Below are 57,671 nucleotides of genomic sequence, written 5' to 3' on the forward strand. Positions count from 1 at the left end.
GCGCCGACCGCGAAGAGAAGCGAGTGACCCGCGGGGCGACATGGTCCGGAAAAAAGACAGGAAACGCTTGACCTCACCGACCCCAATCAGAGAAGCCTGCTAATGCCTTTTTTCCGTGACCAAATTCTCAACAGCCGCTAGTGTGAATTTTGCCGACAGGTAACTTCCGTAAAAATGCAATTCATCGTCTTTTGCTACGTTAGCCATATCAACAACGGTTTTCGCACAAAACGAATGGACATCTCTACCCGACATTTCGACCGCTCGGTACAGCCCGAACGTTTCCATATCGATCGCAGCGACTTTCCTGTGTTGATCGGAAACACTGCGGAGCCGCTTTTCGCTAGCGATCACTGCCGAACCCGAAGCAAATGGTGCAATACGAGGCTGCGTGATAGTTCGGGGACGTACTGTTCCAGGAAAGCCAGCCTCAAACTGAGTAACAACGTCAGGGCCTTCGATCATTTTTGCTAAAACTGTCCCGGTCCGTCCCGGCATGACTGAATGGTAAGGCTCCGCCTTGAATGCATCATCGTACCACTTGCCGGACTGATACTCCCAGCAGCGCTCGGCCACGAGCAGTTGTCCGAGGACAGAATTACCAGCCACACCGCCGCAAATGCCGCTCATCGCGACAATTCGAGGCGCATACAGCTCCAAGACACGCGCAATCTCCACAGATGCGTTCACAAGTCCCATGCGCTGCAACAATATGACTGTTCCATCGGCGGAACCCAAAGTTAGGTCCCAATGATCGACGCCATACCGAAGCAAGCTTTCGTGCTTGAAACCCGGCAATCTAAGGTAGGCCGTGCGCTCCTCAGAGATAGAAGTGAAGATCACAAAATCATATCGACCGCGATCGCGGGCCTGAGCAAGAAAGACATCCAACGCGGCCGTCCATGTTTCTGTCCGGTTGAAATCGTAAATTATGCATCCGCGAGCCGCGAACGCATCCCGATACTTCTCGGCTTCATCGACAAACGATGTGATTGCTAAGAGTGGGACACGTTTTTTGCCAGCATAGTCCAGCATATGGAGGATCTCCATTCCAGAGCTCGTTGCGCCGCCCTTCGGAATGGTAGGCATAAGCAAATCTATAACACACAGATCGAAATCCTCTTTAGCTATAGAGACGAACTTCGCTATATTATCTATCCGCTTTATTGCGTTTTCCTTCACTCCCTTTGCGATCAACACCTTTGCTATAGAAGCGTATTTATCGTTGTCATCCTCAAATACGACTATTCTCACGTCAATCTCCCAAGCGCCGCATCAAAGCTTTTTTCCCATTCCGGTGTTTTGAATGAATACAATATTGATCCCAATACATTTTGCCCGTAGCGCGCCGTCAAAAGCCGAGGCAAAGCTGATAGCCTTATCTTCTCCCCATTAATGAGAATTTCCGGGTACTGAGTGACGATAATCAAATTCGCTTTCGCGCCACTAGATTTTAATGCGCGTAGAATTTCGATACCCCCCATTGATTGAGCTACACCTCCGGCACTCGCCACCTCACCTTTTGCAAATGTGGGAAGCGCCATATCTAAAACGATGAGGTCGAACGGCCTTTGCATCACTGCCAAGACCGCGTCTCTAACCCCTGTTGCGACTGTCGGTTTGCCAAATCCTGCAACCTCTAGTCTCCGAAGCAAATCGTTAGTTTTGTGCTCTTCATCTTCGACCAAAAGAAGATTGTATAGCTTTCGCATCAGGACGCACTCGCTCCGGCAAGCTCGACCGTCAGGGTAAACTCGATCTCAATTACCTCTTCGTGACTCCTCAATTGGACGCTGCATGTCCCCTCACTATGCTTGGTGATGAACCGCAGTTTTTTAATTCCTGTGTAGCCTTCGCGCACCATAGCCTGAGCAAGATCCTCGGCATCAAGGCTGGCCCTGATACGATCAACGTGCTCTGATCGCTTATCGCCGTCTGAGATTACGGACGCTACGCAGAAGCGCAGTCTTTCAAGATGCGGAACTGGCATTCCTTTTCGTTCCACCGCGATCGATATTGACCGATCTTCGTCTCCGTAGTGAACTCCGTTCCGGATGAGCACCGACAAGCAGTCGTAAACGCGATGGACCGACAAGCCATCGAGTTCTAAATCTTCCGCGTCGCCCGACCATGCCAACGCAGGATGGCCCCCTACCCCCACAGCTTCCATTTGGACTAAGTCACCTAATTGCCTCGGTGTAGCACTGACAAAGCCGCTCTCAGGTTCTCTGAACCAGCTACCTAGCCGCGCAAACCTATCATGGATGGCATCTGTAATTTCGGCCCTGAATTGCCTATGCAGCGCACTGCTGAACCCGTGGAACCGATTATCAATATCGGCGAGTGCCGAATTCAAAACGTCTTCTGTGATGTTCTTCGCGACGGTCTTTAGCTGCGGCTCGATCTGTTGCCAACAAAATCGAACCATCAAATCATAGAAAACATCAATGCTTCCCCCCGCGACCGCAAGCTGTCGTAGGCTTATGAGATTTGCATGCGTCGTCGGATCTTCTAACGTAACTTCTGCGGAGAACCACCCATGCGGGCGTTGCTGCGCCTTGAACTGCAAGCTCTCGCGCCTTAGTTTATCTATCAATGCCCGATAGTCATTTACCCAAAGATCATAAGCGAGCATGAAATGATCATCAGTCATCAAAAGATGGAAATGCACCGCATCTTTGAGAGTTTCTACACCGTCTCTCATCATGCCACTCAACGTATTATGCCTAATTCGCCTCCCTAAATATGACTCTATGCCGAACGTGTTATTAAGACAAAACTCTGCAAACGCAATTCTAGCGAACTCAAATAAAATATAGTCGTACGCCGCCGCGACGGTTATATCTATAACGACGTCCTCGAAAGATATCTTTGCCTTTTCCGATCTGGTTTTATTAAGATCCACGCTGTGTCCAATAATACGCTCGTATTGCTGTGCATATGCGCTCGGATTATCTACAAGCCACCGCTTCATCGCAATACCATCGACGTATATCCGACTGTCATCAAAGTATTTTCTCAATTTTGCCACACCGCGCTGGGCCTCTATTGCATCAGCCTCTACAAAGTATTCCAGCTTCTGCTTCCGTTTTCCTACAGCCCGAAGTAGGTACTGACGAGTTGTATCAGCCTGATCGGGCGACTTTACTATCCAATAAATTTTTTGGAGCGTGGTTCTATCCAGCGTGTGCAGCAAGAAATTGGCTATTTCTGGAGTATCTTCCAACAACCAGTCGATAAACGCCTCTATCGAGCCTGAGAAGCTTGAGAGGACGGTTTGGGCCATCTCGAAACGAAACTTAAAATCTACATCTTCGTCATGCGCTTTCGCTTTGTGTAGTGCCAACGACAAGACCGCTATCACGTGGCGTGATTTCTCATCTGCTGAAGAGTATAGCTTTTCGATCTCAGGTTCGTTCAATAATATGTCTAACGAAGTAGTATTATCAAATATATATCTTATCTCGTAATGATTCAGAGGCTCGTAAGATGACGACGATATGAACCGTAAAAAATCTAAAGTTCTTAGAAACGAACCCTTGTTCTGCGGTTTTCGATAATCCTCGTGCTTCCGGAATCCGAAAAGGCGTTTAGTCAAGTCGCGTTTGGAAGGCGGATCAGGTTCCGAGATTGGGGCAGCGCCAGCTATTGGTAGGAGCCTCGGACCGATGATCCTGTCCGCGTAGTTTCTGAAAGTTGCTGGCTCGTCGAATTCAAGAAACGCCATGGAGCGTCTGTAGTATGCCAGATCAGCGGACCGCGGGGCCACGTCTGACACGAGTTCCTCTGTTTCAAATGGTGTACCGCCAACCTCCTCCATCGTGCCGCTTATTTTCGGATTCAACCATTTTTCCACATATGAACCGATCGTTGGCCACTCACTGCCTAGTCGGCGAACAACTAGCATCCCCAAAACTTCATCCACGAAAGACATCGAGTGACATTTTCGGAGGAATGCCCCTATGTCAGCTTCGCTGATCGGCGTAGGACAGACATTGAAGAGCGGAAGAATCTTTCTGAAATCATCGTCCAAAAACCGAAGCGCAACTCTGATCCTGGAAGTCAACGTGTCGAAATATGGGAAATTCATATCCAAAGCCTCCATAGATATATAATGAGGCGACGGGTATTTGTGGTGATCGAGTACTTTAGAAAATTCCGCGAAAGCTTCCTGCAACTCTGGTTCGTTTGCTGATGTCGCAACGATGTATGCGACTTTTTTCGTCACGAAATTTGAGGAGCCCCAACGTTCAGCGAACAAAGCGAGTGCATTTAGGGCATCGACATCGTCTGAACGCGTTAGTGGAGCGAGAGTCTTCATGGCTCCGAGTACTTCAAGGGTCTCGTAGTGCCAGCTGTTTAATCGACCAGACATGAATGCTATTTCGCGCTGCGAGCTAATTGCTTCTAGATTATGTAGGCGTAATTGTGATCGATAAGTATGTCCTACGTTCGTGAATGGATAAGCTCCCTGTTTTCCCATCAACACATCGGTAGCGCTGGCTAAGGCTTCCGTGGGAACGTTTTTTCGTAGGAGGTTGACATTTGGCAATGAGGCTTGCGCATCGTCGTTACGGGAAATGATGCCTCGCACTACATTGCGAGACGTGACGTCCGCTATGCGCTGAAGCGCTTGGAATACGTGCGCCCCATTCCTGGCCCGCGCTTTCAACATTGGAGGCTTACTGTCAGAGCGTCGCATTAAGGATTCATGACTCCATTGAGCGCACAGAGAATCGTTTTTTTGAACAGGGACCACATTTCGAACAGACAATGCCACTGGTTTTTCCAGCCTGTACTGATTCTTCTGTGTTCCTCGGTATGTCGAATGCAGAACATCCTGTTATCTGCAGCCATCTGCCTGCTCGTGTCCTCGCAGCTTGGTATTTCAAGACAGATGCTCTCGGGAAGGTCTATCGTTATGTTGCTAAGGCAGCCAACGCCGTTAACGCGTGCCTGTCCGCATCCTCGCCCCTCGGTGCGACTTTGTAGATAGAGATCGATACCGCCGCTTCGTCGGCTATTTTTGCCAACGAGGCGTTGGCGGCTTGGCCAGCACGCTTACAGGATCTCCAGTGCAAAGCTTTCTAGTCTCACTGTAGGTCTGCCGTCGGGTGAACCGCGCCGGGCTTTGACACATCACCTAACTGACATCAGCAAGCCAATCAACTTTTGGGCGAAGGCCGTAGTTCGCGGTCACGCAAGTGCAACTGGGATTCGGAAATATGGCCTCTTTAGCGCTTCTTGCGATCGTCCCGTTCAAGCCAATACAGGTCGGACAGTTCGCCGCCAGAACGTCGTACTCGAATCCCAGAAAGCACGCACCAAGTTGCTTACGAAAGTCTGTTTGCTTCTCGACAGCCCTGTATCGCAGAACGCTGAATGTCGCTCTTAGAAGCGTCGTCTCATGGGCGCTGAGTGGGGCGCCCTTTCCCGCTTCCGACAACTCGTTGAAAGCAGCGTAGCTAAGGAATGCGTTGACGCGGATGCCGAGCGCCTTCTTTTCTTCACGGGAGATTTGAACGCCGTTCTTCCGATAGGCTGTGCAGATCGCGCGAGGATGGTCCCCCATCTCGGCTAGCAGTAGTCTGGAGATTGTTTTCGCCGCCTCGGGCTTCAGTAGGCCAAGCCGTGCCACGGCTTCACTGGCGGCTTCATTCTCTATTGTCATGTGGTCAGAATATCCAAGGTTCCACCTAACACAATAAGAAACCGGTCCGTTGGCCGGACAGCTATCATCTCATTCGACAAGCGCTCAGCGTTATGGAGTTTAAGTCGAAACGAAGTCACGCGCTTGGTGATGGTAGGCGCATCAGGGCATACTCTGATGAGGTCAGCGCGCTTTGCGGACCGTATAATTCGGCTTGCCATTTACAAGAAGCTGACGGCGCGTGCGACTGCGCCGGAGATATGATGGCTCCGCCGACCACCCACGGCCACACCGTCTACGACTGATGAGTTGATCGGTATTGCCATGGAGTTTGACCGGCGCGCCGACGAAGCGGACAGCACCGAGTCCTCCTGTTGTCGAAGCTCCCGTGCAGGTGTCGAAAACCTCAGGGGCACGCAATGCAAACCGTCGACCCACCACGCATTTGGGTCACTGCGCACAGAAGCGCCGTTGCATTCTTGCATCACGAGGTTCGTTCAGCGGATCCAGGGCGCAGGAAGCGGCATTGGAAGGCGGGACGGCAGATCCTGTCCCGGATAGTTGTCGAACGGTCCGGGGCAGTTCATCCCGCATCCCGGCGGGATGATCGGATCTTGGCGCGGCCCGATAGTCGGGCCAGTCGGCGGCTCAGGCGGCGGTTTGAGCTTAGAATAGTCGGTCGGTTCCGGCAAAAGATTACCGGGTTCGGCCGACTCAGCTGGTGAAGCCATGGTGAGCAGCATTGCTACATAGATTGCGTTTAAAAGCTTTTGCATATCTTGATCTCCTTGACGTGAATTCTGAGGAGCGCCTCCGGAATGAACTTAGAGGCGCTCCTTTCCGTGCAGGCAGCTTAGCCGCCCGGCATCGGGAAGGTCAGCGAGCCGCCACCGCTACCGCCACCAGCGGTGCCGCCATAGCCCTGAAAGGTGACACCGCCCTGCGTGGTGTAGGAGCCGCTGCCGACGGCGTTGCCATCCGGGAGCGGAACCACGAAAAGGTGGCTCGGCGGAGTGACGGCGGGAGCAACCGGCCTTTCGACGTAGCTATTGTCGTGGGGGGTTGGTAGCTGTGTAGGCGTCCGTGCCGTGGCCGGTGCTCGTGGCAGCCAGTAACAGGAAGAACGACGTCGAGGTAGACTTCAGCATTTTCATCTTCTTGCGATTTCCCTTTAGCAGGGTGACCGCATTGTTGCCTGAAGCCCGGCCGCCGGATATTCCTTTCACTGTCAGTTATGTGTCAGAAATTGTCAGGCGGCCAATGGAGGGACGAGATGGTTACGGACAAAGAAAGGGCCGACCTGAAAGTAAGTATCGCCAAATTCACGGAAAAACATAAAGGGAAAATTGGAGAAATATTAGAACAGCATAACATTATGTATCGCACTTGGCGCAGAGCAGCGGTAGGTGAAAGGGTCTCGGATATAGCTTCTCAGGTGCAGAACTGCCGTTCTAGTCGGGATTTTTGGACTAAACTTCGTCCTGGGTCGCGTCAAAGGCGTCGATGACGCACTTCTCAGCATCTTGATGGTCGCGATTCCGAGTTGTCTTCAACTAGTTATGCTAGTCCGCCCTTGGAATGGAAAAATCCCCCTGTCGTTTTTTGGGCAAGCTTTCGCGGCCATTGTCTGGGGCTGTTCATTTTAGGCTTGGTCGTTTCATTCTATTCCTCACAACCTCACACTAAACACTTCTGGTTGCTCCTGTTCGTCGGTTGTGCCTTGTTGAACATTACATTGTGGGGCGCTCTGGCCCTTATTCCTTCGCCCCGAACCCCTGATCTGTGGGGTCTGGCGTGCTCGTGATCGCGGTTGTTCCGAGTGTCGCGATTTCTGCGATAGCCGGGCTCCTCTTCAACCGGCTGCAAATCGCGCCTACGACATTATAGTCCGCCTAGCTTAGCGGCGTCGCGGACAGGTAAGGGCCGCGAGCCTCCGGTTTCCGTCCACGACAATAAATTCGTCCGGATCGATCTCACTTGCCATAACGTAGAACGCATCTCCCGGATCCAGGCCGTGGTCCTTGATACTCTCCATCATGGTTTTGAAGTGGCGCGGATCGAACTCGATCATGGAGCGCAATGCATCAGGCTGCGTGTCGGCGCTCACAATTCGGGGCTTTTCAAGGTCCAACAGAAGTTGGCTGACGTTTACTTGGATTTTTTCCATGACTTCCCCCTATCGCTCCGCGAGCGAAGTTATGACCAGTGCAACCGGCGGGGGCAAGAGTTTTGACTGGTGCCTTACGGTTCATCAACCAGAAATGATCCGCTGCCCGTGGGCGGTAATATCGATTGCCTAAGGCGTTTCGGCCTGTATGATCGACGCGCGGTCCACATTGGGATCGCATAAGGTCCACAACATCGGAATTTGGTCTCTGCGAGGCACCAGCCTAAGTCACGGTCATCAAAACGATAATGGGACTTTCTCGGCGGTTCGATTTGGTGCCCCTAAGCCGCCTCATGATTCACGACTGCGTTCTGCAGTGCTGCCATGATCTTCTTGCTATCGCCGATCGACAGGCCGATATCGCCGTGGAACAGGCTCTCCCAGCTCTTGTCTATGCGGACCTCCTTCCGGCATGTCACGAATTCGTTCCGGCCCTCGATCGTAACCGTCCATTCCACCGCCATCGCTTTGTCTCAAAACGATGCTGATGGACTGCTCGAGCCTAACAACCCGTGTTTGACCCCAGAGAAGTTACCGGTCTCCTCACGACCGACCGCGCATGACTCGGAGTCAATGTGGATCGCTACTCCTTCATTGCAATGGATTTGCACCATCTACTCCTTGCCGGTCTCCCGGCGCACCTTGTTCCGACCCTTCAGGGGCTCAGCTCGGTCGGCGTGACCGATCACCCCGTCAAAGCATCGACATAGGCGTCGAACGCGGCTTCATTCTGGGCTGTCCAGTCGGGCATGGCGGGGCGCCTCCCTGATCATGAAGCAGCACCCGAACAAATCCGCGACCAGCGCAAATCCCCCGCATCCGCGACTTTCTGACTCAGTAAGACTAGGTGCCCGCCGCCATGTGCGGGCGACGCCGGCATCAACCGGCGGGCAGATGCGCCGAGGGCAACAAGCGCGCCTGACGCAACGCCGCCAGATCAGCCGAGCCGGTGCAGAAGCAGGCGACGGCCAACTGGCGGATGACGATCTCGAAATGCGCGACAACCGCCTCGGTGGATACCGTAGCCGCGCGCAGCACGCCGGCCGCCTGCCCGGCGATGTCCGCGCCCAGGCGGATGGCCTTGGCCACGTCGACGCCGTCGCGGATCCCGCCCGACGCGATCAGCTTCACCGCTGGCAGCGCCCGACGTACCGCCTGCACGCTGGCCGGGGTCGGAATCCCCCAATCGGCGAACGCCATCGCCACTGCGCGGTCGGCGGCTTCGCGGGCGCGCTCGCCCTCCACCGCGGCCCAACTGGTGCCGCCGGCGCCGGCGACATCGATCACCGCCACGCCCGTCTCAACGAGCGCACAGGCCACCGAGGCGGACAGGCCCGACCCCACTTCCTTGGCCACGATCGGCACGCCCACGCTGCGCGCGGCGCGAGCGATCTGCGCCAGGACGCCGCGCCAGTCGCGGTCGCCCTCCGGCTGTACCGCTTCCTGCAGCGGATTGAGATGGACGATGAGTCCATCGGCCTCCAGCGCATCTACCGCCCGGCGCGCCAGGTCCAGGCCGTCGGCCTCGCGCAGTTGCGCGGCGCCGACATTGGCCAGCAAGGGAATGTCTGGGGCCAGGCGGCGCAGCGCGCGCGTCAGCCCCTGGGAGTTGCGGGATTGCAGGCTCACGCGCTGCGAACCGACGCACATGGCGATCCCCAAGGCTTGCGCTGCCTCGCTCAGATGCCGGTTGATGGCCTCGGCGCGTGGCATGCCGCCGGTCATGGAGCTGATCAGCAGCGGCGCGCGCATGGTCTTGCCCAGCAGCGAGGCGCGCAGGTCGATCTGCGTCATGTCCAACTCGGGCAATGCGCAGTGTTCGAAACGGATGTACTCCCAGCCGGCGGCGGCCTTGGCCAGCGCCGTTCGCCGATCCAGCACGATGTCCAGGTGGTCGTCCTTGCGCCGGCTCAGGTTGGTGTCGCTCATGCTGCTCCATCCGTCGCATCGGGCGGCGGCGTTGCGTCGGATCGGACCGACGGCAGCGCGCGCACGCCGCCGCCTGCCGCGCGTTCAGGCCGGCGCACGCTGGCCTCCCCCCGCAGCGTCGCTGCGGTAGCGGCTGGTCGAGGTCTGGTAGTACTGCGCGCGGATGGCCGCCATGGCCTCGATCAACGGTCCCCACGGCGCGGGAAAGCGTTCTTCCGCCATCACCCGGTGCAGCATGCGCGTATGGCCGGCCAGCTCGTCGTTGAGGAACTCCACCACAGGCATAGCCGGATAGCGCTGCAGCAGCAGGGTCGCCGCGTTGTCGACCTCGCCGGCCGACCTATCCTTTTCGCGTCCATGCAGGTCGTTCTGCAGGCGCCCTATCGCGGAGATGAGCCGCAGAACCTGGCGGAACGCCGGACGCGCGCGCAAGGTCGCCATGCCCAGCCCCCACAGCAACGACAGGCAACAGAACACGTTCACGTAGGCGATCGAATCGATGCCGTTGTGCAGGTACTCGGCGTAGGACCAGCGTTCCGCCCCTGCCGCCTGGGCCTGTCCGGCGCGCAGCGCCGCGCAGTAGCACCGAGTATCGTCGAGAAGCTGAGCATAGTCGCGACGATCGTAGGCGAGCGCGGCCAGCGAAGCGCGCAGCACAGCGCAGCCCTCGAATCCGGGGAGCGCGCACGGCACGCCCTGCCCCAGCGCCTGCTCCACCGCGGCGAGCTGCTCCGGCGCGATCAGGCCAAGGTCGTTGCAATCGTCGAGCCAGAACAGCAGCGCCAGTTCGCGATAGAACGCCACGATCAGCGTTTCGTCCTGCGGATCGCGGCCGGTTCGGGCCCTGGTGTCGCGCAGGCTCGGGTGGATGCGCTGCAGGATGTACTGGCCGCCCCTGACCGCTTCCACGGCATGCTCGTCGGCGAACCCGGTCAGGGAACGCCCCCACTCCAGCACCTGCTGCAGCGCGCGTTCGTTCTGGATCATGGCGCCGCTCCTGCTCCCTCGGCCAGGACGCGCCGCCCCCAGCAAAGCGCCAGCCACAACCCGGCGAGCTCGGCGACGCGCACCACCCGGGTGGGGCAATACAGTTCCTTGCCGATCCACAGCGGCGTCCGCGGCAATGCATGCGCCGCATGGCGGGCGAGCATCCACTCCAGCGCACGCGCCACCGCCTGCGCGATGCACCGGCGCCCTGTCGGCTCTTCGCTCCCGTCCAACACGTGCAACGCGAACAGCGCATAGGCAGTTTCCTCGAATGTGGACGCGCGACCGGCGCCCCAGCCGCCGTCGTCGCGCTGCGCCTGCAGCAGCGCCGCCAGCGCGCGCTCGTCGCGCCACTGGGGCTTGCCTTGCGCCAGCGCAGCGACCGCATGCGCGGTGGGATACAGCCACGAAACGTGCCATTTTTCGTTGTCCCATAGACCGTGCGGGTTGCGATTGGCCTCGACGTAGGCGCTGGTGCAGGCCGCGGGCTTTCCCAACATTCGCAACGCATGCAGGGCATGGATGTTGGTCGACACCGAGGCATTGCGCTCGCCGGGGAAGGTGACGAACAGCTCGCCGATTTCGAAATGGTGCAACGCATCGACCGCCGGGTCGCGGCCTGCAAGGCGCAGGACGCACAACGCAACGGCGGTGTCGTCCGCATCGGCCGCGAAGTGCAAGGCCGGGCCCAGACCGCGCACGCTCAGGCGCGCGTCGAGCTGCGCAACGATCACTTGCACCGCCTCGGCGAGCGCGGGGTGCGCGAACAGCCCGGCCAGATGCAGGGTGTACAGCGACCAGCATGGCTCGAACACATTGATCGGCCAGACGTTGGGAACGACACCTTCGATGCCGCTGCGCGTCGCCCGCGATGCCGCCTGCAGATACGCGTCGGCGCGCCCGACCTGCGGCGTGCTCCCCTGTGTCACGGCGTGCGCACGCCACGCGGCGGTGGCCGCCGGACTGATGCCGATGCTGCCGTCGTCATCCGGGCATGCGGTGGTCGGCAACGTCCCCCAGGCTTCCCAGGAGTGCAGCAACGGATGGCCGCTCGGCAACGTCGCCACCGCCCCCAGCTTGATCAGGCACGCTTGCCGCAACGGCAACAGCGCCGGGTGGCGCGGAAACGCCACGCCGCCCAGCAAGGATGCGGCCTCGCCGCACAACTGCGGCAGGATCAGCTCCGCGCCGATCGGCGCATCTTCCGGCACCGCATGCGCGTAGGGATCGGGCTGGCGCTCGAGGAACCGGGTTGCAGCCTGGACAGCGTCGGCAGCGCCGGGAAGAAGATCGGCACGCTGCAATGCCAGCAACGCCGCCCACGTGGGCGCATGGCGGAACAGCGGGAAGTCCGCGCTTCCCCATCCGCCATCGGCCTGTTGCTGCGCGATGAGCCACTCGTATGCGTCCTGCCGACCGGTGACGTTGCCGTGGAACTGCAGAGCTCGCGCCGTGTCGTAGACGGACGGACCGACGCTGCCGCCGTCGCTCATCTCGCTCAGCAGGTGGCGCAATTCGGAAAGGATCTGTTCGGACAGCGCGTTCACGCGGGATGTTCCTTCTGCAGACGGTTGACGAGGACCAGGATCGGGCAATCGCTGCGATCGGCGCCGCGGACTCGGACAAAGAGCAGCATGCACCGCCCGCCGGCCGATCGCAGCAGCACAGGGGCGAGTCCATGCGGACAGGCGCGCTCATGCGTATGGCGCGGACAGATACACGTTGGCCCGCTGCAGCATCTGCGCCAACCGTTCCGCACGCGGCCCCAGCGGGACGATGGCCTCCCCGGCGTCGCGCAACAAATCCAGCGCGAACTGGCGCGCTGCCTGCAGCCCCATGATCGACGCGCAGGTCGGCTTCTGCGCCGCCGCGTCCTTACCGGGGGTCTTGCCCAGCGTCGCGGTATCCGCTGTCGCGTCGAGAATGTCGTCGATCACCTGCAACGCCAGCCCGAAACAGGCGGTGTACCGATCGAGCGCACAGTACAGCGCAGCGTGCGCGGCATCCTCCGCGATGGAGCATAGCGCGCCCATGCGAACGGACGCGCGCACTAGCGCTCCGCTCTTCATCCGGTGCATCGCCACGATCCTGTCCAGCTCGGCGTGCTTTCCGACCAGCGACAGATCCATGGCCTGCCCGCCTGCGGCACCCTCGGCGGACACCGCCTGCGCTAGTTCGCGCACGAGCGCGATACGGTTGTCGCCCGGCGCATCCAGGCTCGCCAGGGTCAGGAAGGCGTGCGCCTGCAGCGCATCGCCGACCAGGATCGCAGTGGCTTCGCCGAACTTGACGTGCACGGTCGGAAGGCCGCGGCGAAGCACGTCGTCGTCCATCGCCGGCAGGTCGTCGTGGACCAGGGTACAGGCGTGCATCATCTCGATGGCGGCGCCGACGTCGTCGAGCATGTGCGCCGGCGTGTCGGCCAGTGCGCCGGCAGCCAGACAGAGCAAGGCGCGGGTGCGCTTCCCGCCATGCAAGGTGGCGTAGCGCATCGCCGCCATCAGCTCGGTCTCACCGTCGTCTTCGGCGCAGAGAAGACGCGCCAGCGCCTGTTCGACCCGCTTTGCGCCGTCCTGCATCCAGATCTCCGGCAGCAGCCTGCCGGATGCGCCGCGCGCCTGCGCGCCCAATCCGCCGAGCGCGGAAACACCAGTTCGGTCGTCGTGTAGCGTGGAACCGGTCTGCATGTTGTTCATGTCCTTGTACCTGACACGGCCACGGCGAGCGCCAAGCCGCAGCGGTGTTGCCGGCGTCGCACCGAGCGCGTGCGCTGAGTGCAGCAATGCCGCGCCTCGCCGGCGCCGCTGCCTCGCCACACGGGGCATGCGATGCCAGCTCATGAGAAGCCTATGCGGATTGCCATGGACGGATGTGCGGTCGGGTAATACCGCCGGCCTTTTTCGACGCCGCTCAGCAACCGCGGCCGCACCCCGGCCTTGTGCATGATCAGCGCCAAGGCGATGCAGAACTGCACCATTTCCAGCCATACCAGGTGGTAGCCGATGCAGACGTGTGGGCCGGTACCGAACTGCAGCATGTCCACCGGCCGGATCGGCTCCGTGCGTTGCAGCCACCGTGCCAGGCGGAACTGATCAGGCGCCTCGTGCAGCAGCGCCGAGGTCGAGAAATGCAGCAGCGGGATGCACAGATGGGTGCCCGCGGGAATGCGCCGTTGGCCGAGTTGCAATTCCTGCAGGGCGCGACGCGGCAGGAGCGTGGTCGCCGGATGCAGGCGCAGCGTCTCCCGGAACAGCGCCTCGGCGACCGGACACTGCGCCAGGTCCGCGTGCCGGGTCGGCACCGCGCCCACGCGTTGCGCCTCCTCGACCAGGGCGTCCCACAGCACAGGCTGCCGCGCCAGCTCGATCACCATCCAGGCCATCGTCGAGGCAGTGGTGTCGTGACCGGCAAGCAGCAGCAAGCGGATATTGGCGACCAGGACGTCATCGGAAAGCGCATCGTCGCTGCGGTCGAAGGCGCTCACCATGTCGTTGATCAACCCGGTGCGCGCGGCATGCGCGCGCGCGTCGCGGACGAACTGGCGCAACTGCGCGTCGATCCAGGCGCGGGCGGCGCGGCCGCGCCGCAAGGGCAGTCCGGGCAGGTCGACCGGGGGCGCGACGATCAACTGCAGCAGTTGCCGGTATTTGCGATGCCATCCCGGCAGGTCCTGCGCGGGGATTCCCATGAGGCTGAAGATGAGCTTGAGCATCAGGTCGCCGGTTTCGCGCAGGATGGTTACCTCGCCGCAGTCGCGCCACGCCTGCACCCGCGCCCAGATGACGGGCGCGAACAGGTCGCCGATGCCGGCCTCGGTCAGCCCCTTGGGCAGGAACGCCGCCTTGATCGCATCGCGCGCCTGCCGGTGCGCGCCGCCGTCCTGGGCAACTAACGTTCCGCCAAGCAATTCGGGCGCGATCTCTTCGATCAGCGCCGAGGACACGTCCTTGTGCCGGAGCAGTGCGAACGCATCCGGATGCACGCAGGTCATCAGGTGTCCGGCAGGGCCGAAATCCAGCCAGAAGTGGCTGCCCAGCGTCCGTTCTGCGCGCTGCAGCAGGCGCGGCAGGTCGCAGACAATGGCGGGAAGATGCCCGACCAGGGGGAAAGCGCCAGGCATGACCGGGATGTCGCATCGCAGCCGGTGCCGACGGTTGAGTGGGTTGAGCAGCATGTCCATCAGCAGCGCGCCGCCGCCGCCGATTCGGTGTCGCCGGCAGGGCGCGCGGCGCAGCTGTTGCCACCGTCGGCGTATGTCGGCACATGCGCCAGCATGCCGCCATCGATGCACACGACCTGGCCTGTGATAAACGCAGCATCGTCGGAGAGAAGGAACGCCACGAGCGCGGCCACGTCCTCGGGGCGGCCGACGCGCTGCAGGAGCTGGTGCCGGCGCAGATGCCGTTGCATGCACTCGTCCAGCTTGGCGAGGAGACGCTCGGTCATGACGAGACCCGGCGCAACGGCGTTGCAGCGGATCTGCGCATGACCGTATTGGGTGGCGAGCGAAGCCGAGAGCATGTTCATCGCCGCCTTCGACGCGGCGTAGGACGTCTGCGCCGTGTCACCGCTGAGCCCCTGGCACGACGACATGTTGACGATCGCGCCACCGCCGCGGGCGATCATCCGTGGGATGGCCTGCCGGCAGCAGAGCAGCGTGCCACGCAGATTGGTCGCCATGGTCTGGTCCCAGACTGCCAGGTCCAGGTCGAGGATCGCGCGGTCGCACGGGGTCAGATGCATGGCGCTCGCATTGTTCACCAGCAGGTCGACCCCCCCGAAGTGCCGCTCCGCCGTCTCGAACAGCGCTGCCACCGCCTGCTCATCGGCGATATCCATGGCTATGGGCAGCGCGTGGCCTGCTTCGGCCGCGATCTGCGCGGTGCAGGCGATGGCCGCCGAGCCATCAATGTCGGCCACCACCACTCTGCCGCCCCCGCGCGCGATGGCGAGAGCGCATGCCTTGCCGATGCCGGCGCCGGCGCCGGTCACCACGGCCACCTTGCCTTCAAACCGTCGCATCGTGTCTCCTGAATTGCATTGGTCTTTCGCAGCATGCCGCTCGGCCTCCGCCGGAGAAGGCGCAGGGTCGGCGCTGGCGCGCTCGTCATGGCCAGCGTCGCTTTCGATGACCCGAATGGCGGCGACCGGGCACTGGTTGGCCGCAAGCCGCACGGCGGCGTGCAGCGCCTGCGGGACCGTCGCCACGCACACTTCGGCCACGCCGTCCGGTTCGCGCTGGCGAAAGGTGCCCGGCAGCGTCAGCACGCACTGCCCGGTAGTTCCGCACAGATCCTGATCGACCAGGACGCGCATCTCAGCCCTCCTGCCCATGCAGCCGCACCGGCAGCGCGCGGAACGTCCTAAGGAACGCGGAGGGCTCCCGGGTCGGCTGCTCGGCCAATGCCAGCGTGGGGAAGCGCCCCTGGATCCGCGGCAGGCTCTCGGCCAACTGCACTCGGGCCAGTTGCGCACCCAGGCAGAAGTGGATGCCGTGGCCGAAGGTCAGCATGATCTTCCCGTCGATCGACATGCCAGGACTGGTGCCGTAGAACCGCACGGGATCGAAGCGGTCGGGATCGGCGAAGGCGTCCGGGTCGCGATTGCCGGCCGCGATCAGCACGCGCACGTCCGCGTTCTTCGGGATCACCACGCCGCCCAGTTCGATGTCGCGCTGGGCGATACGCGGAATGGAGCTGAACATGGCGGGCGCGTCGTAGCGCAGGGCTTCTTCGACGAATGCCTTCACCCCCACGGCATCTCCCTTCAGCCAGTGCCGCTGTTCGGGATACGCCAGCATCGCCAGGATCGCATGGCCGATGGCCGCGGCAGTGGTGGCGAAGCCGCCCAGCAGCATGCCCCAGAGCATGCTGATCAATTCCGCATCCGACAGCATCTCGGCATCGTCGTCGTGTGCGCCGACCAGCATTGACACGATGTCGTGGCGGGAATCGGTGCGCTTGCGCTGTATGAGGTCGCCGAAGTAAGCCTGCACTCTGGCGCTGGCCGCGTCCCCCGCAGCGAGTTGGGGATCGCTGGCGTGCGGGCTCAGGCCTTCCAGAATGGCGCTGATGCCGGTGACGAGCCCGAGAATGTCGTCCGGGGGCATGCCGAACAGTTCGCCGAAAACCAGCATGGGCAAGGCCAGCGCGAATTCCTGATGCAGGTCCACTGCCTCCCCGCGCTCCAGTGCGGGCGCCATGCCGTCCAGGCGCGCTGCGACAATGCGAGCGATGGTCGGCCTCAGGTTGTCGATCTGGCCGATGGTGAAATCGCGCGAGATCAGCCGGCGCAGACGCGTATGCGTTGGAGGTTCCTTCATCGCTAAAGTGGACGCCAGCAAACTTAGCGACAGGCTGGTCGCCGCACGCGGGAAATAGCGTGCCAGTTCGCCTGGTGCCGGCCCCCGAAAAGCATCGCCCGTGGCCTTGAGCGCCCAGTATATGTCGGCGTGGCGGCTCAACAGAAAGAGGCCCGACGCCGCGCGATGTACCGGATCGTGCTCGCGCAACCACCGCATGAATGGGTACGGGTCCTGAATGCACGCTGGCGAGGCCAGTTCGGCGAAGGCGTCCCGGCATGCTGCCGTGGTTTCTTGCACGTCCATGTTGGTCACCTGTTGGCTGGCTGATCTGACCGGCGCGCGCCAGGCGCGCCGGCAAATTGCGGAGAAGATCGCGATTCCCGGCGGTGTCCGCGCATCACCAGAGCACCGGGAACTCCTCGAACCCGCCAGTGATGATCTCCTTGCGCAACTTCAGTTCTTCGGGCGCCAAGGCCAGGCGCAGCGCGGGAAAGCGCTGGAAGATCGAACCGAGCACCACCTTGAGTTCCAGCCTGGCCAGCGCCGCGCCGATGCAGTAGTGCGGCCCGTAGGAGAACGCCAGGTGCGGGTTTTCGTCACGTCCGATGTCGAAGATTTCCGGGTCGTCGAAATGGCGCGGATCGAACGACGTCGCCGGCAGGCCGACCAGCACCTTGCTCTCCGCGGGAACATGCACGCCCGCGATGGTCACGTCGGTCCTCGGATAACGCATGATGCCGTCCCAGCCGGCGCCCGGCGGGTACATGCGCAGGATTTCCTCCACCGCCTTGTTCACCAGGGATGGATCGCCGACCAGGCGTTCGCGCTGTTGCGGGTGGCGGAACATGGCCAGCAGGCCGAATTCGATCTGCGCCACGGTGCTCTCGTGCCCCGCCACCAGCATGCCCGCGGCCAGGCCGATCGCCTCTTCCTCGGTCGCCTGGCCCTGTTCGACCGCCGCGAGCAGATCCGTCAGCAGGTTGTCGCCAGGATCCTGGCGCTTGTCCCGCATCTTGCCGCGAATGTAGGCGCGCAGTTCTTCCCAGGCCAGGCGCGACGCGCTGCGCGGGCCGCTTTCATGCTGATGCGTCATCACCTCGTCGGACAGCCCGGCGAAAAAGGCGTGATCCTCGTAGAGCACGCCCATCAGCGCGCTGATGACCATGGCCGGAAGCGGAAAGGAGAGGTGGCGCCGCAGGTCGGCGGGCTGGGGCTGGGCCGCCAGTGTCTCGAACAACTGCGCGGCGATCGCCTCGACCTGCTGCTCGAGCAGCTTCACCCTGCGGTTGGTGAAGGCCGGCGCCACGATCGTGCGTAACCGGGCATGCTCGCCCCCCTCGTGCGAGACCAGCCACCCCGGCGAGCCGAGAATCACCGAATCCGGGGTGAATGTGGCCGGCGGCATTCCCGAGGGCCGGAACGCCGCGTCGGACAGCACCGCCTTGGCTTCATCGTAGCCTGTCACCCACCAGCCTTCGTGCCCGGACGGGAAGCGCACGCGGTGGATCGGACCGTTGGCGCGTTGCGCCAACAGCTCTGGCGAGGGCTCGATGTGATCGACGCGCCACATCGGCAGCGTCGGCAAGGGATGTTCGGACATGGTGGCACTTCACTCTCTAAGCGATGGAAGAGCGGAAGGTGACCGGCAGGCGCTGCGGGCAGCGAATGACGTAAGACGGCATGTAGAAGACGTCCTCCGCGGCGTAGCCCGACTCGATTATCAAGATCGGCCAACGTCTAACTGCCTAGGCATACCGCGCAGCGAGATGCAGAACGTTATCCTGCGCCTTCGAGTTCAGGATAAGGCGAGTGTGGCGGGCCTTTGAGTCGCAGCCGGCCATCAAGATTTCCTGCGCAAGGGTCGACAAGGGCGGCGAGCCTGTTTGGTAGGGGGGTTTCGCCGAGGCCCCCTTCCCACAGAATGCTATCTGACGCGGATTTGACATTTTGCTTTTCTTTCTTCGTTCCATCGATCGCGGTGTCATCCACGAAACAAAGGTCGGTCGGCAGCTCCCGGCCCGCAACGAAGGAGCATCAAAACTCGTGCCAATTTGGCCGAACCAGCAGAAGAAAAAGAATTATGATTGCTTTTCAGTGGATTAGCCTGACGCCGGACAAGAGCTCGGCGAAATAGGCCGGTGTCGCGGACCAACAAAGGCGACAGAACAGTATCGGATAGTACGCGCTGGGCGACCTTTCGGTCGGGCTTGCGACATTCTGGTCCAGTTTCAAACATAGAGGGTTGCAAATAGACACGCTTGGGGAATGCGATCCTCTCGGAACCAGGGCGCTTGCCCAAGACCGCACGCTCATGGTTGCTGCGACAGGCGCGTGTTCGCGATAAGCGTGCCTGCGCACCCAAGAACACGCTAGCGGGCAGACGCTACGCAATCGCTGCAGTCCCCGCCGGTGTGAGTAGTGCATCGGCTCGGCTTCCGGTTCGTCTTTGCCCAGCCGGTGCGGAAGCGCCGAATCTCCCCACCATACAGCACCGTCGTCAAGTGTGGTGACGAGGCAGTTATAGCGCGCGCCCGATCTCGGCGAAGACACGGCCTCCGAGAGAAAGGGAGCGGTCCAAAAGCATCTCCTATTTGAAATGGCACGCCGCTTGCTGCTCCTGGTTAGAGCCCATCAAATCACGATGAAAGCGACTTGCACGATGCCCGACACGCGAAGCTCTAGACCGTGGCCTGAGGAGACGGTGCCCGTTCCCGCTGAACATCGGGACATCGTCTCCTCCGGAGGTCCGTGCTCGGCAGCCGCTTTGCGCATGGCTGGTCCGATGCCGGCACGCCAACACGTGGCGCTCACGCAATTGCCGTCTACCGGTTCTGTTCAGCGTGTGAGTGCCCAAGAGCCCCATCAAAGGGTCACCCAAGCCAAGGTCGGCGGGTCACTGCCACACATCGGCAACACGCTGAACCAGTTCAGTGACGCGGGTCTGTTGCGTGAAGTCACATTTGAGGCCTCCACATGCTTGCGATATTGGCTACTTCCGGCCGCTATCCCTTTTCCAAACGCACGATCGCGAGTGACCGATCCCGCTTCCGGCGCCATAGCCGTGGAAAGCAAGCAGCTCGACGGTCTCAAGCTCGCTCAGATCGATTGCGTTCGGGTGGCCAAGACCAGCCGCCAAGACGTTCCCATACATCGGGAGGGAAAACGGAGGTTGCGAGCCGCAAGGTCCTCATTCCGTGCCGGGCATCCGAGCCTTTGCTCGGTATTGCGCCAGCCTCTGCCAGAATTCAGCGCCAGTTTTCTTCTTTAGGAGCAACTTGATGACAGTTCAAAAGAAAGTTCCCTTCGTCACCTTTCTCACGCGTGTTCACGATAGGTCAGTCCAGGGGCCAAATCCATATCGCTGGCAAGAAAAGACATCTGACGACTACTTTGCCGGCAAGCGGGTCATCCTGTTCTCGCTGCCTGGCGCCTTCACCCCGACCTGCTCCACCTACCAACTGCCCAAGTTCGAAGAGCTCTATGATGAGTTTGTGAAGCAGGGAATTGACGCGATTTACTGCCTCTCAGTCAACGATGCCTTCGTCATGAATGCGTGGGGGAAGTCCTTGGGCCTAAAGCAGGTCGAGCTCATCCCCGATGGCTCGGGCGAGTTCACACGCAAGATGGGCATGCTGGTCGCCAAGGACAATCTCGGCTTCGGGATGCGCTCCTGGCGCTACGCCGCCCTGATCAACAATGGCGTGGTGGAGCAGTGGTTCGAGGAGGAAGGTTTCTCCGACAACTGCGAGGCCGACCCCTATGGCGTCTCGTCCCCGCAAAACGTTCTCGAAACGCTGAAAGCCGCCGCATGACCTAGAATACGTCTCACTGGTGCCATTGCCGGCCCCAAGAGGCTCCTCGACAGGATTATCGCGCTCACCATGCAATCCTCAGCAAGTCTGCTTCAGCGCCAGAAGCAATCCATGGTCGCATCGCCTCAACTCATTGAGTCGATTCGCCTGCTGCAACTGGCGCATACTGAACTGCATCAGTTCGTGGAGCGGGAAATCGAGAAGAACCCGCTCTTGGAATCTGCATCAAGCGATGGCGGGCCTTTTGACGACGTTTCGATTTCGGGAGCGGATCAGCCTGTCGGCCCTGGCGCAAACGCCGTTGAAGGACCGACCGGGGCAGGTTCGCCTGAACGGCTCGGGCAATGGAAATCACTTCGCAACACGACCAACAACCCGCCGGGCAATGGCCCTTCCCTCGACGAGTTTGCCACCCTCGCCGAAACATTGCACGACCATGTCGCTCGTCAGATCGCCCTCACTGCGTTCACACCACAGGAGCGGCTGATTGCTGGCCAGCTTGCCGCCGATCTGGAAGACACTGGCTATGTTCGGGCAAACCTTTTGGAGCTGGCCGAGAGCCTGAATGTCCGTGAGGCTGTTGTAGAACGGGTTCTCGGAACCTTGCAGCAATTTGATCCACCGGGAGTTTTTGCGCGAAGTCTCAGAGAATGCCTCGAGATCCAGTTGCGCCAGCGTAACCGGCTCGACCCGGCAATGGCAGGTTTGGTTGCCCATCTTGAAATGCTTGCGCGGCACGATTTTGAGGCACTGAAGCAGCATTGCGGAGTCGATGAAGAAGACCTTCTCGACATGATGCATGAGATTCGGGCGCTCGATCCCAAGCCTGGGAACCGATTCCAATCCGGTGCGTCTGAATCAATCATACCCGACATCTGGGTCACGCCCTCACCGCAAGGGGGGTGGCAGATCGAACTCGATCCCGCCACACTGCCAAAGCTGCTGATCAACCAAAGCTACTATGCCGAAGTCTCGCGTCAAACTGCCCAAAGTGCGAAGGATAAAGCATTTCTCGACGAATGCTTGCAAAACGCGAACTGGCTAATCCGCAGCCTCGATCAGCGCGCCAAGACCATCGTTAAGGTTGCGGCTGAAATCGTGCGTCAGCAGGATGCCTTTTTGGAACATGGCGTCGCCCACCTGCGGCCTCTCAATCTCAGAACCGTCGCTGACGCGATCGGCGTGCACGAGTCGACGGTAAGCCGGGTGACCTCGAACAAGTACATGCTTACCCCGCGCGGCGTCTTTGAACTGAAGTATTTTTTCACCGTCGCAATCGCGTCCTGCCAAGGCGGCGATGCGCACTCCGCCGAAGCTGTCCGCCATCGGATCAAAGCGATGATTGCCGCAGAATCTCACGGTGACGTGCTTTCCGACGAGGACATCGCTGCCCGGCTGAAGGAAACCGGCATCGATGTTGCGCGCCGCACCGTCACAAAATATCGCGAAGCAATGAACATCCCCTCCTCCGTGCAACGCCGCCGGGAAATGCGCTTGTGTTTTTAAATTTGGGTCAAGGCAGCCAACATCAGGTTGCATTGCATCAAAGTGGAGACTTCGTTCATGACCCAATCCGCGGCAGGCGTTGTGGACGCTGTTCTGCACGACCCAGAAAAGCCCGTCCCACCGTCTGGTCCCGCATGGGGTGCGGTCATTTCGCTTTCCTTGGGCACCTTCGGGCTGGTGACCGCAGAGTTTCTGCCTGTCAGCCTGCTCACGCCGCTCGCACATGATCTCGGCATCACCGAGGGAGCGGCTGGACAGGCGATGACGGCGACCGCTATCGTCGGGGCGATCTCGGCGCCGACAGTGGCTATCATCACAAAGCGCCTGGACCGCAGGCTCGTCATGTGGGCGATGACGCTGCTGCTGATCCTGTCGGACGTTCTGGCGGCCGGCGCGTGGTCGCTGGCGGTTCTCCTGACTGCACGCGTCGTGCTCGGCATAGCGCTCGGAGGCTTCTGGTCGATGTCGGCAGCACTGGCGATGCGGCTCGTTCCAAGCCACCTCCTGCCGCGCGCTATGGCGATCATCCTCACCGGCGTTTCCGTGGCTACCGTTTGCGCAGCTCCAATCGGCGCTTATGTCGGCGATATCTGGGGATGGCGAAGTGCCTTCATGCTCGCCGCAGTCGGCGGCGCGGCTACACTGCTGGTGCAACTCATAACCATTCCGAGACTGCCTCCGATTGGAGTGGCTAGCTTCCGCAGCCTGCTGGATGTGGCTAAGATTCCGATGGTCAAGGTCGCGCTTGTGGTCGTCCTGCTTGTCGGTTCCGGCCACTTCGCCGGAATCACTTATATCCGCGCCTTCCTCGAGAAGGTTCCCGCTCTGGACGTCGAAACGATTTCGCTTGTGTTGCTTGCTTTTGGCATCGGGGGATTCTTCGGCAATTTGGCCGGCGGGCTTCTGGCCGAGTACAGTCTCAAGGCAGTCGCGGCCCTTGCACCGCTGCTCATAGCGATAGCCGCTGTTTCGCTGCTGATGGCGGGAGCATCGGCCTTCGCCTCGGCGATTGCGGTTGCCGGGTGGGGCTTTGCCTTCGGCGCCGTGCCGCTGGGATTACAGACGTGGATGGTGCGGCGGGCCGTTCCCGAGCAGGCCGAAAGCGCCGGTGTGCTGATGGTCGTAGCATTCCAAGTGGCAATCGCAGCCGGCGCGATTTTCGGCGGAGTATTGGTGGACAATGCCGGGATTACCAGTGCCATTGCCTACAGTGCTGTTGCCACGTTCGCCGCCGCCCTGACAGTGTTCCTGCTCGGCCCGAAGCGCGAAACCTAGACCGCCTGACAGAAGAGGCCTCAGCAGCGCAAGCGGCACGAGAGATGCGATGCACGGCGCGGCGCGGTCCTCCGCACGATTACTCATGGACCAGCGCAAGCGCCTCGCCGGCTTCACCTCCGGGCCATGGCGACCGACACCGGTTGTCGACAAAGCACCTCGGTGCGCGGCATCTGCCGCACCGTTAAAGCCAACGTACAGCGACCTTAGAGGCTCGCGCATACGCATCTGAGACACTCAAGGTGTAGAAATTTCTCAAAATGCAAGACGATAAGAAAGCCTCTCGGTTTGGCGTTGATCGTTGACACAAGTGCTATATCAGCGGTCTGCGTCACTGAGCTCCACGTCAGAAACATACTGTCGGATGCCAGACTATCCGAATCGACGGACGATGCAGTGTTCATCGAACTGCGCCGCAGACTGATTGAATCTACGGCGTGATATACGCTGAATTCAAGCAATCGTACAAAATTGGCCGCACTGAGCTGGCGCAAAACATCGATGTCGTACGTACGCGATACGATCTCTCCTAAGCAGGTTCGCGGAGGAAAACGAGTTCGTCACAGCTCTGCGCGCCGGCGAGTAAGGACTGATTGCACGATTGCGAAGCATGAGGGACCATTACTACCGACTTGAGCATCGTTTGGAGGACTGCGATATCCCCACATGAGAGATTGGGTTCGGCACCGAAAGCAGCAATGCCGATCCATCGCGACCCTGAGCTTTAGCCTCCGGACGTTCGGCGCTTGCTTGCAATCAACCAGCGCCGTCGGGCCAGCGGATCTCGAATCCGCCGGTTCCAATGGGCCAGGCCAGGCCAAAGCCGTTGTCAAACGCCAGACTTAGATCGTTCTTGCTCGTCACCTTCGCACCGACGAGAATTACCTGTCGGCCAGTCCACCGCTGATGCTGGCGGTAGTCGAGCAACTGGCCGGTCGCGGCGCGAATCGCGAAGCGCATCGTAGCCGCATCAGCAGGCTTGATCTCGACCATCACTTCCGGCATTGCGTCAACCGCAACCGAAGGTCGTCGCGAAAACAAGCGGGAAAATCAATCCGCGGATATCGCTCGCTGAGAAACGCTACGAACTGTTTGTGCAGACTGTCATGCTGAGGATGGACATTGATCTCGTACTTCCGCACATACCGTTTTTAGACGTCGGACGCTGCCGCTCCAGCCGGTCGGCCACGACCTCCATCATGATCGGGCGATGCCCCGACGGGAGCGACTGGCTCGCCTTCGATAAATGCCTTTACTCTCTTGACGAGTGCTCTGGCGGATCGATCTGTCGTATCGTTCGCACCAGCTTGCCTGGCCACTCCACCCTTTGCCACGGTGCCTATCCTCCGGGGGCAGCACGAATGCATTTTCGGCGAGTGTCCTAGCCCTGAACGACCTGATCTTATCCTTGTAATGCTGGGCGGAAGGGTTACGCCCCTTGAAGTGCTGGCGGTGGCGGTACAGTCGCGCACCGCGATACCACCCGACCACCACGCGCGGATCTTTGCCTTCCTCCGGAGCCGTCCAAACGACGTCGATCCCGTCGACAAATTCGTCGTGCTTGCCTGAACCCAGATTCTGGATGCGCACCTGCCGATCCAATTCGCCCTTAATCGTCTCGAAGAGCCGTAAACGTACCCGTCATCGGCTGCAACAAAGTTGCATTCTTCCGCGCAATAACCCTGCTTACTCGGAAATGCCCCGCCACCGCGAGGCGGGTCATCCGCGCTCCACCCGGCGTAGTCGTTCATCCACGCAACATTGCAGAACAAAATAGGCATTTCTCAACCTCTATGGGACGTCATGACGGATTCGATCGAAAGTTCCTATGTCAGACGAGTTGGTTAGTTGAACCGTTTTGAGGCGAATTCTAATCGAGCCTAATCCAGCTGGTGAATGGTAGATTGTGGCACAACAGCCTTGGCGATTTCACACAAGTGCTTGTGGTGCGTGAGATAGATGACCTGACCTGTGTTCGCCATCTCCCCAAACAATCTGAAAACCTCCTCCGAGCGAATATGGTCAAAGGTTTCCATGATGTCGTCGGCGATGAAGGGAACCGAGGGCCGGAATTGCGCGAACTCGTAATAACCGGCGAGCCTCAGTGCCAGGTAGAGCTGAAAGCGCGCGCCCTTCGAAAGCGCGTCAGCGAGCTTGGATTGCCCGTCGCGCTGCACCGCGATGAGAACCTCCCCGCCTTTCGCGGGCTGGGTTGTAAGGCCTGAATACTGCCCACGGGTCATTAGCTTGAATGCGTCTGATGCACGCGCCATCATCCCCGAACGGTGGTTCTCACGGTAGATCCGCAAAGCATTTCCAGCCGACATGATGCCGAGCTTCAGCTCGATGTAACGAACGGCCTTCTCCTCGATTTCCAACAGGGTTGTGCGCCGTTCGGCATCCAGGTGTGCAACCGCGCTGTCGCCGCCGATGGCGTCCAGCTTATCGGCCGCGCGTGTCTGCCGGATCAGCTGTTGCTGGATCATCTCATCGAACTGGCGAAGCCGCTGCTCGCCCTCAGCCTTCTCGACCGTGAGGCTGTCGAAATCGATCGCGTCCAGGATCGAGCGTGCCTCCTCGAATCCGTCGACTGCAAGTTCCGCCACTACCCGTTCCTCAAGTTCAGCGACGGCAGCGCGCAATCCGTCCCGCTCGCGCAGCAGCTCATCGCGTTCGACTACCTCGGACAAAGTGGCGACGCCAAAAACGCCCAGCACTTCGTTCTTGCGGCGTTCGTGCGCCGAAATCTCATTGTCGAGGATGTCGCGCGCCTCCTTCAGGCGCTTCAGGTCGTGGCCGAGGCTTGCCTTCGTTTCGCGTGTCCGCTCGGCGCGCTCCAGGCGCTCGGCAAGGCGGATGGCCAACTGCTCCGGCTCGCCATCCTCCGTCGGCTCGTCGGCTTCAACCGCTACGGCGATGACCTCGACCAGAAAATTAGCCCTGTCGGCCGCCATCTTGTCGATACGCAGCTGCAGATCGTCCCGTTCCTGCAGGCTTCTTGACAGTTCGGCCAATTGATCGAGCACAGTGCCGACGCCGGATGCTGAGAGCCCGCTTTCGAGCCAAGTTCCCTTGAGTGCTTCGACAATGCCGGCCAGCCATTCCTCCTCGCGACGCTCCGCCACGCCTACGGCAACCCGTCGGGCCGCTAGATCCTCTTCTTTGGAGCCCACCATTCTGAGCGCCTCGGCATACTCTGCGTCCACCTTGCGCTGCCGATCCAGAAACAGCTCAGCGATGGCCATGATTGCTTCGAGGGTGTCGCCGGGCTCTGATACTATGCCGACGCTTTCCAGCGCTGCTCTCATTTCCAAGCGTATCTGCTCGCCGGCGTCAGCGGCTCGCTCCGCCTTCCTGCGGAGAAGTTCGATCTGCTCCCAGGCAGCGAGCGCATCGCTGCGCGCCTCGATCTGATCCTCGATCCTTTCGATCAGGCGCTCAGACGAAGGTTCCACAGCGTCTCCGAGCAGGTCTCTGGCGGCCGCGCGGATTTCCAACAAGTGGGTATCCACATCCTTGCCGAGCTGTGTGCGTTGGATGCCGTTGCGTGACAGGTTGGCCGCGACCTCGGCCAGTTCGCGAGTCGTTGCCCGGATCTCGGCAAGATCCGCCGCGCCGGCCAGCCGGCCCGCGCTGGCAATGTCATCGCGCGCCAGTGCCACGGCGAAATCGTCAGCGGTGTCACCGGTCAGCGCTGCGCGGTGTGTTGCCCACGCATCATCGCGGACACGGCGGATCGCGGCAGCCCCATCATCGTCGACAACGTCGACCGAGGCACGAAGGGCATCCAATCCAGCCTTGAGCATGGCACGGTTGCCCTCGTATTCGGCGAGGCGTTCGGCAAGTACGGCGGTGTTTCTTGCCAGTTCTGACGCTACTGTCTTCCAGGCGGCAATGTGCCCGGCGCTCGGAACCGCGACGTTGGCGAGAGCAAGGGCATCTCCTCTCCATGGACGCAAGCGCGCGAGCGACACCTCCCATCGAATTGTTCCCGCATCTTCTGCCTCGCGAGCCCTCCTGATCTCCGCCAGGTGTCCGCTTGCTCGCGCTTTCGACAAAGCCGAGCCCAGCCTTGCCCTGGCAGGTTCGGGCACTGCCCTTTCCTCGCCGACCCGCTGCCTTGCCGCCTGCAGCGCATCGAGTGCTGCCGCCGCCTCGTCGCGGGCGGCGCGCACCCCGGTAGCAATCCCGGACCTCTGCTCGACCATAGCGCGAACGACGCCAACGGTGACGGCAGGCAGAAGCAGCGCGGCAGGATCCGGCTCGGAAGATCGACCCAAGGCGGCTAGGCAGCTTGCCACGGTGTTGTTGAGGATTTGCAGCCCCATCCTGCGAGTGGGCAAGTCAAAGCCAGCCGCGGTATGGCGCACTTTGCTCTCCGCAAGCCCGCGAATTCGTTCGGAAATCGACAGGATCGATTCATCCTCATCGACCGCAGTGACTTTTGCCGCCAAGCGCTGGACCTCGTCGATGTTTGCGGACAGCCGCGTTCTGAGGCTGGCATCGTCATCGATGAGTCCGGTGACACTACCCGTCCACGTGCGAGCTGGGGAGGCGATGTCCGGCAGCTCATTCAGCCGGGCAATCTTGCGCCGGATATCCGCCCGCATCGGCGCAGCACGCACGTAACGAGCAATGGTATCCAGCCTGGCCACCAGCACCGCTCGGTCACTGATGGTCCGGTCGTATTGCTGCGTGCATCGAGACGTTCGGCCTCCAGGCCCTCGTAGGTTGATGCAAGGGTATCGATCGCATCCCTGCGCGACCTCACGTCAACAAGGCGCTTCTTCAGGAGCGCCAGTTCGGTGCCATGCGCCTGCTTCCGATACAGAGCGTCTGCTTCGGCCTCGAGGGTGTTCAACGTATCACTTGCGTTCCCAAGACCGGCGCTTGCCGTGAAGAGGAGCTTGCCGAGGTCGCCCCGCGACTCCAGAATCGACTTCCCGCCCGCTTCCAGCGTCTCGTCATCGAGTGAGAACATCGTCGTGTAAGCGTCACGCGACAGTCCGGCGAGATGCGCCGTGATCGCCACGTCGCTCACCGGTTGGCCCGTCGCGTTCAATAGCGAATTAGTACGCTGTTTCGTACGCGTGAACGTGTGCTCGGAGCCGGCCAGTTCCAGCACGCCGCCAATGCGCATGGCGCTGTACTCGTGCAGGAAGTTGTAGCGGCTCCGTTCCTCGATGCCGAACAGCAAGTCTAAGTAGGCGGAAAGCGCGGTCGATTTGCCGGCCTCATTCAGGCCGAACACGATATGCAGGTCAGGTCCGGATTCCGGTTTGGGTCCGAAGTCGATCGTACTATTGGTGAACTTTCCATAGCGAATGAGGTCAAGTCGCCGCAACCTCATGACGATCCACCGGACTTAAGGCGGGCAGTGACCAAGTCCGCACCCTTGGAAAGCACCTGATCGAGGAACTGCTCCAGCCCGGCTTCGTCCTTCCCAGCAAAATCCCGTCCGTCGGCCGGAAGGTCGGCGACCATCTTTTGGACGAACGCCCTCGCCTCAGCGCGGAAGGCCTCCGAGGTGGCATCGGCACGCATTGATTGCCCGAGTTCGAAAATCGGATCAGCAATATCCTCGGCGGTCTCCGTCCGAGGCGGCGCGAGGTCAAGCTCGAGCTTCTCCACCCACGTATGGCCCAGCTGTTCCGCAGCCTGTTCGGCTTCGGCAAGAAGGAGGTCCCTGTCGCGGATCAGCGCCCATAACAATGGTGACGTCCCTCTCAGGCCAACGCGGGCCACAGCATGACGCGATCGGACGGTGGCCCGCATCTCTTCGAGCGCGAAACGAATACGCGCGACGGCCTCGGGCCACTCCACCGCCCCGGTAAGGTCGACGCTCACCCGTTCGAACTGCGCAACGCTGGTCAGCCGTTCCTCGATCTCCACCGAACGGTCGTCGCGCACCGTCACCAGGGTGACTGATTTCTCACCCGCCTCGTTAATATCCCTCCCCTGAGGTATTCCCGGCATCACCACGGTGCTTGCGCCGGAATAGACTTGACGAACATGAATGTGGCCGAGGGCCCAATAGTCGAAACCGTGGGCGTGCAGGTCAGCGATGCTGCAGGGCGCGTAAACGTCGTGACCGGGCGATCCAGCCAGACTGGTATGCATGATGCCTATGTTGACGGCCCCTTCACGAGCAGCCGGATATTTGGTCAGCAGGCTGTCCGGTGCCTTTGGGTTCGCAAAGCTCAAACCGTGGAAAACGATGTCCAGACCGCCGGCTGTCTGCAATACCGACTGAGCACGACCGCCGAAGATGGTAACGGTGTCGGGAAACACCAGCTGTTTGGAAATCCGCGACAAGGCGTCATGATTGCCGCGGATCTTGAAAACCCTGATGCCGGTCTGGTGCAGGCGTGTCATTTGCGATGCCAGAAACCTCGCAGTTTTCATCGAGGTCTGCTCGCCATCGTATAGGTCGCCAGCAATGACCAACGCGTCGACTCGTTCCTCAAGGCAGAGATCCACTATCGAAACGAATGCCTGGCGGCTGGCGTCGCCCACGAGCCCGGCAAGATCGGGATTTCGCATCGCCAGCGAACGAAGCGGCGAGTCGAGATGAATATCGGCCGTGTGTACGAATCGAAATGCCATTCGGCCTCCGCCAGGGAAAGAGGTGTTCTGAGCTCGACTGAAATTGCAGCGAGGTCGCTGCAACGCCCCATTACACTTCGGCTAATTTCTCGCTCGTGGAGTCGCCGACCACCAACAAGCCGTCTTGGGACCGTAACAATCCCTTGGCAACTGAATCGGCGACCGCGGCCGAAATTAGCTGCTTCAATTGTGCGCTTGTGGCTTTGAAGCCCAGCATCCTCGCAACGCCTGTGGCAATTTCTTCCTCTGTCGCACCGAGATTGGATTTCACGACTTCCATAGCGCCTTGGGCGACCTCGTCCTGCGCAATCATTTCGGGCTTACGCAATCCAGGGGACACGACCGCACTGCGATCTCTAAGACGAACAGGAGCACCCGGCTTGAAGCAGAAGTTGCCTCGACGGGCTACTGCACCACCTCTCTGTGCTATGCCTACACCTCGCTCGATTGCATCCTGAATCCTGCCACCGGCCCGCTGCAGACCCCACGCGTCCCGAATACGCGAAACTATTTCGTCGACATGGATTGGTGTTTCTGTAGCCACGACCTGCTCGACCAGCCCGGCCATGATTCCGCTGGGCGTCTCGTGGAGTTCGAACGATCCCGGTCGCCTTAGCTGAGTCTCTTCGTAGGCTCGATTGGGAGTCTCGGATCCGTTTGTGCTCTCGAGACCGATTTCCGTCACGTTGCCCCGGTCGACCATAACAACCTGAACGGCTACAGCACGATTTCTCTGAACCCCCAATTCGGCCCGCTCATCGAGTTCCTTTCTGGCAGCCTCAATCGCTAGTATGGTTCGCTCCAGCTGCTCATGAGGTCGTTGGAACCAGTCAGCGCTCCAGATCCGATGAATAATCCAACCATGATCCTCAAGGACGGATTGCCGTAGCCGGTCTCGATCTCTGGCCGAGCGCGACGAATGATATTCTGCACCATCGCATTCGATGCCGAGTATATACCGGCCTGGCCTCTCTGGATCCGCAACCGCGAGGTCGATGAAGAAACCGGCAATGCCCACCTGAGCATGAACCTGATAACCTTTTTCGATCAGCGCGTTGGCTACCTGTTCTTCAAAGATCGAATCCATTTCGCGAACCGTGGCCTGGGCAAGCGAAATTCGCCCTGTTCTCGCGTAGTGCAAGAAGAGCTTGAAGGCGAAGATGCCTTTCCCTTTGCCACGCTCCAGGTCGATGTCTTCGTCTGTGATGGACGCGAATACTTCGCAGCTGCGCTTGGCTCGGCTTATGAGGACGTTGAGCCGACGCTCGCCGCCTTCCGCACCAAGAGGGCCGAAACGCATGGCCATGTATCCCTGCGCATTCTTGGCATACCCCACCGAGATCATGATCACGTCGCGCTCATCGCCTTGAACATTCTCAAGGTTCTTGACAAAGAATGGCTCGCTGGGATGCGCGTGAAAGAACTCCTCCGTATCGGGATTTAGTCGCCGCAGCGCTTCGAGTTCATCCTGGATCGCGCGGCGTTGGCTAACCGAAAATGTTGCAACGCCTAGAGTCTCTTGCGGGTTCACCTTCGCATGACGGATGATCGCTTCGGCTACTGCTCTCGCCTCTACCGGATTGGTTCCTGTGCCACCGGAATCGAAGACCCCCTCCGGCACATGATGAAACCGCAACCCCATGCCTGCCTCTTGGGTATAGGGGCTTGGCACGATGAAAAGCCGGTTCTCGTAGAACTGGCTGTTCGATACGGCGATCAGAGATTGGTGACGGCTACGGTAGTGCCAGCGGAGCATACGCTGCGGCAAGCCGCGGGCCGTGAACAGGCCGAGGATGCTTTCGATGTCGGCGACCTGCGCGCCCTCACCCTCGTCATCTTCAGACTGCGAGCCTGTCATCTTCGCGAAGAATGTCGTGGGTGGCAGTTGGCGTTCGTCGCCAACAACGACCACCTGATTGGCCCTGGCGATCGAGCCAAGCGCGTCCACAGGCTGTATCTGAGACGCCTCGTCCATCACAAGCAGATCGAAGGACATCCTGCCGGGCGACAGGAATTGGGCCACCGAAAGCGGGCTCATCATGAACACTGGCTTGAGTGCCTGGATGGCAGGCCCTGCCTTCTGCATCAACTGCCGGATAGGCATGTGGCCCCGTCTGCGCGCCATCTCAGAACGAAGCAGTCCGACTGGTCCAGCTCCGCCGTCTCTTGAAGGAATTTTTCGGTGATGAGCCGTCACAACTTCAATGGCACCGGCCTTGATCCTCTGTCGGTCCAGATCCGCGAAGTCACGTACAGCCCTGGAATGCAGTTCCCCGTCGAACCTTGCCAGCTCCGGCTCATCGGTCGCCATCGCTAGAAACATTCGTTCGTAGTAGGCCATATCGAAGACTGATCGCGCCGATCCTGTTGTAATCTGGCCGTCGGCTAGGCCGTCTATCAACTGTCCCAGTCCAGCCTTTCGGGCCGTTTCGGATCGCTCTTCATAGGCAACCCATTTCGAGAGCTGTTCCTGATGATCGAGCCACCCCTCCAGTCGAGAAACAACCTCGACTATCGCGACGTCTGGAAAATCGTCTACTCCAAACAAGGAGGGAGCATCGGCTTTCAAATCCCCTGCAAGCGCCTTCAATTCCCGCGCTGCCGCTTGGGCCGCTTCACGCGCTGAACGCGCCAAGTTTGCGATCTCTTTTCTTTCAGGCAACCGCGCAGCCAAATGCCGGATTGAGCCATTTTCTCTCAGCCAAAGTTCGGCTTGCGCGAGAGCGGCCCAATCGGATCCTCGACCGAGCCACGACGAGCCGAATGCGAACTTGCCAAGGCTTTCTCCGTCGTCGATCTCTTGAGCAAGCGCTTGTAGTCTGCCTAGTCGGCGCAGTATCTCCACCCGCTCACTGATCAGATCTGGAACGTCAGTCAGAACCTGTCGTGACGCGTCATCGGCTTGAGCTACAGTGCTTGCCTTCGCTTCCATCAGTTGCAGCGAGGCCCGCTCGGCGGAAGCCACGTCACCTAGCATGGATGACGCAAGGTGGCCTAAATCGTTCCAGAACCCCTCGATAATCGGCTGACCGATGTCGATCACCTTACGAACTCGGACCGCACGCGCGCCCGCTTCAGAGCGCTCCGCCATCCGCCCGGCTATAATTCGCGGTTCCGAGCCAAGTCCCCTCAGCGTGCGCATCCACTCCACTAAGGCCTGGAGTGGTGCCGAAGACGATCTCTCCCCGCGCCAATCGGCTCCGAAGGCGGAACGGCCAAAGGCGTCGCCTTCGCGCACTTTTGCTGCGGCCGCCTGGCCCTTCATCAGAATGTCGAGGAGACCCACTATCTCCGCCGCAGGCGCGCTAGGGGCTACCAAAATAGTCCGCACAAGTGCAGTGGCGCGACGGTAGTCGCCATTCAATGCTTTCAATATTCCCGTGTGCGTGGCGAGCGCTTGCCGCGCCGCGGCCACGTTGGTACTCCACGCGGCATCAACAACCTTGCCCTGAAGCTCGGCTCTAGCAGTCTCTAGCGTTGCTACGCTGTCGGCAAGGTCACCAGCCTGTTCCAGCCCGGAGTCCCAAACTGTGGCTGCGAATGCCTCAGGGCTCGCATCGGGGGCTGCCGCAACTCTCTCGCCGGTCATCACTAGCCTGAGGAGTCCTGCAAGCGTGTCCGGTAAAACCGTAGACCCCAGTTCTTGATTTAGCCGCTCAGCTTCTTCCCGTAAGCGTGGGAGCAACACGGTTAGCTGGCGCGCACGAACGAAACCATCTTTCGGAAAGTCTGAAGGAAGCTTAGCAAGCTCTGTCTCGAGACCTTCGATTGGCGTGTCGATAGCCGTCGCCACCAACTGCTCCGACAGTTCCTCGGATTTGCGGTTGAAATCCGTTCCTGTCCAGAGAAGCGATGCAATGTCCTTTGGACGCTCATCCCAAACCGGCGAGACTAGCGCCTCGGCAGGAAGTCCAGGTGCGGACGCGAGAAGCTCAGCACGATCTTCTACCTCGCCGCTGTCGCTGAGGATTTGCGGAGGCTTCGCCTCGATCCGCTCAGCAATATCGGCCAGTTTGGCGTGCAGAGCCTTTGCTTGATCCAGCGACGACGCAATGCGTGGGACGAGCCTCTCAATAGTCGTTGGTAGAACGACATCCAGGCCAACTCCCCGCCATGGGTGGTGGATCGGCAAGCCGATCTCGTTGATCCGCTGAGACACCTCATCGAGAAGTTTGCGACGTTGCGAGACACCGTCATTCGTCCAAGCGGTGGCATCCTCAAGTTCAATATCAACTGGTTTTTGCCCGTTCTGCCTTAGTCGGGTTAGCTGGCCAAGAACCTGGTATGGAGTGAGTTCGGACGTTCCAAATGCAACGTGCATTCGTGCAGCATGTGCATTGAGTTTATCGCGAGCCTCCAGCAAGCGCTCAGTCAGGGAAGAAGGAAGCTGTCCCCTAGGCGATCCGAGTTGCCAGGTGCGCCGCAGCTCCTCCAGCATCATGCGCTTGTTCGCCTTGTTACTATGGAGCTCGAGGCAGGCGTCCCCCACTCCGGCAGTATCAAGCCGTCGCTTCACGACTTCCAGCGCAGCCATTTTTTCGGCCACGAACAGCACGGTCTTTCCGTCGGCAACGGCCGACCCGATAATGTTTGCGATCGTCTGCGATTTTCCTGTCCCAGGCGGACCTTGGATAACCAGGTCGCGACCTTTTCTTGCATCATGGATCGCCAGCGTCTGAGAACTGTCACTGTCGACGATATGCAACATTTCGGCAGGCGCAATATGCGGATCAATCGCATTGTCGTCCGACATCAGCGGTTCGCGTGCGTCGAAACCATCTGAAAGAAGCGAGCGGATCTTCGGTTGTTCGATAATCTTTGCGCCATCCGGCCAGAGATCCGGATCCAGGTCACGGTACATCAAGAACTTAGCGAACGAGAAGAAGCCGAGCACCATATCATCGGCAAGCACCTGCCAACCCTCTTTCGTCGACACTGCTTCGGCAACGGCATCGAGATAGGCCGAGACGTCGAAGTCGTCTCCCACTTCAAAACGCGGCAGGGCGAGCTTGCGGATGCGGTCGAGATAGAGTTCCAAGGAGAGGTTTGCGGTAAGATCTTCCGGACGAGCTCGCAGCCGAAACTTTTCTCCAGCGGCCCCTCGCTCAAGCCGTACCGGCACCAAAATGAGAGGAGCCTGACGGATGTTTTCTTTGTTGTTCGGGTCAATCCACTTCAGCATCCCAAGGGCCAGAAAGAGGATATTGACGCCCTGCTCTTCCTCAAGTGTGCGGGCATCGTGGTAGAGATCAAGGAGCCGGCGCTGCAGCCCCGTTGGGGTCATCCTCGTCTGAAGCTTGGTGTCAGAATGTCGCGCAGATACCCCTCTATCGTCGAATCCTTCGTCCTCAGGCTGAGCAAGAGCAACGGGGGAATAGTCGATTTCCTCGTCTGGAGGGCTGCTTTCAACCTGGCCTGCCTTCGGCCGATCCGGCTTGCCGGCCAGGAAGGTAAAAGCCTTTCCTTCGCTCACCAGCAATCGATAGATCTCAGACGACCTCTCGTCGACAATATCGATCGTCTTCGCGCTCTTTGAAAACCGTGGCACATTCAAAAGTCGGTTGCGAGCAGAAAGGTCGAGCAATTCCATCCTGGCTCGCTCGAGCTTTTCCTTTAAAGGCAGATCGCTTTGGAAGACCGATTTTTCAACTTCCGACACTCACACCCCCCTGATAGGCTGGACACATAGAGCCTACACAAGGGCTGTCCGCAACATAAAATGCTCGTTTTTCAACTTCGAATGGCTGCCACCAACACTTCAATCGTTTTAGTATTGTGAGCACCGCAGCTTAGTGGAAAATTGCGGATGTTTGTTTAATGTTCCGGACACTTCGCATCCCCACCTTGATCTCGAGGTTCCCTTTCGGACAAAATGCCATCATACCTCTGGACGAGGTGTTGGCAGCTCTGGCATCTGCCTCGCCGGCCACGACCAACTGGCGCACAAGCCGACTTCTTTTTCAATCGGCCCTCCTAATTGCATTCCGAGAAAACTTGTAGGCTCCAGCGCGGAAAGATGGTCGTGTTCACGAAAAGGGCAACTACAAAGTCGTGACTTCGGGCTGATCTGCGAAGGCACCATGGTGTTCAAAGCGCCGAACTACAAGGCAAACCAGCGCCAGCGAAAAAGGCGCCTACGAAGCGTGCAGAGGCACGTTAGAAATCATGCAGCCTGCGTTTCGCAAAGGATCGGAAATTGAATAACAATCGCTATTCTCATCGTCGCCGCGCGCGACCAAGGCGCGGCGCGGAACCAATCGTCCGCAGACGTTTCTTTCCAGATGTGCCCTTGCCTCTGATCCTAGTGATCGTGGTGGCCTTGGCTGCTTACGCCACCCACTATTTTACAGGGCCGGGCGACCAGTTACGTGGTCTGGATATAGCAAACTCGACCGGGTCGAGACCGGCGCCGATTGTCGGCATAGCATCGGTGGTTGATGGAGACACGATAGAGATCCACGGGCAGCGCGTCCGCTTCAACGGCATCGATGCACCCGAAAGCCGCCAATACTGCAATGACGCGAGCGGACATCAATACCCCTGCGGGCGCCAGGCGGCCGAAGCACTGGCGAATTTCCTTGCGGCTTCGCGGCCTGTCCAATGCACATTTGTTTCATGGGATCGGTACCGTCGCTTCGTCGGTGATTGCCGTCGCGCGGACGGTGTCAGCGTCGCGTCCTGGATGGTTGAACATGGTCGAGCCTTGGACTGGCCCCGCTACAGCCACGGGGCCTATGCGCAACAGCAAACTAAGGCTGAAACCGCTAAGGTCGGAATCTGGATTGGAACTTTTGACAACCCTTGGGATTGGCGCGAACAACATTCGGAAGCTACGAACCCAACCAAAAGCCCACTTGGGCTCATCAGCCGTCGCCAAGTAGCACAGAGCTACTCATGCCAACCTCGCCGCTTTTGCAGGCAGATTTCATCTTGCGAAGAAGCGCGTTGGTATCTCGCCAACTGCTCATGGGGGAGCAAGTTGGATCGAGATAGCGATGGGATTCCATGCGAAGGCGTTTGCTGACCTGGCCATGCTTTGAGCCATCGCCACTATCAGTCCCTTGAGTGCGCGTTCAGCGTTATGGATTGGCGGTCGGAGCTTCGATGCAATTGCGCGAGTGCCGATAGAGCCTGGCAAAAGGGCTGGCTGACGTTTGTCTTGGAAAATTCCACCAGCTCGTTAAGTCCGGACGGGCTAGAAAACCGCAACGCTTCGTAGCGGCAGACAGGGATCTGCCGATTGTCTTTGAAACGCTTGTCGGGCCCGCCGTTTTTGTTTGGGTGAGCCCAAGTGTAGCTCACGATCTCCGCATCAGATGGAACTTTGCCGGTCTCGATAAAATTACTCGGGGCGAATTGGGTCTGCAGATCGGCATATCCGACTGCGCCGTATCGGTTTCCGTCCTTCACCAGCACTAGGTCAGGCATGAAGAAGAGCACCTGCCGACCCACATGGATTGAAGGCGGAGTAACGTTGCTGCGCACAACCTTCGGCAAGGAGCTTTCAAGTGTCGTGGGCTTTTTATCGACCAGCATGCTGGCCCCGGCATTTCGCTTCCAAGCCGTCAGATCCTCTATCTTGCCGCCGGCAGCGACATGCCATCTCCCGCCGCAGCCGGTGAGAGTTTCGAACGCGCCGACAAGTCGCCCGTAGGCGGCCTCCGCGTCTTTTTCCAAATCGTAATAGAGCACGCTTACCCGGCGGTAGCTGTCAAACCATTTGCCAATGAGCATACCCGGCACAAAGGCACCGATGCCCAGCACCGGTGCGGCACCTCCGAGCTTGGTCCCCACAAGGAAACCTGCAATCCCGAACAGAACCGCGAGTGCTACGGACAGCCGCGTCTGCGATTGCCTAGCATTGATTTCATCGAGTACATTGGCAAATGTCTCGTCACGCATCTCCACCACATCGCGGGACTCGATTTCCCTCATTACGACGCCGTCAGAGACGTACTCCGGGGGCGAGGATTGTGGACGGGGTTGCGGCGCAGATCGGGTTTGAGAGAGCTGTACTACCTTCTTGGCGCTAGCCTTGCCTAAAGTGCCACGATAGTAGAGCCCACCGACGCCGGCGTGGATGTAGTGACCTCGTGGCCCAGTGCCGATGCGGAGGCCCTTCACGCCAACGGAAGCGCCAACCCCGCCGGACGAAAAGTTAAAGCGGAATGGTCCCGCACTGATCGATTTTCGAACGTAAAACCCCATAGCCCAATCCCCCAACTCAACTGCCGTACCGGCTAAGGCGCCAGTCTCTCGTCCCCATTCATGGCTTGGCGCCACCAACCGGCGCCAATTTTGATCGCTGCCTCACCCTAATCTCGATGCGCCTTCGAGCCCGCACATCGCCCATCTGCGCTCCGTCGGTGAGATGATCGCCGGGCAGGATGAGCTGACCACCTGACATCGGCAAAATCGTAAACCCCTTTAATGCGGGCATGTCACTGAGCACACTCGTGACTGAAATCGCGCGCGCCAGACCAAGGCCGGCATTGTCGGCGGGATGGAGTGAGCCGATTTCCACTTTCCCTGACAAAACCGGTTGGAGCCCTTTGTCCATGTTGGAGGATTCGCCCGCCATTGCCTGTTCGTCCGTGTGTCCAATCACCTCAATCACGTCGACACCGTAAGAGGTCGCAGTGCCGGCGATTGTCTTCGCAAGATCGCGCAACTTTGTTTTGAACGGATCCGAAAGCTCTGCGCTTCCGGTATCGAAATTATAGCCATCCAGTTCGCTGAGACTAATGATCGGCGGCCAATCGTGAGGTTTTGCTGCTTGCGTCGGCTCTGCAGCCTTCTTGAGCACATCAGCCAGATCCTGCAGCCCTTTGTCGGTGCCGATGTAACCAAATTCTTTCAAGACCTTCGCCGCATCTATCATGGCCTTGGCCTGATCAACGCTTATGTCGTTGTCCGCAAGGACCTTCGCGACAGGGGCATTTCGCACGACCTCCTCCAGGGAAATACCTGCTTCCTTGACCGACTTAACAGCATCCTTGGCCAGGACCAGCTCGCGCCATTCTTCGTCGGGAACGGTTCCTCCGCTCGCGGGCTGAAACACCGCTTTTATCTGAGCCAGAAGCCGCTTGTTTTCGGCTTCGAGCCTCTGCACGTTTTCCTTGTTTGATTGAGCGGCTCGCAGCGCCTCATCGGTCTCTTTCTGCTTTTTCGTGATGATAGCACCGGCTGCTAGCAGCAGGCAGAACACCAAAAGCAGCATCGTCTCGGCCATGGTCAGGCCCAGTATCAAACCGCGGCCGTAACCCTTGCGCTCGAAGGCGACCGAAGTTCCGCCAGCGTCACTCACCTGCCCCACCAACTGGTTCGCTTAGGCGGTTCCGTTCGTTCGGCGGGAGGCTCGCTTCCCAGAGTTTGGAAAGCGTCTGGTTGGGGCTCAGGCTCGACCCTAATCGGTGCGCTCTCGACGGTGTCATTTGCGGCCAGATCTGCCAGTGGCTGTTCGATCGCGATAGGAGCGTTGAGAGGGGGAACAGGCCTCGGCGCGTGGAGGCTTCTTCCTGCCAAGGTTGCGACAAGGTCTCCGGTGTCCTTGCTTTGCTTTTGCACCACTGCAGCAAGCGCCTGGGTCAAGCGCTGTTGCGCTTGGACACTCTCCGCTGTTTGCTCTGCGGCTGCCACAGCCCTTTCCACACCTGCGGCCACTTTAGCCACAGCATCAACGATGCCCGCCATGCGGGCTTGCTGTTCCTGCGAAGCCGTCTCTGTTTTGACAGCATATTGGGCGACCGCGCTGCCAAGGAGTTTCACCATCGGCGCCAGATCGTTCTTAAGGACCTCATCAGGGACGACAACCTTCTCTAACTTGGTGGCTACGCTGTCGGCCTGTTCACCCAGTCTGCCAACTGAAGAGGACATTGAGCTGTTGGCCTTGTCGAGCAGATCGGCTGCCGCCTCGACGCGCTGTGCGATCGACGAGAACTGACTTTCGATCTGCCCAAAATTATCGCTCAAAGCATTGCTGAGCTTTCCCGAGGCCTCTTGAACCGGTTTGATCGATTCCATCGCGATTTTATCCAGCGCCGATCTTATGTGCTCTCCGTTCCGCTCCGCTTGAACGGCAATTTCGGCAAAACCCTCCTCCAACATCTGATTGCTGACGCGGCGAAAGTCAGCGAATTCCCTGGTTACACTTTCCATCTCAGCTCTTACACGACGCGTCATATCGGCGAGTTCGTGCCTGGCCGTCCGTTCGATGTCGGCAGGATCGCGGCGCATCTGATTGTAAAAGATCCGCAGAGCAATGCCCGTGATCGTCGACGTCACCGCGATACCAAAGTTCCTCACGATTGTGTCGGTGGATCCTTCGGAACCAAACTGAAACAGCGATACGCCGAGACTCGTCAACGTAAACAGGAAACCCATGTAGTAGAGATTGTCGCCAGTCTGCTCATCGTGGAGCCGCAGCTTGCCGGTGAAGACGGACGCGGCAAGATAGATGAGCATCAGGCATACCGGTGCGCTCGCCGCCATTATCGGGTCTACGCCCGACAGCTTGGCTATTGCGATGAACACACAGCCGCCCAGGGTTAGTGTCGCAAAGACGACAAGGGGCAGGCTCGGATGTCCCAAGAAGGACTCCCCTCGCTTCTTGGCCATCAGTTTAACCCCTCCAACCCTACCAGCTTCTCAAACTCGCCATGATGAGCTTGAACCCACCGGGTCCAGAACTCTGCATGTCCGAAAGAGCCAAATGGCTTCTTCGCCCTATCGACATAGAGTATCGTAACCCCCACGCCATCAAGCGATGTCCCGTAGGTCCTGTCGGCCGAACTATCAAGGTACTTCTGGTAATCGAGACCCGAACGATATTGTGAGTACAGCGCCGTATGTTCAATCATATCCGACACGACTATTATTCGCTTTGCGGTCTTCTCTTTCGCCAAACCGCTATCGAATAATGACAGTTTGATTTTTTGCATTCCGGCCATGATTGGAGATTGGCTAGCGGATTCTCCATTGGGAATCTGGTCGGGAAGCTTCGTCAGAGGATCCTCGAATGCATCTTCCCATTTCTTCTGCCGCCGGGACGGATTGTTCGTCCAGCTGTCGACCGTCGAGCCATCGCCCGGGTTGCATCCATCAAACATCACAGTCAGGTCGCCGGGGGTCGGGCCCAGCGTCAATATCCTCAGATAGCCGCCGGGCTCGACGCGCCCAATGGTCTTACGGAATTCATTCTTCAAATCGGCCATGGTTATTGGCGAAATCGGGTCGGTGGCGTCGATCAAGACCGCCGTCAGGCTTACAGGACCGGCCAACGGGCAATTCGTGCTGGCGTCGATTTGGTCCTTCCCGGATCTCGACCACATCCAAACAAAACCGGCCAGCATCGCAGCCGACAGCACGGCCAATCCAACTGCTGCCACAATGGTGCCGCCACTGCCATTCTTTCTTCTGCGGCCCCGCCTAGCCATTCACGCTGTCCGGATGAAGCTTGTCGAGATCTCGGTACTGTTCGATCCCCCGCTCGCATTCCAGCCCGATGAGCCGCACCTGAGCGTTGAGTTCTTCCTGCGCGTCACGAATTGAGGCGCCCAGGTCCTTCTCGCTCCATTCATCGTCGGACGATATCAGGGGTTTTATGCGCTCGAGTCTGTAGGGCGTGGCAAAATGTTTTGGCGCTGGCTCTGTGCGGGCCTGGATATTGGCCTCCCTGTACTTTGCGAGAAGCTGGTTGCAGGCTCGCTCCAGCTGGTCTTGATGCTGCACAAAGAGCGTCAGCAGCCTCGACCGATGATCGATGATCGCCCGATGCTCCCTGCGTCTGCTCCCCAGCCGCTTGACGATGTCCTCCACCTTCTCGTTGTGCTCATCGCGCACCTCTTGCAGAGCCTCGATGAGCTCGCTCTTGCGCTCGATGTAGTCTTCCCTGCGAGCGACCAATCTGTTTTCGACACCCGCATAGCCTGGGTATGGGTCGAGAACGAACCAGCCGTCGATAAATGCAAAAATCGAAAACATGAGACCGATGCCGAACAGAAGCCAGGATTTCACATCCATAAGGCCGGCCGGATTGGCGAGCATGCTGCGCACAACCTCGACACCGGCTCCGTTCACAAAGGACCCGCTGACCTCGCGGTAATGTGCAAGCGCTAGGTTTATGGTCAATGCCAAGCCGATGTATGCCACTATCGACAACGCGCCGATCACCTTCACGAAAAACGATCTGTGAGTCACCAGGCGTGCACAGAATATTGCGAAAAGCAGAGCGGCGCCGATGTTCAAAAACGAGAACGCGGCGGCTTCGAGGAGTCCGCCAAAAAATCCCTGTTCATTTCCCTTGGCAAGGAAATTTCCGTTCATCGCCGTTTCAATCAGAAACAGGAAAATCAGCAAGGAAATTCGGAAAACGTAGGCTGCTCCGTGCTGAATCCTAACGGCGCGGACAAGCCCGTGCTTCTGTTTGAACCAGGCGTGCTCCTTCTCCGCGTCGTTGAGCGATTTTCGCAATCCGTGAAGTTCGTCCAGGCCTACCGCGATCGAGGCCTTGAAATCAGAAACACTGGCGGCGTTCGCCTGACGGATCAGACCAAATTGCTCTTCAAAGTCGAGGCCCGCCAAACGTCCGGAGAGAAGCTGCAGGCTATCCTCGAGGGTGTGGTGTGCCGCCTTTTTTTCGTCCTCGACCCTCTCGATGACTGCATGCTCAACGTCGTCGAAATTCTTGGCCGCCTTCGGAGGTTGGTTCGCCTCGCCCCGCTGCTTTCCGCGATCTCCAAGATCCATTTCGCGATCAATTTTCGCGACATCCAAGCTATTGAACAATTGGGTGCTGGCGCGGAAATCGTGATTTGCCTCTAGCAGTGACTCTCGCAGTTTATTTAGCTTTTCGAATTTTATTCCCACAGCACCGCACCCAGATTTTGTACCTCTGCCCGCACAAATGGCTTCTATGCACAGTAGAAGCAAAGGGCAACTGCGTCTTCGCAACTCTGCGGTCCACTGCTCACGAGACGATCGTCTGATGTAAAAATGACCACGATAGCTGCCGTGGCAAGCGGGCTTGGGCGAATGAATAGGCGCAGCATACTCTTCTCCGCCGGGCTTTGTGGCGAAGGAACTGAAGATCACGCCAACGAGCTGATAAAATCGACTCCAGAGGCGTTTGCGCAGTAGCAGAAGCGCGCGCCCTATTTGGCTGGGACTAGACTGCCGACCCCAATGTCCGCCGTCCTGTGAAACCGGCTACGACCTCGATTGCTTCGTCGGCGACGTTGATTCGTTTGAGGCCAACAGAATTAGTCTTGAGCTTGATCGCCAACTTTTCTGCATCCTTCAACCGGGCCAACTGCTGCTCCAACTGGGCTTGCAGCTTTGCAATTTCCGGTTCAGGTCGAAAGTCGCCTTCTCTTCGAGCGCCTTTCTTATCGGCCCGCTGAAAATCGGTCGAAGTCTGGCGTTACCAGGTATAATGCTGACGTCAACAATGGACGCTTCGATATACCCGTCCACGTGGCCAGTTCCGTTCGTTCTTGCCGACTGGTTCTGCTGGGCGCAGTTATTTATGGCGCCTTGCTTGCCGCAGGGGCCATTCGCAGGTCGCGGCCAGTCATCTTGCCCAGGAGGCCGAAAAGAGGGCTATCGCTGCCGAAATGGCCGTCTCAACGATGGCGTCCGTCGAGATTTGACAACAGACATATGGCGCGGCGCGAGCGCTGACGCTGTACGACTGACGCAAGCGGCTCTCAATCCTAGGCGTTGTCCTTGGTCCGTGTGAGGCGGCTTTCGCCTTCATCCGGGCCGAAGCAGCTTTCGAAATCATTGCAGTCCCGGCAACTGGGGGCGCTGCACAGCGAAAAACCTTCGGCCTCGCAGAGCTTTCGGTAAAAGTATTTTTTCCATTTCATGTTTTGGGTGTTGCCGGCCGCCAGCGTCGGAAAATGCGAGGCGAGCAGGCGGCCGAGGTCGGTTCGATTAAAAAGGCCAAGGTCCTGCCAGAGGTGGTCATTGCGCATCGCACGCCGGGCGATGATCTTGGCGAAGCGGGCGCTCGCCGGGTCGCCATGTCGGGCATGCGCCAGCAGCAGTCCATGCAGAAGTTCTTCTTCCAGATCCGGCTCGGGCTCGCTCACCTCTTTCAAGGCAAACGCGTTGATAGGAAAAGCAGGGAAACAGCGGACCAGGACATCGCGCAACTCGGCGCGCGAAAGTCCGGTTGCCTCCGTCGCCGTCGCCTCGCCGGCCTCGATCTCCTCGAGCGCACGTGAAAGCACACAGGCAAGCACATGCTGGTCGAACCTCCTCTCCAGCTCGATGTGCGGCCATTGGCCGGTGCTGAGCCGGGCATAATGTTGGGCAAATATGGTGCGTTCTCCTGGTTTCGTCCTATCAAATCATGCAGAGACCCGGCCTGCCGCAACATGGGTCGGGCAGTTCTTCGGTATGGCACTCCGGGTCGCCTCGCGTCGAGTAGTTCGGCAATTCTCGTCTGGTCCGTCGGCTCTGACGCAAATTCTGTGATTGGAAGAGGTGTTCGCGAACCCCTGCCCTGCCGTTTGCGCCTCACGGGGAACACTGGCGCCGGAAATGCCCCTGCAGAGTTGGACGTGAACCGTGCGGGACAGAGGTCGCGTGCTGAGTGCGGCCACATGGTTCAAGCCCGCCAGACTCTCGGTTGAATGAGTCCTCAAAGCGCGCAGCGGGTGAGTTCCAGCGCACGTTCAGGACAGGATCGCGCGCCCCGCGATGCAGGCAGTTCCTCCCCTTCCGCAACTTCAATGTCACCGGGCAGGATGTAGCCCTCGTCATCAAGCTTGAAGATGTCCGGCGCTTGCGCCGCGCATCGCGCGTGACCCTGGCATTTGGCCTTTTGGACGATGATGCGCATTGCGCTGCCTCCATTGTCTGTGCCCCGGGTCGGGGCGGGCCTAAGACCAGTCCAGGATCAAATTTTCGATCCCGAACACATGGCCGCCAGAAGTTATCGGTGCCGTACCCTGCTTGATCCTGAAAGCCGGGATGCGCGCCAACCACTCCTCCAGGCCAATGACAATCTCCCGCCGGGCAAGGTGTGAGCCAAGGCAACGGTGGGGACCATAGCCAAACGCTGCGTGGCGGTTGTCTTCCCGCTCCAAATCGATTGTGTTGGGGCATTCGAATTCCGCCGGGTCACGATTGGCAATCATCGTGGCGCAGGAAACATAGTCCCCCTTCCGGATCGGCGCGCCTTCGAAGTCGATATCTTTCGTAGCCACGCGGATCAACTGAATGGGCGGATAGGCCCGCAGCAATTCTTCGGTTGCGAGCGGGATGCGGTCCGGTTCGCTCCGCAGCAATTGCTGATCTTTGAGGTTGCGCGCGAGGTACGCCAAGTCAAAGCCTATAGCTGCTGCGACCGTGTCGAGCCCAGCGACGAAGACAAGCACGCCGATGCCGCGGACTTGGGTGTCCGTCAGCCGGCGGCCCTCGACCCGTGCCTGCACGATAAAGCTCATGAAATCGTCAACCGCCTCCTGGCGGCGCATGGCTGCAAGTTCGTCGATGAATGCCACGATCGTCCGGGCAGCCACAGGTCGTTCCTTATCGTCGCCGTGGAGCAGATCTTTCCCCCAGCCGACGAATGTATCGAGTCGGTCATCGGGCAACCCCAGAAAGCGAAGAAAGGTGCTCACCGCGAAAGGAAAGGCAAAATCCTTCATCACGTCGCAGCTTGTGCCCGACGCGGCGATCCTTTCGATCAGCTCGACCGCCCGTTCGCGGACAGCCGGTTCCAAAGCCAACACCCGCTTTGGCGAAAGCAGCGGATTGAGCAGTGAGCGAAAGACGCCATGGGCCGGTGGATCGAGCTCAAGCGGGATCGTCGGCCAGTTTTCACCCAGTATGGAGGAGAAGATGCTGCGATGGCTGGAAAAAGTCTCTGCGTCCTGCAGCACCTTCCGCTGGTCCGCGGCACGGGTGATGACCCAGGTACCCCGGCCATCTTGCGTGTTGTAGCGGGAGTAAAAGATCGGAGGCCCGTCATGTACGCAAGCGACAGCTGCGTGTGGATCCCCGTTGGGTGTTGGTGGCATCCCTGGCGATGTAAACAGGCTGAAGTCCCTCACCATTTCGGGCGGGACATGATCTGGAACGGGGTTGGTCGCCATTTTGTTTTCTCTACATTGGCGTTCATGGCTCGATTGAGATTGCACCGCTGTTCATAAAGTCGATTTCCAGCATGGGCACGTCTCTTGTCGGGCGCCTTCTAGATTCTGTCGCCTGATACAGCCCACCTGCACCAGCGCGGATGAGATCGGTTGCGAAGTCGATCAGAAGGGGCATCTCCGCCGCGCTGCGGGCATGAAGCAAAGCCGCCGCTTATCCCCGTTAGGGTTGAGAGGCTGGTCAATCACCTCTGAGCTCCGTGACGCACTGCTGATGCCCTGCTGATCAAGTTGTCGAAGCAAGTCGCGTGCCGGATAGGCGTACCCATGGCGCTGCACCAAGCAATGCCAGCCTGCACTAGGCCCGCCGCTGATGATCACCTGTCCATCATTCTTAGGACAACGTCCGACAACCGACATCCGTGGTCGGTTTTGTCGAGTCCGCGACATCGGGCTGTTCGGCTTGGCTGCTGCTGCACAGCCTTCCGGTCGACGAGCGAGGAGATCGCTCGCACGGCCCGGATTGAGCAACGACGCGATCCAGCGCAAGGTTCGGGTGCGGTCCGACAAGACCCGGCCGCGCTTCCGCTTCGGTTCGGCGCTGATGGCATATGCGTTGTTGTAGCCGCTGCAAGGATTTCCGGTCAGACGAGCGATGCACTCGTGCGCAGCGATCCGGCCGGCGACGAGCCTGACTGTATCGATGCGGTCAATTCCGGCGTGCACACCTGACCGTGCGTATGCGCTAACACGGCAAGCTCTATCGCACATGGACCTATATTTCCTCGCGAGCCGCTGTCGGAACGTGGCGCCGAGCCCTATGGCGGCCGGTTCAATCCTACGGGCCTGCCGGCTCTACACATCCCTGTCGGTCGGACCGGGAACGCGTGGCAGACTCTCGGCCAGAAACCGCCAGTCGCTGCGCTCGCGTTCGCCTTCCTTGCGCGTGCCGAAGAACTGGATGATCATCTTGCCGTCGGCGCCATAGGCTTCAACGGACGTGACGTGACCGTCCCTCGTCGGCTTGCGCACGGCCCAGACCTCGCGGATGTGATGGGTCCTAAGATGCAGATGGAAGGTCTCGTCTAGCACATTGATCCGCGGCCCGATCTGCTTGACCGACTTGATCGGGCCGGAATGGATCTGGATGCAACCACGATTGCCGACAAAGCACATGATCGGCATCTCGTCTTCGGCCGCCTGTTGGAACAGGGCGCCAACGGCATCATTGTCGAGCAGCCAGGCGTAATCCTCGTCGGCCATACGCATCGCCTGGCAGCGGCTGAGCTTCAGTGTTTTCAACATATGGTAGAACTGATGCACGTCGCTCAGCCGGCTCCAGTGCTCGCGTAGGTCGTCGACCGTGGCGGTTTGGTCTGGACTCACTGCGTTATCGCGCGCCCCGCTCGCCTCGACCGATATGATCGGCTCCTGGTCGGAGGATACGAGCTCTGCCGCCAGATTCTGATAGGCGTGCAGGTTCGAGGCGGGCCTGAGATGTATTTTGTGCATCGCCTCGCCGGTGGCATCAAAGAATTGCAGGCTGCGGCGGATCTCGGCTCCCTCGCGCTTCTCGACGGCGAAGCCATACGCCCACGCTTTCGGGAAGATGCGCAGGTCGATGTCGTCGCCGAGCACCATGGCATGCTGGTTGCCGGTGACCACTTTTTCGTAGACGCCGATCTTTTCGTGCACGGCACTTTCATTGCGGGTGAGCGCCATCACCTCGCCGACCGCTTCGAGGCCGGTCAGCAGATCATCGACGCGCGGCTCGATGCGCACCGCGCCGTGACCACAATGCGCCGCGACCAATTCCGCTTCCGAAATGCCCAATCGAGCGGCGAGATCATGCTCCCGGATTTTCGGATTGTCTTCGCACGCCCGCCGGATTTCGTCCGGCGACGGTTTCTCGCGCTGGTCCATGTCTTACCCCTGCTTCCACCTACGTGTGAGGATCAGCTGCCCTGCCGGTGAATCTTCAGCCGATCGGGCGCGCCGTAATGCTCGACCCTGATCTGCTGCTGGCCCGTGAACAAAGTGTCGCTGGACAGCGTGCGCACGTCGTCGCACCCGCGCGAAAACCGGGGGTGCTATCGGAGCGGCGAGACCCGAGTGACACGAGCAGGCACATGCCGATGGAATCTCATCGAGCCGGTCGGTGGCCACCGGGCGGTGGTGAGCGATTGTGGGTGTTGTCGCAATCGGCCAATCGGTCATTCGGATGCCACGGGCGGCGCTGCTTCGCCAAACAAAGCGTGTCTGACCCAGTCCTGACATGTTGCTCCCTTGCTTCGCCGCATCGATCGCGAGGGCACCCACGACACGATTGTGGATCGGCAGTCTCTTGCCGCCTCGCCAGTGGAGCTTCAAAAACCGTGCCAATTGCGCCGAAGCAGCTCAGAAGGAGTCTTCTGTAATGGTCATTGGTTTAATGTGAGTTCAGCCAACAACTCAGGCCCAACATCCCGCGTGGCGGACCCGACAAACCCGACAGTACGTGTCGGTTGGCCGACACCTTCGCAGCAATGGACTCACAAGAACCACCGCAGGGTCAGAGATGCCGCGCTGTGTTGAAACGGTTTTCGCTTTGGCACGGTGCATGCAGCGTGATGCGCAAGCAGGTCCCGGACTGAGGAGAATGGAGCCATGATTACGCTCACCGACAACGCTGTTGCCGCCATCAAGACTGCTCTTTCCCGCGCCAGCGAGCCGGCGGAAGGCTTTCGCATCATGGTCCAGGCCGGCGGCTGCGCCGGCTTCAAATACTTAATGGGCCTGGAGAGCGTGTCGCGCGAGGGCGACGCGATCACCGAGACAGATGGGATCAAGCTGTTCGTGGACGCGGGCTCCCAACCCCATGTCGCGGGCATGACCGTCGACTTCCTCACCGGGCTCGAATCTTCCGGCTTTGTCTTCGATAACCCCAACGCGCGCGAGAAGTGCGGCTGCGGCAAGTCCTTCAGTTGATCGCCCGAAGCGCCTGTGCGGGTCCATGAAGCGATTGCCGCCAACGGACTCTTTTGCGGAAGAGGAGGCTTACATGGCCGGCACAACAGATGTCCCCGTCCTCAACAACAAGGCAAGGTCAAAGCCGATCTCGGGACCGGCAATCGCTTCCGGTAGGATGCAAAGAACGTCGCCTGCCGAAACAGTTCGGTTCCTGGTGGCACCCAAGCTGCTGGCGGCCAAATCGCGCCGCTGCGCCAAATTCGGCTTATCGATAACGTTGTCGTGTTCGGGCGTCCTTACCTGCGGGCTGACGGCGGCGACTGCGGACTTGTCCGTGTCGACGCCGATCCGGTCTAAGTCAAACTCTCGGGCGTCCGCGCCGGCTGCCAGTTCGGGCCCATCAACATCAACGGCATGCGCCAGAGGCTTAATGAGGCGGTCGCACGCTCGCGTCATTCCGGTCAACTGAGGATCGCACATGAAACCTGTCTACCTCGACAACAACGCAACCACACGGGCCGATCCTGAGGTCGTGCAAGCGATGTTGCCGTTCTTTAGGGATCAATTCGGCAACCCTTCGTCGGCGCACGCTCTTGGCGCCTCAGTCAGTGCGGCGGTGAGAAAGGCGCGGAGGCAGTTGCAAGCTCTGATCGGCGCGGAGTTCGACGATGAGATCACCTTCACCTCGGGTGGGACAGAAAGCGACAATGCAGCGCTTCTTTCGGCGCTCGAGGCGACGCCCAACCGAACCGAGATCGTGACGTCCGCGGTCGAGCATCCCGCCGTGCTGACGCTCTGCGCGCATCTTGAGAAGACCCGCCGCGTCAAGGTGCACAGGATCCCGGTGGATTGCCGTGGCCGGCTCGACCTCGACGCCTATATGGCCGCCCTCACCCCGCAGGTGGCAATCGTCTCGATAATGTGGGCGAACAATGAGACTGGTGTGATCTTCCCCGTGGCCAGGCTTGCCGAGTTGGCCAAGGAAGTGGGCGCCCTTTTCCATACCGATGCTGTGCAGGCGGTCGGCAAGCTTTCGATGGACCTGAAGTCGACCGCAATCGACATGCTGTCGCTCTCCGGCCACAAGCTGCACGGGCCGAAAGGGATCGGCGCGCTTTTCGTAAAACGTGGCGTCAATTTCCACTCGCTGATCAAGGGGGGCCACCAAGAACACAACCGGCGTGCTGGCACCGAGAATACGCCCGGCATAGTCGGGCTCGGCATGGCGGCCGAACTCGCCTTGAAATTCATGGACGACGAGACCACACGGGTAAAGTCGCTCCGCGACCGTTTAGAGGACGGAATTCTCCAGCGCATCCCCAGCACCTGTGTCACTGGTGATCCCCTGGAACGGTTGCCCAACACCGCAAACATCTCCTTCGAACATGTCGAAAGTGATGGAATTCCACTCCTCCTCAGCCGCGTGGGCATCGCGTGTTCCTCCGGCTCCGCCTGCACCTCCGGCTCTCTGGAACCGAGCCATGTCCTGAGCGCGATGAAAACGCCACACGCGGCAGTCCGCTTCTCCTTGGCGCGGGACAACGGCGAAGCGGACGTCGACCGGGTGCTCGAGGTCATGCCGGCAATCGTGGAGAAGCTGCGTGGCTTTCCCAGTTCTGGGCCAGGTAAGCGAAGCTCCGAAGACGTTCAATCCGGTCTATGCCTGAGCGGCAGCAGAACAGGCTACCGTTCATGACCCGTCATGTCTTTCTCAACGATACGACCTTGCGCGATGGCGAGCAGGCGCCCGGCGTGGCCTTTACCACGACGGAAAAGCTGGAGATCGCCGAGTCTCTTGCGGCGGCCGGCGTCACAGAGATCGAGATCGGCACGCCGGTCATGGGCGCCGACGAGATCGAAACAATTCGCGCCGTGGTCGCGCGGTGTCTCCCGGTTCGGCTCATGGCCTGGCGCCGGATGACGTCGCTGGATCTCGATGCAGCGATCGAGAGCGGCGTCCACGCCGTCAATCTATCGCTGCCTGCGTCGGACATCCAACTTGCCGCCAAGCTCGGCCTCGATAAGGCGGGAGCGCTCCAGGTCATCGAACATATGGTCAGGCGCGCAGCCGCCGCCGGCTTCTTCGTCGCGGTGGGCTGCGAGGATGCCTCGCGGGCCAATCGGGATCATCTCGCCCGCGTCATCGAGACGGCTGCACGCGCCGGCGCAAGCCGCGTCAGGCTAGCCGACACAGTCGGCGTTCTCGACGCGTTTTCGACCTTCGAACTTGTCGCCCAGCTCGTGGCGCAGTCTCCAATCGACCTTGAATTTCATGCGCACAACGATCTCGGACTTGCTGCCGCCAACACGCTGGCCGCGATCCGCGCAGGCGCGCGCCATGCGTCCGTCACCGTCCTGGGGCTCGGCGAGCGTGCGGGCAATGCCGCGCTGGAAGAGGTGGCCGCCGCGATGGCGGTCTTCGACGGCGCGGATACCGGCATCGAGCTGACCGCATTGCCCGACCTCGCCGCCCAGGTGGCTTGGGCCGCCCGCCGGCAGACCGCGGCCATTAAGCCGGTCGTCGGCGCCGATGTTTTCACGCACAAATCCGGCATTCACGTCGCAGGGCTGCTGAAGGACTCGCGCACTTATCAGGGGCTCGATCCGGCTCTCGTCGGCCGCTGCCGGCGTATCGTCATCGGCAAGCATTCCGGCGCCACTGCGATTGCCCATGTGCTGAGCGAAAGCGGTCGCGATCTCGACCCGGATCTGGCAGCCGCGATGGTGGCCCGCGTCCGGCGCGAGGCGGCCGAGACCAAATCGACCGTCACTGCAACTCAACTGGTCGAGCTCTACGATGGAATGTGCAGCGAGGCATCCCTCGCGGAGCTGTGCGGGTCCAGGTCAGCCGTGCGCGAGCGCACCGACACCACAGTTTTCCGACCAGGGAGAATGCAATGAATTGTTCCGCTGACAGCCGCCCCATCGACGTCACCGACATCCTCGCACGACTGAAGCGCCTGTCGGCTGCGGAGGAGTTCTTTGCAGTCCTTGGCGTCTCCTATGACCCGAAAGTGCTGAATGTCTCGCGGCTCCACATCATGAAGCGCGTGGGCCAATACCTTGCCGAAGAAGATTTCTCCGGTCTGCCCGACCAGGTGATTGCCGCGCGGGTGCGGGCGACGCTCGAACGCGCTTACGAGGACTTCGCGATTTCCTCGCCGCTCACGCATCGGGTCTTCAAGGTGCTCAAAGACCACGATCCGAACAAACCTGCCACGCCGGGCCGCACCTTTGTCCCGTTCGACTCCGTACTGAAGCGGTTCGGACAGGAATGACCGCGACACGGGTTGCGACGCGACAATGTCGAGAAGCCGACAAATCCGGTCATCACCACGGCGCCCTCAGAAGCAACCAATCGCAGAGGGGGCACGCAAAACAGTTGGCACGAATGATGCAAACCAAGGAGATGAACCGCCAAGCCCGCATCCGGACAGGAGCCTGGAGAAACCGCCAATGCACATCGTAATCTGCATCAAGCAGGTGCCGGACTCGGCACAGATAAGGGTCCATCCGGTGACGAACACGATCATGCGCCAGGGTGTTCCGACTATCATCAACCCTTACGACCTGTTCGCCCTCGAAGAAGCCCTCAGACTGCGCGACTCCTATGGTGGCGAAGTCACCGTGCTCACTATGGGTCCGCCCATGGCAGAGGACGCGCTGCGCAAGGCGCTCGGTTACGGCGCCGACCGAGCGGTGCTCTTGACCGACCGCTATTTTGCCGGCTCCGACACGCTCGCGACCTCGTTCGCCCTTTCCCAGGCAATCGCGAAGGTTGGCGAGACGTTCGGCACGCCAGACCTCGTCTTCACCGGCAAGCAGACGATCGATGGCGACACCGCCCAGGTCGGGCCCGGCATCGCCAAGCGCCTCGGACTCCTGCAGTTGACCTATGTCGCGAAGATCGCCTCTATCGACCTTGCTGCGCGCGAGATCAAGGTTGAGCGCCGCTCCGAAGGCGGCACACAGATGCTGAAGAGCAGGCTACCTTGCCTGATCACCATGCTGGAAGGCACAAACGAGATCCGCCGGGGCTCGATCCAGGACGCCCTGTGCGCCGCGCGCAGCCAGGTCTTGAAATGGAGTGCGGCCGACGCCGGCATTGAGGATCTCACCAAATGCGGCCTGCGCGGTTCACCGACGGTCGTCAAGCGCGTTTTCGCCCCTCCTGCGCGGGCGGAAAAGGCGGCAAAAATCGACACCGCCGAGATGGCTTTGCGCGATGTCGCTGACGAACTCATCACGGCAATCTTCACCCGCCAGCCGGCATTGGAACATGAGCTCGCCTTCAACGGCGGCGCGTGAGAGGGCAAGGATCAGACGATGTCGAACGCGAACCGAGAAACCCCTCGCCCTGCCGCCGGCCGTGCCGGAATAAAGAAGGAGCTGCCCGCGCATTTCAAGGACTACCGGCACATCTGGGTTTTCATCGAGCTCGAACGCGGCCAGGTCCATCCCGTATCATTCGAACTGCTCGGCGAAGGCCGCAAGTTAGCAGACAAGCTTCAGGTCCAGCTTGCAGGCGTCGTGCTTGGACCGCCGGGAGAGGCCATCGGGAACGCCGTTGCCGAAGCGTTCGCTTATGGCGCCGACCTTGTCTACATCGTCGAGGCGCCGCTGCTCGCCGACTATCGGAACGAGCCATTCACCAAGGCGATGACGGATCTGGTCGATACCCACAAACCCGAGATCCTTCTTCTCGGTGCCACCACACTCGGCAGGGATCTTGCCGGCTCCGTGGCGACGACCTTGCAGACAGGGCTCACGGCCGACTGCACCGAACTTGATGTGGATACCGACGGTTCGCTCGCCGCCACCCGTCCGACTTTCGGCGGTTCCTTGCTGTGCACGATCTATACGCTCAATTTCCGCCCCCAGATGGCGACAGTGCGACCGAGGGTCATGCCCATGCCACCGCGGGCGGATAAACCGGTCGGGCGTGTCATCCGGCACAAGCTCTCGGTAGCCGAGGACGAGATCGTTACCAAAATCCTGGGCTTCCTGCCGGATAGTCAGTCGGCAAAGGCAAATCTTGCCTATGCCGACGTCGTGGTTGCGGGAGGCCTGGGTCTAGGCGCGGCGGAGAACCTGCAGCTGGTGAAGAATCTCGCGCGGGCAATTGGTGCCGAGCATGGCTGTTCGCGCCCGTTGGTCCAGAAGAGCTGGATGCCGGCTGATCGGCAGATCGGCCAAACTGGCAAGACCATCCGGCCGAAGCTTTACATAGCGGCTGGGATTTCCGGCGCCGTCCAGCATCGGGTTGGCGTGGAGGGGGCGGATCTCATCGTGGCCATCAACACCGACCCGAACGCGCCGATTTTCGATTTCGCTCACCTCGGGATCGTCACCGACGCGATCCGCTTCCTGCCCGCACTGACGGAAGCCTTCACCCGGCGGCTGTCGCCCCACAGTCGCGATAAGCTTGCGAGCTAAGGGATGGACATGATTGAGGAACAATTCGACGCCATTGTTATTGGGGCCGGCATGTCCGGAAACGCAGCTGCTTACACCATGGCCAGCCACGGCCTGAAGGTGCTGCAGTTGGAGCGGGGTGAATATCCGGGCTCCAAGAATGTCCAGGGTGCCATCATGTACGCGAACATGCTGGAGAAGATCATCCCGGATTTCCGGGACGATGCGCCTCTCGAGCGGCATTTGGTTGAACAGCGGCTTTGGGTGATGGACGACACATCCCATACCGGGATTCACTATCGGTCGGACGACTTCAATGAGGCGAAGCCCAACCGCTACACGATCATCCGTGCCCAGTTCGATAAATGGTTTTCGCGTAAGGTGCGCGCGGCCGGCGCGACGGTTCTGTGCGAGACGACCGTGACGGAACTCATCCGTGACGCCAAGGACAGGGTGATCGGCGTCCGCACAGACCGGGCCGGCGGAGCCATCTACGCGGACGTGGTCGTCCTCGCAGAAGGTGTCTGCGGACTGCTTGGCACGCGGGCCGGCCTGCGCGAGATGCCGAAGCCGCAAACCGTGGCGCTCGCCGTCAAGGAAATGCATTTCCTGCCCGAAGAGGTCATTGAGCAGCGGTTCGGCCTCAAAGGCGATGAAGGCTGCGTGATCGAGGCGGTGGGCACGACCTCCCGCAGCATGGCCGGGCTCGGCTTCCTCTACACCAACAAGGAGTCGATCTCACTGGGCATTGGCTGCCTCGTCTCCGATTTCGCCGCGATGGTCGAGAGCCCTTACGTCCTCCTCGACGCCTTAAAAACCCATCCTTCGATCCGGCCGCTGATCGCCGGCTCGGAAGTGAAAGAATATTCCGCGCATCTCATTCCCGAAGGCGGCTACAAGGCTATTCCGCAGCTCTTTGGCGACGGTTGGGTCGTGGTCGGCGATGCCGCGCAACTGAACAACGCCATTCACCGCGAGGGTTCGAACCTCGCCATGACCTCCGGCCGCATCGCGGCTGAGGCAATCATCGAGGTCAAGAGCCGCAACGGTCCTATGACCAAACGGAATCTCGCCCTTTACAAAGCCATGCTGGACAAGTCCTTCGTGGTCAAGGACCTAAGGAAATACAAAGACATGCCGGCCTTGCTCCACACCAATTCCTGCAATTACTTCACGGCTTATCCGCGGTTGATGTCGCAAGCCGCGCAGAACTTCATGCGTGTCGACGGCACGCCGAAGATCGAGAAGGAAAAGGCGACCACGGCGGCCTTCATCAAGGCGCGCTCCCGCTGGGGGCTGGTCAGCGACGCGGTTCGCCTTGCATTGGCGTGGCGCTGAGGGGAGACGAAATGACGATCGCAGTGACGAAGTCACGTGTCGAGGACAAGCTTTACCAGAACCGCTACTTGGTGGATTCCGGCCGTCCGCATATCAAAGTGCTACCGCACGAGAGGCCAAGCGCGAACTTGCTCGCGCTGACCCACGTCTGCCCGGCGAAATGTTATGAGTTGAACGACAAAGGTCAAGTGGAGATCACTGCCGACGGCTGCATGGAGTGCGGCACCTGCCGGATTTTGTGTGAGACCAGTGGCGAGATCGAGTGGAACTATCCACGCGGCGGTTTCGGAGTCCTCTTCAAATTCGGATGACCGACGCACGCACGTATCAAGAGGGTTAGTCTTGGTTACACCTGAGGTCGCGACCAACGCCAAGTCTCATCTTTGCTTGAATCGCCTCGCAACGAAGAGAAGCTCGTGAATACTGTGCTTTCAGAATTCAGACTCAGACACAAAAGGAGGAGCACTCTGGACGACAACCGCTGAGGTGTTTCCATGGCTCACGTACCGCAAGATCGGGTCGACGAGGTGGCACCTCGGGATACCCGCCCTGAACCGCCCATCAAAAGCATGCCCCAAGCAGATATCGCGCTCAGGGGACTCTACGAGATATCGAAGGTGCTGACCGCCCCCAGCGAGCTGGAGATTACGCTCGCCAATGTCGTGAACATCCTGCCTTCGTTTCTGCAGATGCGTCACGGAGCAATCGTCGTCCTGGACGCTGAAGGAGAGCCGGAGATTGCCGCAACTGCCGGCAATACCCACGCACCTCAATCAGGCACTCGCCGCGTCATACCACAGGCCATAACAGATCAAATCGTCGCTACGGGGACGCCGCTCTTCATACCGGACGTCCGCAAGTCCCAACTATTTCAAGCTGACCTTCAAACATCTTCGAGCAGCGGCACCATCCCAATTGCCTTATCGGTATCCCGCTAAAGGCTGATCATAAAATCCTTGGGACATTGTCGATCGACCGCGCCGGAGACGGCGCCACCGACTTTCGCGACGACGAGGACACATACTTCCTGACGATGGTCGCCAACCTTGTCGGCCGGACGATCCGTCTCCATCGCATTCTGAGTACAGATCGTCAGCGGTCTGTCCATGAGCAATGGAGACCGGAGACATCGCCCAACGAGGGGAGGACCTACGACCCTGCCCGGCATGCGGATGTCAAAATCGACGGGATCATCGGGGAAAGCCCCGCACTCAAGCAGGTGCTCGAAACCGTCTCGGTCGTAGCAGGGACCAATTCCACCGTGCTACTGCGGGGTGAAAGCGGCACCGGCAAGGAATTCTTTGCGCAAGCCATCCATAAGCTCTCACGTCGGAGGAAGAAGTCTTTCGTCAAATTGAACTGCGCCGCACTGTCTGAAAGCGTTCTGGAGTCAGAACTGTTTGGGCATGAAAAGGGCGCTTTCACGGGTGCTATCTCCCAGCGCGCCGGTCGTTTTGAATTGGCAAATGAGGGAACGCTGCTACTTGATGAAATCGGCGAGATTTCGCCGGCCTTTCAAGCCAAGCTGTTGCGTGTCTTGCAGGAAGGCGAGTTGGAGCGAGTCGGCGGCACCAAAACGCTACAGGTCGACGTGCGCCTCATATGCGCCACCAACAAGGACCTCGAGACG

At 59.8% G+C, this 57,671-nt stretch carries 44 protein-coding genes and 3 pseudogenes (1 of these 47 running past the window's edge); 13 read left to right on the forward strand and 34 right to left on the reverse strand.

Annotated elements, in window-relative coordinates:
* Positions 1-99: 99 nt before the first annotated feature.
* The 18 genes and pseudogenes from NKJ08_RS08535 to NKJ08_RS08620 all read right to left on the reverse strand — a co-directional run bounded on the left by NKJ08_RS08535 (position 100) and on the right by NKJ08_RS08620 (position 19,022).
* Complete coding sequence (locus NKJ08_RS08535; protein ID WP_352777111.1) at positions 100-1,254, reverse strand: phosphorylase family protein; 1,155 nt, start codon at positions 1,252-1,254, stop codon at positions 100-102.
* On the reverse strand, positions 1,251-1,712 hold the full coding sequence (locus NKJ08_RS08540) for a hypothetical protein (RefSeq protein WP_352781634.1): 462 nt from the start codon (positions 1,710-1,712) through the stop codon (positions 1,251-1,253). The genes NKJ08_RS08535 and NKJ08_RS08540 overlap by 4 nt, the downstream gene beginning before the upstream one ends.
* Positions 1,712-4,780 (reverse strand): hypothetical protein, encoded by a 3,069-nt coding sequence (locus NKJ08_RS08545; RefSeq protein WP_352781635.1) that lies wholly within the window; start codon positions 4,778-4,780, stop codon positions 1,712-1,714. Before NKJ08_RS08545 ends, NKJ08_RS08540 begins: the two co-directional genes overlap by 1 nt.
* 363 nt (positions 4,781-5,143) lie before the next feature.
* Complete coding sequence (locus NKJ08_RS08550; protein ID WP_352781636.1) at positions 5,144-5,671, reverse strand: hypothetical protein; 528 nt, start codon at positions 5,669-5,671, stop codon at positions 5,144-5,146.
* Between the two features lie 476 nt (positions 5,672-6,147).
* Entirely contained in the window at positions 6,148-6,426 is a 279-nt protein-coding gene (locus NKJ08_RS08555; protein WP_352781637.1) for a hypothetical protein, read from the reverse strand.
* A gap of 77 nt (positions 6,427-6,503) precedes the next feature.
* On the reverse strand, positions 6,504-6,644 hold the full coding sequence (locus tag NKJ08_RS08560; RefSeq protein WP_352781638.1) for a hypothetical protein: 141 nt from the start codon (positions 6,642-6,644) through the stop codon (positions 6,504-6,506).
* A 903-nt stretch (positions 6,645-7,547) separates the two neighbouring features.
* On the reverse strand, positions 7,548-7,817 hold the full coding sequence (locus NKJ08_RS08565; protein WP_352781639.1) for a ParB/Srx family N-terminal domain-containing protein: 270 nt from the start codon (positions 7,815-7,817) through the stop codon (positions 7,548-7,550).
* A gap of 281 nt (positions 7,818-8,098) precedes the next feature.
* Positions 8,099-8,281, reverse strand: a complete 183-nt coding sequence (locus tag NKJ08_RS08570; protein WP_352771752.1) for a hypothetical protein — start codon at positions 8,279-8,281, stop codon at positions 8,099-8,101.
* A 415-nt stretch (positions 8,282-8,696) separates the two neighbouring features.
* A complete protein-coding gene (gene fni, locus NKJ08_RS08575) occupies positions 8,697-9,746 on the reverse strand; it encodes a type 2 isopentenyl-diphosphate Delta-isomerase (RefSeq protein ID WP_352781640.1) in 1,050 nt (349 codons plus the stop codon).
* An 84-nt stretch (positions 9,747-9,830) separates the two neighbouring features.
* Entirely contained in the window at positions 9,831-10,733 is a 903-nt protein-coding gene (locus NKJ08_RS08580; protein WP_352781641.1) for a terpene synthase family protein, read from the reverse strand.
* The gene (locus NKJ08_RS08585; RefSeq protein ID WP_352781642.1) at positions 10,730-12,280 is read right to left on the reverse strand and encodes a hypothetical protein; all 1,551 of its coding nucleotides are present in this window, start codon (positions 12,278-12,280) and stop codon (positions 10,730-10,732) included. Before NKJ08_RS08585 ends, NKJ08_RS08580 begins: the two co-directional genes overlap by 4 nt.
* A 147-nt stretch (positions 12,281-12,427) precedes the next feature.
* The gene (locus NKJ08_RS08590; RefSeq protein ID WP_352667738.1) at positions 12,428-13,420 is read right to left on the reverse strand and encodes a polyprenyl synthetase family protein; all 993 of its coding nucleotides are present in this window, start codon (positions 13,418-13,420) and stop codon (positions 12,428-12,430) included.
* Positions 13,421-13,569: 149 nt separating this feature from the next.
* Entirely contained in the window at positions 13,570-14,913 is a 1,344-nt protein-coding gene (locus tag NKJ08_RS08595) for a cytochrome P450 (RefSeq protein WP_352781643.1), read from the reverse strand.
* Positions 14,913-15,755: an SDR family oxidoreductase gene (locus NKJ08_RS08600; protein ID WP_352781671.1), complete on the reverse strand. Its 843-nt coding sequence runs from the start codon at positions 15,753-15,755 to the stop codon at positions 14,913-14,915. Before NKJ08_RS08600 ends, NKJ08_RS08595 begins: the two co-directional genes overlap by 1 nt.
* Before the next feature lie 168 nt (positions 15,756-15,923).
* Positions 15,924-16,067: pseudogene (locus NKJ08_RS08605) on the reverse strand (ferredoxin); the annotation flags it as partial.
* The gene (locus tag NKJ08_RS08610; RefSeq protein ID WP_352781644.1) at positions 16,051-17,340 is read right to left on the reverse strand and encodes a cytochrome P450; all 1,290 of its coding nucleotides are present in this window, start codon (positions 17,338-17,340) and stop codon (positions 16,051-16,053) included. The pseudogene NKJ08_RS08605 and the gene NKJ08_RS08610, both read right to left, overlap by 17 nt.
* A gap of 94 nt (positions 17,341-17,434) precedes the next feature.
* Positions 17,435-18,637: a cytochrome P450 gene (locus NKJ08_RS08615; protein WP_352781645.1), complete on the reverse strand. Its 1,203-nt coding sequence runs from the start codon at positions 18,635-18,637 to the stop codon at positions 17,435-17,437.
* 145 nt (positions 18,638-18,782) lie between these two features.
* Positions 18,783-19,022: a P-loop NTPase family protein gene (locus tag NKJ08_RS08620; RefSeq protein ID WP_352781646.1), complete on the reverse strand. Its 240-nt coding sequence runs from the start codon at positions 19,020-19,022 to the stop codon at positions 18,783-18,785.
* Positions 19,023-20,315: 1,293 nt separating this feature from the next.
* On the opposite strand from NKJ08_RS08620, the gene NKJ08_RS08625 reads away from it, so the two are divergent.
* The 3 genes from NKJ08_RS08625 (at position 20,316) to NKJ08_RS08635 (ending at position 23,630) form a co-directional block, all read left to right on the forward strand.
* A complete protein-coding gene (locus NKJ08_RS08625; RefSeq protein ID WP_352781647.1) occupies positions 20,316-20,849 on the forward strand; it encodes a peroxiredoxin in 534 nt (177 codons plus the stop codon).
* 69 nt (positions 20,850-20,918) lie between these two features.
* A complete protein-coding gene (gene rpoN, locus NKJ08_RS08630; RefSeq protein WP_352781648.1) occupies positions 20,919-22,355 on the forward strand; it encodes an RNA polymerase factor sigma-54 in 1,437 nt (478 codons plus the stop codon).
* A gap of 57 nt (positions 22,356-22,412) precedes the next feature.
* Positions 22,413-23,630, forward strand: a complete 1,218-nt coding sequence (locus NKJ08_RS08635; RefSeq protein WP_352781649.1) for an MFS transporter — start codon at positions 22,413-22,415, stop codon at positions 23,628-23,630.
* A 756-nt stretch (positions 23,631-24,386) separates the two neighbouring features.
* Here the strand turns inward: NKJ08_RS08635 and NKJ08_RS08640 are convergent.
* The 5 genes from NKJ08_RS08640 to NKJ08_RS08660 form a co-directional block, all read right to left on the reverse strand.
* The gene (locus NKJ08_RS08640; protein ID WP_352516041.1) at positions 24,387-24,635 is read right to left on the reverse strand and encodes a hypothetical protein; all 249 of its coding nucleotides are present in this window, start codon (positions 24,633-24,635) and stop codon (positions 24,387-24,389) included.
* An 875-nt stretch (positions 24,636-25,510) separates the two neighbouring features.
* Positions 25,511-27,724 carry an ATP-binding protein gene (locus NKJ08_RS08645; protein ID WP_352781650.1) on the reverse strand — a complete coding sequence of 738 codons (2,214 nt, stop codon included), beginning with the start codon at positions 27,722-27,724 and terminating at the stop codon, positions 25,511-25,513.
* A gap of 479 nt (positions 27,725-28,203) precedes the next feature.
* Positions 28,204-28,980 (reverse strand): ATP-binding protein, encoded by a 777-nt coding sequence (locus tag NKJ08_RS08650; protein WP_352781651.1) that lies wholly within the window; start codon positions 28,978-28,980, stop codon positions 28,204-28,206.
* On the reverse strand, positions 28,977-30,236 hold the full coding sequence (locus NKJ08_RS08655; protein WP_352517742.1) for a metallophosphoesterase family protein: 1,260 nt from the start codon (positions 30,234-30,236) through the stop codon (positions 28,977-28,979). The genes NKJ08_RS08650 and NKJ08_RS08655 overlap by 4 nt, the downstream gene beginning before the upstream one ends.
* 70 nt (positions 30,237-30,306) lie before the next feature.
* On the reverse strand, positions 30,307-35,895 hold the full coding sequence (locus NKJ08_RS08660) for a DUF3320 domain-containing protein (RefSeq protein ID WP_352781652.1): 5,589 nt from the start codon (positions 35,893-35,895) through the stop codon (positions 30,307-30,309).
* A 537-nt stretch (positions 35,896-36,432) separates the two neighbouring features.
* Here NKJ08_RS08660 and NKJ08_RS08665 point away from each other — a divergent pair.
* Complete coding sequence (locus tag NKJ08_RS08665) at positions 36,433-37,260, forward strand: thermonuclease family protein (protein WP_352516047.1); 828 nt, start codon at positions 36,433-36,435, stop codon at positions 37,258-37,260.
* A gap of 29 nt (positions 37,261-37,289) precedes the next feature.
* On the opposite strand, the gene NKJ08_RS08670 is transcribed toward NKJ08_RS08665, so the two are convergent.
* The 10 genes and pseudogenes from NKJ08_RS08670 to NKJ08_RS08715 all read right to left on the reverse strand — a co-directional run bounded on the left by NKJ08_RS08670 (position 37,290) and on the right by NKJ08_RS08715 (position 48,262).
* The gene (locus NKJ08_RS08670; protein ID WP_352491527.1) at positions 37,290-38,171 is read right to left on the reverse strand and encodes a hypothetical protein; all 882 of its coding nucleotides are present in this window, start codon (positions 38,169-38,171) and stop codon (positions 37,290-37,292) included.
* 126 nt (positions 38,172-38,297) lie between these two features.
* A pseudogene (locus NKJ08_RS08675) lies at positions 38,298-38,444 on the reverse strand (DUF4236 domain-containing protein); the annotation flags it as partial.
* A 58-nt stretch (positions 38,445-38,502) separates the two neighbouring features.
* The gene (locus NKJ08_RS08680) at positions 38,503-39,543 is read right to left on the reverse strand and encodes an OmpA family protein (protein ID WP_352491463.1); all 1,041 of its coding nucleotides are present in this window, start codon (positions 39,541-39,543) and stop codon (positions 38,503-38,505) included.
* Positions 39,540-40,853: a methyl-accepting chemotaxis protein gene (locus NKJ08_RS08685; RefSeq protein WP_352516048.1), complete on the reverse strand. Its 1,314-nt coding sequence runs from the start codon at positions 40,851-40,853 to the stop codon at positions 39,540-39,542. The genes NKJ08_RS08680 and NKJ08_RS08685 overlap by 4 nt, the downstream gene beginning before the upstream one ends.
* On the reverse strand, positions 40,853-41,671 hold the full coding sequence (locus NKJ08_RS08690; protein ID WP_352516049.1) for a hypothetical protein: 819 nt from the start codon (positions 41,669-41,671) through the stop codon (positions 40,853-40,855). Before NKJ08_RS08690 ends, NKJ08_RS08685 begins: the two co-directional genes overlap by 1 nt.
* Positions 41,664-43,097, reverse strand: coding sequence for a hypothetical protein (locus tag NKJ08_RS08695; protein ID WP_352516062.1), 1,434 nt, complete (start codon positions 43,095-43,097; stop codon positions 41,664-41,666). The genes NKJ08_RS08690 and NKJ08_RS08695 overlap by 8 nt, the downstream gene beginning before the upstream one ends.
* A gap of 851 nt (positions 43,098-43,948) precedes the next feature.
* Positions 43,949-44,560, reverse strand: coding sequence for a nitrogen fixation protein NifQ (locus NKJ08_RS08700; RefSeq protein WP_352491520.1), 612 nt, complete (start codon positions 44,558-44,560; stop codon positions 43,949-43,951).
* A gap of 323 nt (positions 44,561-44,883) precedes the next feature.
* Positions 44,884-45,084 (reverse strand): ferredoxin, encoded by a 201-nt coding sequence (locus tag NKJ08_RS08705; protein ID WP_352491466.1) that lies wholly within the window; start codon positions 45,082-45,084, stop codon positions 44,884-44,886.
* Positions 45,085-45,124: 40 nt separating this feature from the next.
* Positions 45,125-46,342 (reverse strand): cytochrome P450, encoded by a 1,218-nt coding sequence (locus NKJ08_RS08710; RefSeq protein WP_352480501.1) that lies wholly within the window; start codon positions 46,340-46,342, stop codon positions 45,125-45,127.
* Positions 46,343-47,194: 852 nt separating this feature from the next.
* On the reverse strand, positions 47,195-48,262 hold the full coding sequence (locus NKJ08_RS08715; protein WP_352781653.1) for a hemin-degrading factor: 1,068 nt from the start codon (positions 48,260-48,262) through the stop codon (positions 47,195-47,197).
* Positions 48,263-48,985: 723 nt separating this feature from the next.
* Here NKJ08_RS08715 and NKJ08_RS08720 point away from each other — a divergent pair.
* The gene (locus NKJ08_RS08720; protein ID WP_023678237.1) at positions 48,986-49,306 is read left to right on the forward strand and encodes a HesB/IscA family protein; all 321 of its coding nucleotides are present in this window, start codon (positions 48,986-48,988) and stop codon (positions 49,304-49,306) included.
* Positions 49,307-49,375: 69 nt separating this feature from the next.
* On the opposite strand, the gene NKJ08_RS08725 is transcribed toward NKJ08_RS08720, so the two are convergent.
* Entirely contained in the window at positions 49,376-49,753 is a 378-nt protein-coding gene (locus tag NKJ08_RS08725; RefSeq protein WP_352781654.1) for a hypothetical protein, read from the reverse strand.
* Between the two features lie 13 nt (positions 49,754-49,766).
* Here NKJ08_RS08725 and nifS point away from each other — a divergent pair, with 13 nt between their 5' ends.
* From nifS to nifA, 8 genes and pseudogenes are all read left to right on the forward strand, one after another.
* Positions 49,767-50,984, forward strand: coding sequence for a cysteine desulfurase NifS (nifS, locus tag NKJ08_RS08730; RefSeq protein WP_352781655.1), 1,218 nt, complete (start codon positions 49,767-49,769; stop codon positions 50,982-50,984).
* Positions 50,981-52,189, forward strand: coding sequence for a homocitrate synthase (gene nifV, locus NKJ08_RS08735; RefSeq protein WP_352781656.1), 1,209 nt, complete (start codon positions 50,981-50,983; stop codon positions 52,187-52,189). The genes nifS and nifV overlap by 4 nt, the downstream gene beginning before the upstream one ends.
* Complete coding sequence (gene nifW, locus NKJ08_RS08740; protein ID WP_352491471.1) at positions 52,186-52,566, forward strand: nitrogenase stabilizing/protective protein NifW; 381 nt, start codon at positions 52,186-52,188, stop codon at positions 52,564-52,566. Before nifV ends, nifW begins: the two co-directional genes overlap by 4 nt.
* A 178-nt stretch (positions 52,567-52,744) precedes the next feature.
* Positions 52,745-53,596 (forward strand): electron transfer flavoprotein subunit beta/FixA family protein, encoded by an 852-nt coding sequence (locus NKJ08_RS08745; RefSeq protein WP_352548223.1) that lies wholly within the window; start codon positions 52,745-52,747, stop codon positions 53,594-53,596.
* An 18-nt stretch (positions 53,597-53,614) separates the two neighbouring features.
* Entirely contained in the window at positions 53,615-54,724 is a 1,110-nt protein-coding gene (locus NKJ08_RS08750) for an electron transfer flavoprotein subunit alpha/FixB family protein (RefSeq protein ID WP_352781657.1), read from the forward strand.
* A gap of 9 nt (positions 54,725-54,733) precedes the next feature.
* Positions 54,734-56,041, forward strand: coding sequence for an FAD-binding protein (locus tag NKJ08_RS08755; RefSeq protein ID WP_352781672.1), 1,308 nt, complete (start codon positions 54,734-54,736; stop codon positions 56,039-56,041).
* Positions 56,042-56,052: 11 nt separating this feature from the next.
* Complete coding sequence (locus tag NKJ08_RS08760; RefSeq protein ID WP_352480510.1) at positions 56,053-56,352, forward strand: ferredoxin family protein; 300 nt, start codon at positions 56,053-56,055, stop codon at positions 56,350-56,352.
* Positions 56,353-56,535: 183 nt separating this feature from the next.
* Positions 56,536-57,671: pseudogene (gene nifA / locus NKJ08_RS08765) on the forward strand (nif-specific transcriptional activator NifA) (it continues 627 nt past the right edge of the window).

The organism is Mesorhizobium sp. M0244, from assembly GCF_040321795.1.
Lineage (GTDB): Bacteria > Pseudomonadota > Alphaproteobacteria > Rhizobiales > Rhizobiaceae > Mesorhizobium.

Bases quoted from the DNA above. Each gene is read 5' to 3' on its own strand.
- NKJ08_RS08690 (WP_352516049.1), bottom strand. From the start codon at position 41,671: ATGGCTAGGCGGGGCCGCAGAAGAAAGAATGGCAGTGGCGGCACCATT.
- NKJ08_RS08715 (WP_352781653.1), bottom strand. From the start codon at position 48,262: ATGGACCAGCGCGAGAAACCGTCGCCGGACGAAATCCGGCGGGCGTGC.
- NKJ08_RS08720 (WP_023678237.1), top strand. From the start codon at position 48,986: ATGATTACGCTCACCGACAACGCTGTTGCCGCCATCAAGACTGCTCTT.
- NKJ08_RS08670 (WP_352491527.1), bottom strand. From the start codon at position 38,171: ATGAGGGAAATCGAGTCCCGCGATGTGGTGGAGATGCGTGACGAGACA.
- NKJ08_RS08635 (WP_352781649.1), top strand. From the start codon at position 22,413: ATGACCCAATCCGCGGCAGGCGTTGTGGACGCTGTTCTGCACGACCCA.
- NKJ08_RS08750 (WP_352781657.1), top strand. From the start codon at position 53,615: ATGTCGAACGCGAACCGAGAAACCCCTCGCCCTGCCGCCGGCCGTGCC.
- fni (WP_352781640.1), bottom strand. From the start codon at position 9,746: ATGAGCGACACCAACCTGAGCCGGCGCAAGGACGACCACCTGGACATC.
- NKJ08_RS08615 (WP_352781645.1), bottom strand. From the start codon at position 18,637: ATGTCCGAACATCCCTTGCCGACGCTGCCGATGTGGCGCGTCGATCAC.
- NKJ08_RS08600 (WP_352781671.1), bottom strand. From the start codon at position 15,755: ATGCGACGGTTTGAAGGCAAGGTGGCCGTGGTGACCGGCGCCGGCGCC.
- nifW (WP_352491471.1), top strand. From the start codon at position 52,186: ATGAATTGTTCCGCTGACAGCCGCCCCATCGACGTCACCGACATCCTC.
- nifV (WP_352781656.1), top strand. From the start codon at position 50,981: ATGACCCGTCATGTCTTTCTCAACGATACGACCTTGCGCGATGGCGAG.
- NKJ08_RS08595 (WP_352781643.1), bottom strand. From the start codon at position 14,913: ATGGACATGCTGCTCAACCCACTCAACCGTCGGCACCGGCTGCGATGC.
- NKJ08_RS08540 (WP_352781634.1), bottom strand. From the start codon at position 1,712: ATGCGAAAGCTATACAATCTTCTTTTGGTCGAAGATGAAGAGCACAAA.
- NKJ08_RS08580 (WP_352781641.1), bottom strand. From the start codon at position 10,733: ATGATCCAGAACGAACGCGCGCTGCAGCAGGTGCTGGAGTGGGGGCGT.
- NKJ08_RS08590 (WP_352667738.1), bottom strand. From the start codon at position 13,420: ATGCAGACCGGTTCCACGCTACACGACGACCGAACTGGTGTTTCCGCG.
- NKJ08_RS08625 (WP_352781647.1), top strand. From the start codon at position 20,316: ATGACAGTTCAAAAGAAAGTTCCCTTCGTCACCTTTCTCACGCGTGTT.
- NKJ08_RS08610 (WP_352781644.1), bottom strand. From the start codon at position 17,340: ATGGACGTGCAAGAAACCACGGCAGCATGCCGGGACGCCTTCGCCGAA.
- NKJ08_RS08705 (WP_352491466.1), bottom strand. From the start codon at position 45,084: ATGCGCATCATCGTCCAAAAGGCCAAATGCCAGGGTCACGCGCGATGC.
- NKJ08_RS08640 (WP_352516041.1), bottom strand. From the start codon at position 24,635: ATGCCGGAAGTGATGGTCGAGATCAAGCCTGCTGATGCGGCTACGATG.
- NKJ08_RS08760 (WP_352480510.1), top strand. From the start codon at position 56,053: ATGACGATCGCAGTGACGAAGTCACGTGTCGAGGACAAGCTTTACCAG.
- NKJ08_RS08650 (WP_352781651.1), bottom strand. From the start codon at position 28,980: ATGAGGTTGCGGCGACTTGACCTCATTCGCTATGGAAAGTTCACCAAT.
- NKJ08_RS08755 (WP_352781672.1), top strand. From the start codon at position 54,734: ATGATTGAGGAACAATTCGACGCCATTGTTATTGGGGCCGGCATGTCC.
- NKJ08_RS08550 (WP_352781636.1), bottom strand. From the start codon at position 5,671: ATGACAATAGAGAATGAAGCCGCCAGTGAAGCCGTGGCACGGCTTGGC.
- nifS (WP_352781655.1), top strand. From the start codon at position 49,767: ATGAAACCTGTCTACCTCGACAACAACGCAACCACACGGGCCGATCCT.
- NKJ08_RS08745 (WP_352548223.1), top strand. From the start codon at position 52,745: ATGCACATCGTAATCTGCATCAAGCAGGTGCCGGACTCGGCACAGATA.
- NKJ08_RS08555 (WP_352781637.1), bottom strand. From the start codon at position 6,426: ATGCAAAAGCTTTTAAACGCAATCTATGTAGCAATGCTGCTCACCATG.
- NKJ08_RS08685 (WP_352516048.1), bottom strand. From the start codon at position 40,853: ATGGCCAAGAAGCGAGGGGAGTCCTTCTTGGGACATCCGAGCCTGCCC.
- NKJ08_RS08620 (WP_352781646.1), bottom strand. From the start codon at position 19,022: ATGACACCGCGATCGATGGAACGAAGAAAGAAAAGCAAAATGTCAAAT.
- NKJ08_RS08655 (WP_352517742.1), bottom strand. From the start codon at position 30,236: ATGGCATTTCGATTCGTACACACGGCCGATATTCATCTCGACTCGCCG.
- NKJ08_RS08710 (WP_352480501.1), bottom strand. From the start codon at position 46,342: ATGGCGACCAACCCCGTTCCAGATCATGTCCCGCCCGAAATGGTGAGG.
- NKJ08_RS08570 (WP_352771752.1), bottom strand. From the start codon at position 8,281: ATGGCGGTGGAATGGACGGTTACGATCGAGGGCCGGAACGAATTCGTG.
- rpoN (WP_352781648.1), top strand. From the start codon at position 20,919: ATGCAATCCTCAGCAAGTCTGCTTCAGCGCCAGAAGCAATCCATGGTC.
- NKJ08_RS08565 (WP_352781639.1), bottom strand. From the start codon at position 7,817: ATGGAAAAAATCCAAGTAAACGTCAGCCAACTTCTGTTGGACCTTGAA.